We start from the raw sequence: 51,684 nt of genomic DNA, 5'->3' as shown, positions 1-51,684 counted from the left end.
GATTGCTCGGTGCAGCGCCGCCACCAGAAGGTGCTGGAAGAAGCCCCGGCGCCAGGCATGACACTGGAGCGCCGCCGCGCGATGGGCGAAGCCGCCGTGGCTGCCGCGCGCGCCGTGGGCTACGTGGGCGCCGGCACGGTCGAATTCATCGTCGACGAAGACGGCACGTTCTACTTCATGGAGATGAACACGCGCCTGCAGGTCGAGCACCCGGTCACCGAAATGATCACGGGCGAAGACCTCGTCGAATGGCAATTGCGCGTGGCCGCCGGCGAGCCGCTGCCGCGCAGGCAGGACGAACTGCACATCCACGGCCACGCGCTGGAAGCACGCATTTACGCTGAAAACCCTGACCGCGATTTCCTGCCCTCCATCGGCACGCTGAAGGTGTTGCGCACGCCGGCAGCGGTGGAGTTCACCGTCGGCGCGCAAGCCAATGGCGAACCCGCCGCTGTGCGCATCGACGCTGGCGTGCGCGAGGGCGACGCCATCAGCCCGTACTACGACCCGATGATCGCCAAGCTGATCGTCTGGGGCCGTGACCGTGACGAAGCGCTCGCGCGCATGCTGCAGGCGCTGGGCGGCTTCCACCTGGTGGGGCTGTCGTCCAACGTGGCATTCCTGCGCCGGCTTGTTGCATCGAAGCCGTTTGCGACCGCCGATCTGGATACCGGCCTGATCGCGCGCAATCACGACACGCTGTTCCCCGCCGCACCGGACGTGCCGCAAGACGCCATCGCCCTGGCCGTGGCAGCGTTGCTCGCCCGCGAGGCGCGCAGCCTGCGCACCGACACGCGCGACCCGCATTCGCCGTGGGCACGCGGCAGCGGCTGGCGGCTGAACGGTGCTGCTGAGCGCACGCTGCGTTTCACGCATGGCGATCAGTCCATCGACGCGACCCTCATCTACGGCCGCGACGGCTCGCGGCTGAAAGCTGGCGGCAGCGAAGCGCCCTTCACCTCGCAGCGCCATGCCGAGACCTTCACCGTCACCCTCGGCACGCACAAGGCGACCGGCCAGGTGCATGCCGATGGCGATGCGTTCCACGTCTTCACCGGTGGCGCGCACTGGACGCTCGAGCGTCACGATCCGCTCGCCCATGCGGGCGAAGCGGACGACGAAGGCGGCAAGCTGACGGCGCCGATGCCAGGCAAGGTCATCGCCGTGCTGGCCGCGCCCGGGCAGACCGTCACCAAGGGCGCGCCGCTGGTCGTCATGGAAGCCATGAAGATGGAGCACACGCTCACCGCACCGGCCGACGGCGTCGTCGAATCCGTGCTGTATGGCGTGGGCGATCAGGTGACGGAAGGTGTGCAGCTGCTGGCGTTCAAGCCGGCGGAATGACGCCCGAATGACCGTCGAATAACGCTAGAGGGGGCCGCCACACGCCTTGGCGGCCCCTGCTACACTGCTTGACGTATACGTCAATCACCCGCACTGAAGTCGCCCCACATGCACATCCAGATCTACACGCCCGACGGCAAGCCCCAACCCTGGCTCGATGGTTTTGCGCAGGCACTGCCCGAGGCGCGGCTGTCGGTGTGGGAGCAAGGTGCGGCGCAGGATGCTGACTACGCCGTGGTGTGGCAACCGCCCGCCGACATGCTGCGCGATCGCCGCGACCTGCGCGCGGTATTCAACCTCGGTGCGGGCGTCGATGCGATCCTGGGCCTGCGTGCGCAATCGCCCGATGCGATTCCCGAGGGCCTGCCGATCGTGCGGCTGGACGACGCCGGCATGGCCGCGCAGATGGGCGAGTACGTCACGCACGCCGTGCTGCGCTTTTTCCGTCGGCTCGACGAATACGAGCGTCAGCAGCAAGCGAAGATGTGGCGCTTCCTCAAGCCGTTCAACCGCGACGAATTCGTCGTCGGCGTGCTCGGCCTGGGCGTGCTGGGCACGCACATCGCCAAGACGCTGGCAGGCTTCGGCTTTCCGGTGCGCGGCTGGAGCCGCTCCGCCAAGCACGTCGATGGCGTCGATTGCCGCGCGGGCAGCGATGCCCTGCCGGGCTTTCTCGCCGGCACGCGGGTGCTGGTGAACGTGCTGCCGCTGACGGCCGACACCGAAAACGTGATCGACGCGAAACTGCTGGCTCAACTCGCGCCGGGCGCGTTCGTCGTCAACGTGGCGCGCGGCAAGCATGTGGTGGAAGACGACCTGCTGGCCGCGGTGCGCAGCGGGCATGTTGCCGGCGCCGCGCTCGACGTGTTCCGCACCGAGCCGCTGCCTGCCGACCACCCTTTCTGGACCGAACCGCGCATCCACATCACGCCGCACATTTCGGCGCTGACACTGCGCGAGGTCAGCATTGCCCAGATCGCGCGCAAGATCCGCGCGCTGGAAGCGGGCGAGCCGATTGCCGGCATCGTCGATCTGCAACGAGGGTACTGAGATGAGCATGCCGAATTTTGTGAAGGTGGTCGAGGTCGGCCCGCGCGATGGTCTGCAGAACGAGAAGTCGCCGGTCTCGACGGATACCAAGGTCGAGCTGGTGAACCGGCTGTCCGACGCCGGCTTCGTCAATGTGGAAGCCGCCTCGTTCGTGTCGCCCAAATGGGTGCCGGCGATGGCCGATGGCGCCGACGTGATGGCGCGCATCCAGCGCCGGCCGGGCACGCTGTACTCCGTGCTCACGCCCAACATGAAGGGCTTCGAAGGCGCGGCCGCAGCGGGCGCGGATGAGATCGTGATCTTCAGCGCCGCCAGCGAGGCCTTTGCGCAGAAGAACATCAACTGCTCGATTGCGGAATCGATCGAGCGCTTTGTGCCGGTGGCCAAGGCCGCCAAGGATGCAGGCATTCGCGTGCGCGGGTCGATCTCCTGCTCGCTGGGCTGCCCATATCAGGGCGAGGTGCCGGTGTCGTCGGTGGTGGATGTCATCAAGCGCATGGCCGATCTGGGCTGCGACGAGATCGACATTGCCGACACCATCGGCGTGGGCACGGCCGGGCAGGTGAAAACCGTGATGGAAGCCGCCGCGGCGACGTTCCCGATCGACCGCCTCTCGGGCCATTTCCACGACACGTACGGCCAGGCGCTGGCCAACATCCTTGCCAGCCTGGAAGTCGGCATCGCGATCTTCCACGCGTCGGTGGCGGGGCTGGGCGGCTGCCCGTATGCAAAGGGCGCGACCGGCAACGTCGCCACCGAAGATGTGCTGTACCTGCTGCACGGCCTGGGCATCCGCACCGGCATCGACCTCGACAAGGTCGTGCTTGCGGGTGACTTCATCTCGCAGGCCATCGGCCGCCCGACTGCCTCGCGTGCGGGCCGCGCGCTGCTGCTCAAGCTGCAGGACCAGATCGCCCAGGCCTGCATCTGAAACCATCCAGAAACACGACGATGACAGCTATCGATACGAACGCCCCCCTGCCGGAATCCGCCCAACGCGTGGCCGACCACCTCCGCACGCTCGGCTACGAAAAAGCCATCGTGATGCTGCCGGCCACCGGCAAGACCTCCGCCGAGGCGGCTGCCGGTCTGGGCTGCTCCGTGGCCGAGATCGCCAAGTCGATCATCTTCCGTCGCGCAGAAGACGACGTGCCGGTGCTGGTGATCGCCAGCGGCACCAATCGTGTCGACGAGGCAAAGGTTTCCGCACACGTGGGCGCGCTCGCCAAGGCCGATGCGAAGTTCGTGCGCGAGAAGACCGGTTACGCCATCGGCGGCGTGTGCCCGGTCGGCCATGCGGTCAAGCCCGTGATGCTGCTCGACCAAGACCTGTTCCAATACGACAGCGTGTGGGCCGCGGCCGGCCACCCGCATGCCGTGTTCAACCTTACATCCGCCGAGCTGGAAGCGATGACCGGCGCGCCCGTGGCCGACATCGCCCAGCGCGACTGATCGCACGAGCATGGACGCCTGCACCCGCGCGCAACTGAAGCTCTCGCTCGGCAAGTTGCGCAACAGCCACCAGCAGGCGGAGCATGCGCAGCCGGTGTCGTCGCCGTGCATCAGCGTCTGCAAGATGGACGACGCGCGCGGCCTGTGCATCGGCTGCATGCGCACGATCGACGAGATTGCCGCGTGGTCGACCATGAACGACGCGGCTCGTCTGGCCGTGTGGAAAACCTTGCCCGAGCGCGCCTGCGCCTGGCTCAACGACGCGCCCTGCGCCTGACTGCCCATCACCATGGCCGAACACGACATCGTCACCCTTCCGGATTCGATGCGCGTGTTCGAGCGCGGCTGGCTGTCGTCCAACAACATCCTGTTCTTCGATGACGAAGCGCACGGTGGTTGCGCGCTGGTCGACACCGGCTATCTCACGCACGCCACGCAAACGGTGGCGCTGGTGCAGCACGCGCTGCAAGGCAAGCCGCTGCGCCGTCTGCTGAACACGCATCTGCATTCCGACCACTGCGGCGGCAACGCAGCGCTGCAGGCCATCTACGGCAGCCACACGCGCGTGCCCGCCGCGCAGATCGACGACGTGCGCCGCTGGGATACCGACGCCCTCAGCTACGGCCCCACGGGCCAGGAATGTGCACGCTTCACGCTGCCCGAAAACGATGCCGACGCAGCCCTGGCCGACGGCATGACCGCGCGACTGGGCGGCTTCGACTGGCCGGTCATCAGCGCACCCGGGCATGACCCGCACGCGGTCATTCTGTTCAGTCCCGACACGCGCGTGCTGATCTCGGCCGACGCCCTGTGGGAACGCGGCTTCGGCGTGATCTTTCCCGAGCTGGAAGGCGAAAGCGGTTTTGCCGAGCAGCAGGCCATTCTTGAGCGCATCGCGCAACTCGACGCGCGCGTGGTGATCCCCGGACACGGCCGGCCGTTCACCAACGTCAATGCCGCGATTGACGCTTCGCTCGGGCGGCTGGGCTATCTGCGCGCCGACCCCGAGCGCAACGCGCTGCACGCCATTCGTGTGCTGGTGAAGTTCAAGCTGCTTGAACAGCAGGCGCTGTCGCGCGACGCGCTGTTCGCGTGGTTCACACAGACCACGCTGATGCCGCGCTTGCAAGCGCGCTTCTTCGCGAGCCAATCGATGGAGACGCTGCTGGATGCCGCGATTGCGGCGCTGGTCAAGGCAGGCGCCGCCACCGTCGAACACGGCCGCATCCTGAACCGCGATTGACGTGCCGCGCGGTGGTGATGCCCCGCTACAATGCATCGACGCCTCTTCTCCTGCCCAGGGCATGCCGAAACCCGCCACACCCAACCCGCCCGAATCTGCCGCCGACACCGCCTCTGAAGCCGAAGCACCGCGCCGCAAGCGCGGCCGCCCCGCACAGGATGCCAACGAGGGCTTGCGCCGCGCGCTGATCGAGCAATCGGCCAGGCTGTTCCGCGAGAAGGGCTACGGCAACACCACGGTGCGCGACATTGCCGCCGCCACGGGCGTGCATGCAGGCAGCTGGTTCTATTACTTCAAGACCAAGCAGGACATCCTGCAGGCGGTGATCGAACACGGCCTGACCGTCGCGCTGGCCGACATCGAAGCCATCGATATCGACCACCTGCCGCCGCGCGAGGCCATGCGCCAACTTGTGCGCGCACACCTCTACACGCTGCTCGCGCCGAACCAGGATTTCATTCCGGTGATGCTGTACGAATGGCGCTCGCTCGATGCGCAGGCACAGGAACGCATCATCGCGCTCAAGGATCGGTACGAAGACATCTGGACGCGCGTGATCGATCGACTGCGGGCCTCGGGCGAATGGGCCCAGCCGACGCCCGTCGATCGGCTGCTGATGTTCGGTGCGCTGAACTGGACGGCGCAGTGGTATCAGGCCGGCGCGGGCATCAGCATCGATGCGCTGGCCGATCAGGCGGTGCTGTTCATCCTGCGTACGCCGCCCCAGCCGGCGGCTTAGCGCTCCTTAACGCGCATCGCCCTCGAACAGCGTCTGGTTGGCAGTGCGCAGCACGTGCTTCTGGATCTTGCCGGTCGCAGTCATGGGCAGCTTTTCGACCACGGCAATGTGTTTTGGTACCTCAAAGCCACCGAGATGCGCCCGACAATGCGCCTGCAGCGCGGCGGCATCGGCCTGTGCATCGGGCTTGAGGCAGACAAACGCCGCCACCGCTTCCACCCAGTGCGCGTGCGGCAAGCCGACCACTGCGGCATTCGCCACGGCCGGGTGCCGTAGCAACACTTCTTCCACCTTGACCGAAGGGACGTTCTCGCCGCCGGTCTTGATCATGTCCTTGATGCGGTCCTTGAACTGAAGCTGGCCGTCGGCATCCCACATGCCGAGGTCGCCCGTGTGGTGCCAGCCGAAGCGGCGCGCATTGGCCGTCGCCTGCGGGTCCTTGTAATAACCGAGCATGACGTTGGGGCCGCGGTGCACGATCTCGCCCAGTTGGTTCGGACCGAGCAGATTGCCTTGATCGTCCATCACCGCTGCTTCGTTCACCATGCACGGCTGGCCCCAATAGTTGCCGGTGCGCTGCAGTTGCTGGTCGGGCGCGAAGTACATCGTCATCGGGAAAATCTCGGTCTGCCCGGAGCCGAGGGCAAAGTTGGGGCACACCTCGGCAATCAGGCGTTCGAGCAGCGGCTTGGCCATCGGCGCCATCGCATAGAGGCACAGGCGCAGGCTGGAAAGGTCCCGCTGTACACGCAGCGGATGGTGCAGCAACGCGTCGTACATGAGCGGCAGGCCGAACAGTTGCGTGATGCGCTCGTTCGCAATCGCATCGAGCAGCGCAGTCGGATCAAAGCCGCGCTGGACGACAAGCGTGGCGCCCACCATCATCGCGGACGCGGCCGTCGCAAACTGCGCGCAGTGGAACATCGGCAGCAGGCACGAGAACACGTCGGTCTCGTTCAGATTCAGGCTGGCGACGTTGGACATCAGCGCGGCATGCACCGAGCGGTGTGAGTGCATGGCACCCTTTGGCCGCCCGGTCGTGCCGCTGGTGTACACGATGAGCGCGAGATCGCGGTCGTCGATCACCACGGCGGGCAGCGTATCGGCGTGGCCTTGCCACGCTTGCTCCACCGTTTGCGGCCCGTCGGCAACCACCGGTTCACCGAAGCATTGGTGCGCTGGGAGCCCGAGCGCCGCCAGCGTGTCGCGCAGCGCCGGGTACAGCGCCGCGTCGATCACCACGTGCCGCGCCTCGGCATGTTCGAGGATGTAGCGCACATCCTCCGGCCCGAGCATCGCGTTGATCGGCACCCACACCAGCCCCGCCTTGAGAATGCCGTACGCGGCCACCAGGAACTGCGCCGAGTTGCCACACACCATCGCGACCTTGTCGCCGGGCTTGAGGCCACTTGCAAGCAGCGCATGCGCATAGCGATTGCTGTCTGCATTGAGTTCGCCATGCGTCATGCGGCGCGGGCCGTCCACCAGCGCGACCTTCGCGCCGAACTTGCGTGCACTGCGATGCAACGTGTCGCCCAGCGCCACCCGGCTCAGCAGGTTGGCTTCAAGCGTGGTGTCTGGCGTGGCTTCGGACATGGGACGTCTCCTGTGGACTGTATGGACCGCATTGACCGCACGAACTGCACGAATTGCATGACGAAACGATGGAGCCGTCAGGCCGCAGCAATCTCCATCAGCAACCCACCGGGCGCAACCTGTGCCCCGACCTGGGTGAACAGGCCCCTCACCTCGCCTGCGAGCGGCGCGGCAATGCTGTGCTCCATCTTCATCGCCTCCACCACCAGCAGCACCTGACCCGCGCTGACGGCCTCGCCTTCGGCCACGTGCACCGCAACCACGCGGCCGTTCATCGGTGCGCTGATGCGGCCGCTGCCGGTTTGCGCGCCGCTACGCTCCGCCTTGGCGTAGGTGGTGTCGACGGCGGTGTGTTCGATGCCATCCAGCACGAAGTGGCAAGCGCCACCCGTGACGGCGTAATCCACCGCGTGGAACGTGTCGCCCAGCGCGAGCGTGATGCGACCGTCGGCCTCTGACACAAGCGCCACCTGCGTGGCACCGCCGTCCCAGGCCAGTTCCCATTGCTGCGCACCGAGCGCACGTACGCGCATGTCGATGGCCTCACCGTCGAGCGTGAAGCGGCACAGCGTGGGATAGGTGCGGCTGCTGGCCCACCCATGCAGTTCTGCGGGATAGCGGCGTGCGGTGTCTTCACGCAAGTGGGTGAGCAGCACGGCAGCCGCCTGGCAGGCCGCTGCATCGGGTACGGCCGCCTGCCGCGTCGCCTCGGGGAAATGGCGGTCGATGAACGCCGTCGACACGTCGCCGGCAAGAAACGCCGGATGCGCCACGCAGTCGCGCAGAAACGCCCGGTTGGTCGGCAAGCCAAGCAGCAGGCAATCGTCCAAGGCGCGCGCAAGACGCCGGCAGGCATCGGCGCGGTCGGTGCCGTGCGCGACGATCTTGGCGAGCATCGAGTCGTAGTAAGGCGAGACGACGAGCCCGTCGGCCAACGCATGGTCCGTGCGCACCTCTTCGGGCGCACGCCAGCGGGCGACGGTGCCGCTCTGCGGCAGGAAATTCTGCTGCGGGTCTTCTGCGCACAGCCGTACTTCGATGGCGTGCCCACCTTGCCCACGGCGTGCATCGATGGCGTCTTGCGCAAGCGGCAACGGCTCGCCCAGCGCTACGCGCAACTGCCACTCGACCAGATCGACGCCGACGATCGCTTCGGTCACCGCATGCTCGACTTGCAGGCGCGTGTTCATCTCCATGAAGTAGAACGCGCCGTCCGGGGCGAGCAGGAATTCCAGCGTGCCCGCGCCCACATAGCTGATGGCGCGTGCCGCCGCCACCGACACTGCACCCATGCGCGCGCGCAACTCGGGCGAAACGGCCGGTGACGGCGATTCTTCAATCACCTTCTGATGCCGGCGCTGCACCGAGCAATCGCGCTCCCCGAGGTGGACCACATTGCCATGCGTATCGGCAAACACCTGAATCTCGATATGGCGCGGCTCGACGATGGCTTTTTCGAGGATCAACTCGCCCGAGGCAAACGCGTTCTCCGCTTCGGAGCGCGCAGACTGCAGCGCCGCCTCAAACTCCTCCGCGTGGTCCACGCGCCGCATGCCGCGCCCACCGCCGCCAGCGGCCGCCTTGATCATCACCGGGTAGCCGATCCGTGCGGCTTCCTGCGCCATGCGCTCGACGGATTGATCTTCGCCTTGATAGCCCGGCACGCAGGGCACGCCGGCGGCTTCCATGAGGCGCTTGGCGCCGGCCTTGTTGCCCATTGCGCGGATCGCATCTGCGGGTGGGCCGATGAAGACGAGGCCGGCATCCGCGCATGCGCCGGCAAAGGCATCGCTCTCCGCCAGGAAGCCATAGCCTGGATAGACCGCCTGCGCGCCCGACTTGCGCGCCGCCTCCAGCAACGCCGCAATGTTCAGGTACGAAGCCTGCGGCTGCGATGCGCCAATCGGCAACGCGAGATCGGCGGCGCGGCAATGCGGCGCATCGCGGTCAGCGTCGGAATACACGGCAACGGTGCGCATGCCAAGGCGACGCGCCGTGCGCATGATGCGCAAGGCGATCTCGCCCCGGTTGGCGATGAGGACCGAGCGGAAGGCGGCATGCGGGGCGGCCATCGCGTTAGCCCTTCTTGCCCGGCAGCGTGTTCATGTATTTGCAGATGATGCCGAGCATCACCTCGTCCGCGCCGCCGCCAATCGAGCCCAGGCGCCCGTCGCGGTAATAGCGCGAGACCGGGTTGTCCCACGTGAAGCCCATGCCGCCCCAGAACTGCAGGCAGGCATCGGGCACGATGCGCGCGAGGCGCCCGGCCTTGAGCTTGGCCATCGATGCCAGCTCCGTGACGTCCTGCCCGTTGATGTACAGGTCGCATGCGCGATACGTGAGCGCGCGCAGCGCTTCCACCTCCGTCTTCAGCTCGGCCAGCTTGAAGTGCACCCACTGGTTGTCGAGCAGGCTGGCGCCGAAGAGCTTGCGCTCGCGTGCGTACTCGGCGGTGGTCTCGATGCACATCGTCATCGTCGCCAGGCTGCTGGCCGCGGCCCACAGGCGCTCTTCCTGGAACTGCAGCATCTGGTACGTGAAGCCCTTGCCTTCCTCGCCGATGCGGTAGCGCTGCGGTACACGCACGTCGTCAAAGTAGATGAGGCCCGTGTCCGACGAATTCATGCCGATCTTGCGGATCTTCTTGCCGACCGACACGCCCTTCGTGTTCATCGGCACGATGATGAGCGACTTGTTTCGGTGGGCCGGGTCATCGGACGTGTTGGCCAGCAGGCACATCCAGTCGGCCTGCAGGCTGTTGGTGATCCACATCTTGCTGCCATTGATGATGTAGTCGTCGCCGTCCTTGCGCGCGGTGGTCTTGATGCTCGCCACGTCGGAGCCGGCGCTCGGCTCCGATACGCCCACGCAGGCCACCGCATCGCCGCTGATGGCGGGGGCCAGAAACTGTGCGCGCAGTTCGTCCGAACCGAAGCGTGCCAGGGCGGGCGTTGCCATGTCGGTCTGCACGCCAATCGCCATCGGCACGCCGCCGCAGTGGATGTGCCCGAGCGTCTCGGCCATCGCCATCGCATACGAATAGTCGAGCCCCAGGCCGCCGAATTCGGTCGGCTTGGCAATGCCGAGAAAGCCCAGCTCGCCCATCTTCTTGAAGAGCTGCTTGGCAGGAAACATCTCGGCCGCTTCCCATTCATCCACGTATGGGTTGATGTCGCTGTCGATGAAGCGTTTCAGGTTGCGCTGCAGTTCCTGGTGTTCGTGGGTGAAGTGCATGGTGTCTCGCTCCGTTGTCCTGGTGTGCTGGGCTGTTTCGTGTATGGATTTCGGGATGGCGCTACGGGCGCGCAACGCCAAACTGGATCGGATGCAGCGTCCGCCTGCGCGCCTCGTCGCAGACGGACAGCACGCAGGCGAGCACCTTGCGCGTATCGCGCGGGTCGATCACGCCGTCGTCCAGCAGCCGGCCCGAAATGGTGAATGCGTCGGACTGCCGCTCGAACGTGTCGATCACCTTGGCACGCATCGCTTCGATGGCGTCGTGGTCGACGGTCTGGGTCTTGCGTTGCATGCTCGCAGCCATCACCGTCGCCATCGTGCCGGCGGCCTGCTCTGCGCCCATCACGGCCGTCTTGGCGTTGGGCCAGCTGAAGCAGAAATCCGGAAAGAAGCCGCGCCCCGACATGCCGTAGTTGCCCGCCCCGAACGACGCACCGCAATGCACGGTGATGCGCGGCACGGTGGCGTTGGCCATGGCCTGGATCATCTTCGAGCCGTGCTTGATCATGCCGGCCTGCTCCGACGCCTTGCCGACGATGAAGCCGGTGGTGTTTTGCAGGTACAGCAGCGGCGTGTCGGACTGGCAGCACGCCTGGATGAAGTGCGCCACCTTGGTGGCGCCCGCCGGGTCCAGCGGCCCGTTGTTCGTGATGACGCCGACGCGCATGCCGCAGATGGCCGCGTGCCCGGTGACGGTGCCCGGGCCGTAGTCGGGCTTGAACTCCAGGAAGTCCGACCCGTCGGCAATGCGTGCAATGACCTCGCGCATGTCGAGCGGTTTGCGATGATCGGTCAGTGCGATGCCAAGCAGTTCTTCCGCATCGAAGTGCGGCGGCGCGTATGGCCTGTCCGGTGCCGGCACATCGCGGTTCCAGTCGAGCGCGGCAACAAGTTCGCGCGCAATGCGCAGCGCATCCGCATCGTCTTCGGCCAGGTATTCGGCCAGGCCCGAAGTCGTGGCGTGCATTTCCGCGCCGCCCAGTTCCTCTTCGGTGGCGATCTCGCCCGTGGCCGCTTTCAGCAACGGCGGCCCGGCGAGGAACGCGCGCGCCCGGTCGCGCACCATCACCACGTAGTCCGACAGGCCCGGCATGTAGGCGCCGCCCGCCGTGCTCGACCCATGCACCACGCTGATCACCGGAATGCCCGCCGCCGACAGCCGCGCGAGCCAGTAGAAACCGCTGCCGCCGTGGATGAAGGTCTCCACGCGATACGTCAGGAGGTTGGCGCCGGCCGATTCGACGAGGTGGATGAACGGCAGCTTCTGCTCCAGCGCAATGGCTTGCGCGCGCTGGAACTTCTCGATGCCCATCGGCTGCACCGCGCCTGCGTCGATGCCCGCGTCGTCAACGATGATCATCGCGCGCACGCCACTCACCCAGCCGATGCCCGCAATGAAGCCGCCGCCAGGAATCGAGCGCGCCGGGTCGGCGTGATCAAGGCAGAAGCCCGCCAGCGTCGACAGCTCCAGAAACGGCGCACCGGCGTCGAGCAGGCGGCCCAGCCGGTCGCGCGGCAACAGTTGCCCGCGTTGTTCGAAGCGCGCGCGCGAGGCTTCGGACTTGTCGCGCGTGCGGTTCTCCAGCGTGCGCAACTGGCCGACGCGCTCCGCGAGCGCAGCATGGTTCTGCCGATACGCGTCGCTCTGCGGCACGATGCGCGATTCAAGCGCCGGCATTGCGGTCCTCCTCGTCTTGCAGCACCTTGGGCGTCGCCGCCAAGTGAAAACCGTTGAACGGCTCGGCGCCATGCCGCGGTGCCGGCATCGGTGAGCCTGGCCGCACGTTCGGCCGGCCGCCGTCCACGCGCAGCGTCGTGCCGGTGATGAATGCCGCCGCCTCCGAGAGCAGATACACGATGGCCGACGACACTTCCGCCTCGGTGGCAAAGCGCCCGAGCGGCACCGTCGACGGCATGCTGCGGATGGTCTCGGCCATCCACGACGGATACGCATCCATGCCCGACGACGCCACGTAGCCGGGCGCCACCGCGTTCACACGCACGCCGTACTGCGCCCACTCGAATGCGGCCGTCTCCGTCAAGTTCACCATGCCTGCCCGCGCGGCGCCGGAGTGACCCATGTTCGGCATGCCGCCCCACATGTCCGCCACGATATTGACGATGGCGCCGCCGCGCTGCTGCATCGCCTGGTTGAGGCATTCGCGCGCCATCAGGAAGCCGCCCGTCAGGTTTGTCTGCACGACGGCTTCCCAGCCCTTGGCCGAAATGTCCTTGAGCGGCGCCGGAAACTGCCCGCCCGCGTTGTTGACCAGCGCGTCGATGCGGCCGTGTTCGCCGTAGATGTGCGCGACGGTCGCTTGCACGGCGGCCTCGTCGCGGATGTTGCAGACGTAGGCGTGCGCGGTGCCGCCGGCTTCGACGATCTCCGTGCGCACCGCCGCGAGCTTCTCTGCATTGCGCCCCACCAACGCGACGGCCGCGCCCAGCGATGCCAGCTCATGCGCCGTGCACCGGCCGATGCCGCTGCCGCCGCCCGTCACCACGGTCACCTGCCCCTGGAACAGCCCCGGTCGAAAGACTGAGCGATACATGGTTCTCTCCCTGAATGCTGAATGCGCGCGCTGGCCCCTTAGGCCCTTAGGCCCAGCCGAGCTGGCGCGCGGCAAGGTCGCTGAGGACTTCCTCCGCGCCGCCGCCGATCATGTAGACCTTCACTTCACGATAGATGCGCTCCGACTTCGTGCCGCGCATGAAGCCCATGCCGCCGAGCAGTTGCACGGCCGTGTCGGCGCAGAACTGCAGGCTCTGCGTGGCGAAGTTCTTCAGCATGCACAGCTGCGCGACCGGTGCATCGCCGGCCTGCATGCGCCGCATCAGGTCTTCAAGCAAGGCGCGCGTGGCTTCGATGCGCGTGGCCATCGCCACCAGCTTCTGACGCGCCACCTGATGCTGCACGAGGCGCTTGCCGAAGGTTTCGCGCTGGGTGGCCCATTCCACGGCTTCGGTCAGGCACGTGCGCGCCAGGCCGTAGGCCTGCATCGCCAGCGCCAGGCGTTCGTGGTTGAAGTTGCGCATGACCAGCTCGAAGCCGCGGTTTTCTGCGCCGAGCAGGTTGCCGACCGGCACGCGGCAATCATCGAAATGCAGTTGCGCGGTGTCGGAGCACCACCAGCCCATCTTCTTGAGCGGCGTGCGCGTCAGGCCCGGCGTATCGCCCTCCACCAGCAGCAGGGAGATGCCCCCCGCGCCCGCCCCGCCGGTACGCACGGCCACGGTGATGTAATCGGCGCGCATGCCGGAGGTGATGAAGATCTTGCTGCCGTTGACGATGTAGTGATCGCCGTCACGCACCGCGCGCGTGGTGAGGTTGGCGACGTCCGAGCCGCCCGAGGGTTCGGTGATGGCGAGCGCGCTGATCTTCTCGCCCGACAGAATCGCCGGCAACACGCGCGCCTTCAGCTCGGCCGATCCACCTGCAACGATGGGCGGCGCGCCGATCGTATGGCTGAACAGCGAAGCGAGCAGGCCACCGCTGGCCGCGCGCGTCAGCTCTTCGATCATCGCCAGTTCAAGGAACAGGTCGCCCGGCGTGCCGCCGTATTCCTCGGGGAAACCGATGCCGAGCAAGCCAAGATCCGCCGCTTCTCGATACAGCGCACGCGGAAACGTTTCGGCCTCTTCCCACGCATCGATGTGCGGCAGCACGGCCTTGTCGACAAAGCGGCGCACGGTTTCGCGAAACGTATCGTGATCGGCGTCGTGATCGACGCTGAAGCGCGCAGACGGCCGCAGGCCTGGGAACATGATCGCCTCGTCGTTCAAATGGGGCCGGCCGGCACGCGCACAGGCATCGTCAGCAGCACCTGCGCCATGCCCTTGCCGAGCGGGTCGTTGCGCAGCGACGCCATGCCGCCACCGCCCAGCGCTTGCTCGCACACAAAATTGAGGGCGTGGATGCCGGGCAGGTCGTAGCGCGTCACACGCCCCTTCACGACGTGCGCGAGGTACGCCGCGACGGCCTCAGCGGTCAGCTGCGCGCGCAGCAATGGCAGGTCTTCAGGCCGACGCGCGATGACGCCGATATTGGAGGTGTCGCCCTTGTCGCCGCTGCGCGCGTAGGCGAGTTCGATGAGCGGCACGTCCCGCGTCGGGCCGGGCGGCAATGCAGCCGATGCCGGCGCAACAGCGGATGCTTCCAGCGCAGCGCCGCCCGTCGGCACGGCAATGTCGAAGCCTTCCTCACCCAGCAACGTCACGCGCGGCTGCACGCGCGCCTTGTCGATCAGGAAGGCGTATTGCTTGATGGCCGGCACCACGCTCGGCCGCCCGCCGGCGCCGGTCGTGCCGAGCGCCCACGACGTGCCGGCCGGGGCGATCTCGCGCGCGAACAGTTCCAACGCCTGCTTGTTCGGATGCGTCACCGCCAGCCACATCACCGATTCAAAACGGTGCGCGGTCGGCTGATGCGGCCCGAACAGATATGCCGAACCCAGCGTCTCGATATGCGTTGCGCTGTAGTCCGGCAGGCCGAGCTGGCGGAACAGGCCGCGCGTGCGCTCCAGAATCGCCTCGGCTGTGCGGCGTGCCTTGCGATCGGCATCGATGCCGACAACGGTGAGCTGACCCGTCGCGCGATAGCCGTCGGCATACGTTGCGCTCACCTTGTAATCGGGCGTCGGCGGAAGGCCGCGTGCGCCGCGCACTTCGACGCGATGCTCGCCGGCCTGCACCATCGTCACCTGCGTGAAATCGCAGACGACGTCAGGCAGGACATAGCGCGCGGGGTCGCCGATTTCGTAGAGCAGCTGTTCGCCCACGGTCGCAGGCGTCACCAGCCCGCCCGTGCCGTCGGGCTTGGTGACGATGAAGCTGCCGTCGGCCCGGCATTCGGCGATCGGGTAGCCGCTGTGCGCCCAATCGGGCACGGCTTCCCAATCGGTGTGCAGGCCGCCCGCGCCTTGGCAGCCGCATTCAAGGATGTGCCCGGCGAGGCTGCCGGCAGCGAGTCGATCGTAGTCGTCGATCGCCCAGCCGAAGTGGTGCATCAACGCGCCGAGCGTGACGGCGCTGTCGACGCATCGCCCCGTGATGACAACCTGCGCGCCGGCATCCAGCGCTGCCTTGATCGGCAATGCGCCGAGATACGCGTTGGCACTGACCACCTTGTCGGGCAAGGGGCGGCCGCTTTGCAGCTCGCGCACGCCCTCGTCGCGCAGCGCGGGCAGCAGCGGCGTGACGTCGTCGCCTTCCACAACGGCAATGCGCACGCTGACGCCCAGCTCAGCGGCCAACGCTTGCAGCGCCGCCGCGCATCCGCGCGGATTCACGCCGCCCGCGTTGGCGATGATGCGGATGTTCTGCGCCAGCGCATCCTTGAGCACCGCGCGCATCGCCACGCTCACAAAGTCGGTGGCGTAACCCAACTCGGGGTTTTTCATGCGGGCGCTGGCCAGCAACGACATGGTCAGCTCGGCCAGGTAATCGAAGACGAGGAAGTCGATGCGGCCAGAGGCCACCAGCTGCAGTGGCCCGGTCACGCTGTCGCCCCAGAAACCGCTGGCCCCGCCGATGGAAATGGTGTCCTTGCGCATGTCAGCGGCCCGTCCAGTTGGGCGCGCGCTTTTCGCGAAAGGCGGCCTGGCCTTCCTGCGCGTCTTCAGTCAGTGCAAACAGGCCGATCTGGCTTTCGGTAAAGGCCATGGCCTGCTCGAAGCTGAGATGCTCGACGTGCTTGAGCGTGTACAGGCCGCGCCGGATGGCCGACGGCGATTTGTCGACCAGCCGCGCGAGCAATGCGTCGACTGCCGCATCCAGCGCTTCAGGCTCGGCGACTTCGTTGACGAGGCCGGCGGCGAGCGCGCGGTCTGCGTTCATCGGTTCGCCCGTCAGGCAGAGTTCATTGAGCACGCGACGTGGCAACTGGTGCTGCAGCACGGCCAGCACCTGCGCTGGAAACAGGCCGACCTTCACCTCCGGCAACCCGAACGTGGCGCGGCGGCTGGCCACCGCCAGATCGCACATCGCCAGCAAGCCCATGCCGCCCGCCATGCACGCGCCGTTCACGCGGGCGACGAGCGGCACGGTGCAGCGACGCGCCGCGCGAAACAGATCGGCCAGCGCCTGGTGCGGCTGGGAATAGTCGAAGCGGAAGGACTGGCCGCTTTGCAGATCGGCCCCCGCACAAAAGGCGCGCGTGCCGGCGCCGGTCAGCACCACGGCGCGCACGGCGGCGTCACGGCCGGCGTCGGCCAGCGCGGCAGTCAGCGCTTCGAGCACGGCGGCGTTGATCGCGTTGCGGCGGTCTTCGCGCTGAATGGTCAGCCACAGCGCTTGGCCGCGCCGCTCGATGAGGAGTTCCGGGTCCGTGCTCACGCGATGCTCGCCTTGAAAGGGAAATCGGTTGGACAACCTGCCCGGCAATACTAAATCATTTGATTGAAAAAATGGAAGCGTTCGCGTGTCGTAGCGCTCAACAATTTTCTACAGCAGCGGAGGAGCGTCGTAACCCCATGATTTATATGACGATCCCACCGCAGCCATCAGGCAATTCGCCTTTCGGCGCGTTGACTCGTTCACATTCAAACAATAACAATTCTCATTTACAAAACCTGTGTAACGAGAACTTTGGGGAGAGGCAACACGCCATGTACGCAGCACAGACGGAACGCAAGCGCACGGAACATTCCGTCGTCGGTTATCTGACCGGCGCGATGAGCTTTGCGGTGGCTTCAGCGCCCGCGATGGCCGACACGAAGAAAGACGCCGTATCCGCCACCCTGCCCGAGCAGACCGTGACCGGCACCAACGGCTTCAAGACCGACGCGGCCTCGGGCGGCAAATTCACCGCGCCGCTGCTCGATACGCCCAAGTCCGTCACGGTGATCCCGGCAGAGGTGTTGCAAGGCACCGGTTCCGTCACGCTGACCGAGGCGCTGCGCACGGTGCCGGGCATCGCGTTTGGCGCCGGCGAAGGCGGCAACCCCGTCGGCGATCGCCCGTTCATCCGCGGCTACGACGCGCAGGCCAGCACCTTCCTCGACGGGCTGCGCGACATCGGCGCGCAATCGCGCGAGATGTTCAACGTGGAATCGGTGGAAGTCATCAAGGGGCCGTCGGGCGCGTATGAAGGCCGAGGCGCGGCAGGCGGGGCGGTCAACATCGTCTCGAAGACGCCCAAGCTGGAGCACTTCACCGAGGGCACGCTGTCGGTCGGCAACGCGGCGTACAAACGTGCCACGGCCGACGGCAACTACCAGATCGGCGAGCACGCGGCGTTCCGCCTGAACGCGATGGCGCACGACGCCGCCGTTGCCGGCCGCGACGTGACGAGCTTCAGCCGCTGGGGCATCGCGCCGTCCATCGCCTTTGGGCTGGGCACGCCCACGCGGGCCACGCTGTCGTACTACCACCTGCAATCGAACGACACGCCGGACACCGGCATTCCGTACAACAACCCCGACAACCCGAAGAAGCCGCCGCCGGGCCCGCGCCTGTCCGGCCCCGGTGACGGCTCGCCAGTGGGCGTAAACCGGAACGTCTACTACGGTCTATCGCGCGATTTCCGGCGCGACCAGATGGACATGGGTTCGCTCGCGCTGGAACACGACATTTCCGGCTCGGCAAAGCTGCGCAACATCACACGTGTATCCAAATCACGCCAGGACTATCTCTGGACACGCCCGGACGGCCAGTTCGACGGCAACATTTATTACGGCATGGTCTGGCGGCGCACCAACTCGCGTTTTTCGGATGTGAACACCGCCGCCAATCAGACCGAGCTGACCGGCAAATTCACAAGCGGCGGCATCAAGCACAGCTATGCCGTCGGGCTGGAGTTCTCGCGCGAGAAAAGCCGCAACGACACCTATAAGGTCGATACCGGCCCAAAGTGCGCGCAAGGCACGGGCGTCGCCAGCGGCTACAACTGCACGGACCTGTTCCATCCGAACCCCGACGACCCGTGGGCGGGCAGCATCGCACGCGCCAACAATCCGGCAGAAACGACCGTCCGCACGCAGTCGGCCTACGTGTTCGACACGATCGAGCTGTCGCCGCGGTGGCAAGTCAACGGCGGGCTGCGCTTTGATCGCTATTCGGCATCGGCCACCACGTCGGCGAATGCGCAGGGCGTGCGTTCCAGCTTCTCGCGCGATGACAACCTGCTGAACTACCAGCTCGGCCTGGTGTTCAAGCCTGCGCAGAACGGCAGCATTTATCTCGCGTACGGCACATCGTCGACACCGTCGGGCTCGGTGGCGGGCCAGGGCGCCGATACCAGCGCGCTCACGCCGGACCGCTCGGGCAATCGCGGGGACGTGCTCGCTCCGGAAAAGAACCGCGCCTACGAACTCGGCACCAAGTGGAACGTGCTCGACAGCAAGCTGGCGCTGACGGCCGCAATCTTCCGCATCGAAACGACGAATGCGCGCATCGTGCAGCAGGACGGCACCGCCGCCATGGCCGGCAACAAGCGCGTCGATGGCTTCGAGCTGGGCTGGTCGGGCGCGCTGACCAACCGCTGGCAGGTGTTCGGCGGTTACACGTATCTGAAGAGCGAACTGCGCAACAACGGCGGCGCGGGCGCAGCCTTTGGCGGCACCAACGGTACGGCCTTCCCCAACACGCCGAAGAACAGCTTCAGCCTCTGGACGACGTATCAACCGACGCCGAAATTCGCGCTGGGCGGCGGCGCGTATTACGTCTCGAAGGTGTGGGGCAGTGCCAACCCCGCCAACCCGAAGTGGGTGCCGGCTTACTGGCGCTTTGACGCCATGGCCGCGTACCGCATCGACAAGCACGCCACCCTGCAGTTGAACGTGCAGAACCTGTTCGACAAGGTGTACTTCAACCAGGCGTATGCGTCGCACTACGCATCGCTGGCGCCGGGCCGCACGGCCATCCTGACGCTAGGCATCCGCTACTGATGCCGGCTGACGCTGCAACCGCCGCAGCCGCTGTCGGCCCCACAGCCGATCCGGCGGTGATCGTTGCCGTCCACGCCGTGCTGACCGGCCCCGCCGATCGCGCCGCGCGCTGGCTGGCGTCAGCCGCCCAGCGCGGGCACACGGAAGCGCAGGCCATCTTCGGCCAATGGCTGCTCGATGGCCGGGGTGTCGAACGCAACCCCGGCGAAGCGCTGTTCTGGTTCAAGACAGCCGCGCTGTCGAGCCACGCGATGGCCGCCAACATGCTGGGCCGCTGCTATGAGCACGGCTGGGGCGCGCCGGCCTGCGACAAGACCGCCACGCACTGGTACGCCCGCGCTGCCGATGCCGGCCTCGATTGGGGTCAGTACAACTACGCGACGCAACTGCAACTCGGGCGCGGCATCGCGGCGGACCGCGCTCGCGCGTTCGCACTCTTCCAGGCAGCGGCCGCACAAGGACACGCCAAGTCGGTCAATGTGCTGGGTGGCTTCTATGAAGACGGCTGGGAAGTCGAGGCCGACGCGGCGATGGCCCTGCGCTGCTATGTGCGTGCCGCAGAGGGCGGAGACTTCCGCGGTCAGTTCAACGCAGCGCGCCTGCTCGCACTCGCCAACCGCGCAGACGATGCCCTCGCCTGGATGCAAGCCGTGCCGCGCACCGCCACGCCCGCTTTCCTCGCGAAGGCGCACGACTTTCTCGCCGGCCATCCCGATGCGCGTCTACGTGCGCTGGCCTGCGTGCTGAACACCCCATCGCCATGTTGCTGAAGATTCCCGCCGTCCTCACGAAGAAACAGGTCGCGCAGTGCCGCGCCACGATCGACGCTGCCGAGTGGGTAGACGGCAAGGTCACGGCCGGCGCGCAGTCGGGCCACGTGAAGCACAACATGCAACTGCCCGAAGGCTCTCCGGCCGCGCGCGAGGTTGGCACCTTGATTCAGGATGCGCTGTCCGCCAACACGCTGTTCTTTTCTGCCGCGTTGCCGCTCAAGGTGTTTCCGCCGCTGTTCAACCGCTATGCGGGCGGCCAGACCTTCGGCAACCACGTCGACAACGCCGTGCGCCATCTGCGCGGCACGGATTTCCGCATCCGCAGCGACCTCTCCTGCACGCTGTTCCTGACCGAGCCCGAAGACTACGACGGCGGCGAACTCGTTATCGACGACACCTTCGGCGAGCACCGCGTCAGGCTCGGCGCGGGCGACATGGTGCTCTACCCCAGCAGCAGCCTGCACCGCGTGACACCGGTGACGCGCGGTGCGCGCGTGTGCTCGTTCTTCTGGCTGCAGAGCATGGTACGCAGCGATGCCCATCGCACGCTGCTGTTCCAGATGGACACGGAACTGCAGCGGCTGATGGGGTTGTTGGGACAGGACGATCCGTCCGTCATTGCCCTGACCGCGACGTATCACAACCTGCTGCGCGAATGGGCCGACGCCTAGGCTGCTGCCTCAGGCAAAGTACGCCCGCATCTCCTTGAGCAACGCCTCCGGCGCCTCCTCCGGCACGTAATGCCCGCATGGCACCGTGCCGCCGCTCACGTCGTCTGCCACGGCTTTCCACAACTCCAACGGCTTGAAGCAGCGCTGGATCACGCCGTGCTCGCCCCACAACACACGCAGCGGCACGCTCACGCGCTTGCCTGCGTCGCGGTCGGCGCGATCATGTTCGAGGTCGATGGTGGCGGCGGCACGGTAGTCCTCGCACATGGCGTGCACGCACGCAGGTTCGCGCATGGCAGCGGCGTAGGTGGCCATCGCTTCGGGGGCGAACGGTTCCAGCCCCGCGTGGCGCAGGCCCATCAGTTTGCTGATGTAGAAATCGGGCGTGGCGTTGATCAGCGTCTCTGGAAACGGCGACGGCTGGATCAGGAAGAACCAATGCCAGTAGGCAGACGCAAACGCCATGTCGGTGTGTTCGTACATCGCCAGCGTGGGGGCGATGTCGAGCAGCATGGCGCGCTCGACGTGGAGGGGATGATCGACACACAGGCGATGCGCCACCCGCGCCCCGCGGTCATGCGCGCACAGCCGGAAGCGGCCGAAGCCGAGCGCGCGCATCAACTCCATCTGGTCCTGCGCCATGGTGCGCTTGCTGTATTCCGCATGCCGCGCGCTGCCGGCCGGCTTGGACGAGGCGCCATAGCCGCGCAGATCGGTCGCGACGACCGTGTAATCGTGCGCCAGCTCGCGCGCCACCTTATGCCAGATCACATGGCTTTGCGGATGGCCATGCAGCAACAGCAGCGGCGGCCCGCTCCCGCCGATCACCCCGGCGATTTCCACCCCGTTGGCCATCTGGCGGAACGGACGAAAGCCGGGAAACAGCGCGGCATCTGCGGCAGCGGTGGCGGCATCGATGGAAAGCGGCGTGGTCATGCGGGTCTCCGGTGATCGGTCGTGGTTGAAGTGATGCGTGGCGAATGCTCCGCATGCTAGCGCAGAGCGGGCACGCGCGTTGCGAAATGGTCCACTGCCGTTTTCTTCTTTTGATTTCCCCTGACAAGGAGTTCGCCATGACCCCATTGCATGACATGCGCATCGCCATCCTCGTCGACGATCTGTTCGAGCAGGCCGAACTGGCCAGCCCCAAGCAGGCGTTGGAAGGCGCCGGTGCCACCGTCAGCATCATTGCGCCGAAAGGCCCCAGCGTGACCGGCCTGCACCACGCCGACAAGGGCGATACGTTCAAGGTGGACGTGACGCTGGACCAGGCCAAGGCAGACGACTTCGACGGCCTGGTGCTGCCGGGCGGGGTGTTCAACGCCGATGCACTGCGCGTCGTGCCGGCCGCGCAGGCCTTCGTGAAAGCGTTCGAGCGCGCGCAAAAGCCGATCGCCGTGATCTGCCACGGGCCGTGGCTGATGGTATCTGCCGGACTGGTGCGAGGCCGCACGCTGACGAGCTGGCCGACGCTGCAGGACGACATCCGCAATGCCGGCGGCATGTGGGTCGACCGTGAGGTGGTGACCGACCGCAACTGGGTCAGCAGCCGCAAACCCGATGACCTGCCCGCCTTCAACCGCGCCTTCATCGAACTGCTAGCGCAGCACGCGCACGTCTGAGCCCCGGGGGGTGACCGCGCACGGCGGGGTGCCGGATCGTTCCTATAATCGAACGACATGCTCTGCCCTGTTGTGCCGGTTTGCCAAACCAGGAGACGCCATGCCCGCCGCCAAGCACCTGCCGCCCGTGCTGCAGCACCTGACGCTGCCCGTCATCGGTTCACCGATGTTCATCGTCAGCTATCCGGAACTGGTGCTGGCGCAATGCAAGGCCGGCATCGTCGGGGCGTTTCCGGCGCTCAATGCGCGCCCGGCGGAGGTGCTGGACGATTGGCTCACGCAGATGAACGAGGAACTGGCGGCGTACCGCGCCGCGCATCCGCAGGACGTGGTGGGGCCGATTGCCGTCAACCAGATCGTGCACCACTCAAACGCGCGGCTGGAGCAGGACGTGGCCACGTGCGTCAAGCACAAGGTGCCGATCTTCATCACCTCGCTGCGCGCGCCCGTCAAGGAAATCCTGGATGCCGTGCACAGCTACGGCGGCATCGTGCTGCACGACGTGATCAACCTGCGCCATGCGGAAAAGGCCTTGGAAGCTGGCGTCGACGGCCTGATTCTGGTCGCTGCCGGCGCGGGCGGGCATGCCGGAACGCTCTCGCCGTTTGCGCTGGTGGGCGAGGTGCGGCGCATCTTCGACGGGCCCATCGCGCTGTCGGGTGCGATCGCCACAGGCGATGCCATCCTGGCCGCGCAGGCCATGGGCGCGGACCTTGCCTACATCGGCACGCGCTTCATCGCCAGCCAGGAAGCCCACGCCGCCGAGAGCTACAAGCAGGCCATCCTCCGCGCAGCCGCATCGGACATCATCTACACCAACCTCTTTACCGGCGTGCACGGCAACTACATCCGCGAAAGCATCGAACTGGCCGGCCTGGACCCGGCGGCCCTGCCCGAGGCGGACAAATCAAAGATGAACTTTGGCGACGGCAGCTCGCGCGCCAAAGCCTGGAAAGACATCTGGGGCGCGGGCCAGGGTGTCGGACAGATCGCCGATCTGCCGCCCGCCGCCGAAATCGTGGCGCGCATGAAAGCCGAATACGACGCGGCAAAGTTGCGCCTCGCGCTGCACCTGCGCCTCTAGAAGCCGCCCGCGCCAAGCCATGCGTGCATGCCCGGCTGCACTTGAATTGACTTGCGCGGGCGGCGCTTCTACATTCCAAAGATTCAACACACGACATGCATGGAGCCACGGGATCGGCCACCACGCAACCGTATGCGCAAGCATCCTTGGGGGGATGTCCGACAGGCGTCTGCTTTCCTGTTGCGCGCACCGACGACAAAGGAGAACAAGATGACGCACTGCCCTGCGCCCGCGCGCCCGCTTACCAAGCTGGCGGCTGTGGCGCTGAGCGTGGCGGCCTCGGCGCTTACCCTGGGCCTGACTGGCTGCTCCACCCAGAACGCCGCGACCACGGCCCCGATCGAACAACGTCTGCCAAAGCCGAACGAGGCGCTCGTGCGCTCCGCCTATGTCTACGCGTTTCCGTTGATGATGACCGACGCGTTGGTGCAGACGACATCCGCGCTGGCACCGGCCGGCACGTTCATGCACCAGCGCACCCTGGAAGACGAAGCCCTGCCCACCGGCGTGCGGGCGCGCGTGGACGTGCTCGCCAGCAGCGCCTTCGTCGATCTGCGTAACGGCCCGGTCGTCCTGAGCCTGCCCGACACGGGGCGCCGCCACATCTGGGTCGCACTGCACGACGGGTGGAACGATGTGTTCGAGTCACTCGGCAACCGCACGACGGGCGCCCGTGCCGCGCATTACGCCATCACGCCGCCGGGCTGGGAGGGTACGCTGCCGGCCGGCGTCAAGCAGATCGCCGCGCCGACCAGTCTCGTCTGGGTGGTTGCCCGCACGCAGGTGGCCGGCCCACGTGACATGACGGCCGCGCGCCGCGTGCAGGATCGCTTCCGCATCACCCCGCTGGACGCCTTCGGCAAGGCCGCCCTGCGCGAGGCTGAAGCCGAAGCCAAGGTCAGCACCGACAAGGCCACCGACTTCGACGTCAGCCTGGATGCCGCGCGCCGCCGCGTCACCGCGCTGGACGCGAACAGCTACTTCACGCGCTTTGCCGAGCTGCTCAAGGACAATCCGCCGCACGCGGCCGATTCGACGATGCTGCAATCGCTGCGTGAGTTGGGCATCGTGCCGGGTGCACCGTTTGACGCCAAGGCCGTCAGCGCCGCCAATCTGAAGGTGATGGACGGCGGAGTAGCGGCCGCGCGCGAGACACTGGCGCTGGCCGTCAAGCAGCCGTCCGTCACGCAGAACGGCTGGTTCATCCCGCGCATGATCGGCGCCTATGGGCTGGACTACGCGCAGCGCGCCATCGTCGCGTGGAACGGCGGCGGTACCGACCTGCCGCAGGACATGCTCATCGCCACCGCCACGACCGACACCAACGGCATGGCGCTGGACAGCACGCACCGCTACGTCCTGCATTTCGAGCGCAACCAGCTCCCGCCCGAGAATGCCGGTTGGGCCATCGCCGCCCTGTCCCCGCCCGGCCAGCCGCGACGCGCGCCCGAACGCACGGGCCTGCGCAACATGCTGAGCGAAGCCGACCACCCGCGCCTGAACCGCGACGGCTCGCTCGACATCCTGATCCAGCGTGCGCCGCCCAAGGGCATGCGCAACAACTGGCTGCCGCCGCCCACCGGCCCGTTCGTGCTGCGCATGCAGCTTACGTGGCCGAAGGAGGCCGCGCTCGACGGCTCGTGGCTGCCGCCGACGCTACAGCGCCGCGACGCCGCAGCCCAATAACCAACGGACAACGCCCCGGCGATCAGGCCTCGCCCACGCGCACCACGAGCTTGCCGAAGTTGCGTCCTTCGAGCAGGCCGAGGAACGCGGCCGGGGCATTTTCCAGACCGTCGACCCGGTCTTCGCGCACCTTGACCTTGCCGGCCGCCACCCACGCAGTCATGTCGCGCTGGAACGCGTCGTAGCGGCTGGCGTAGTGGTCGAGGATGATGAAGCCCTGCATGCGCACGCGTTTCTGCAGCACGGTCGCGGTGACCTTGGGCAGGCGGTCGGGCCCGGCGGCGGCCTCGTCGTTGTAGTGCGAAATGAAACCGCACACCGGCACGCGTGCGCCGATGTTCAGCAGCGGCAACACCGCGTCGAACACCTCGCCGCCCACGTTTTCGAAGTACACGTCGATGCCGTCTGGGCAGGCCTCGGCCAGGCGCTTCGCGAGGTCGGGCTGGCGGCGGTCCAGGCAAGCGTCAAAGCCGAGCGTGTCGACGGCGTAGCGGCATTTATCCGCGCCGCCGGCAATGCCGACCACGCGCGCGCCCTTGAGCTTGGCAATCTGTCCGACCACCGCACCGACCGCGCCCGTGGCCGCGGCCACCACCACGGTTTCGCCGGGCTTGGGCTCGCCAATGTCGAGCAGCCCAACGTACGCGGCAAACGCCGGCATGCCGAGCCCGCCCAGCGCCAGCGACGGCTCGGGCATATCGCCCAGCGCGGTCAACTCGTCGCCGGCGGCAACGGCATAGTCCTGCCAGCCAGCCGCGCCGAGCACCACATCGCCCTCGCGAAACCGCGCGTGCCGCGATGCCACCACGCGGCTGACCGTACCGCCCACCATGGGCGCGCCCACCTCCACGGGCGGCGCGTAGCCGGGGCCGACCTCGTCCATCAGATTGCGCATGTAAGGGTCGAGCGACAGGTACAGCGTACGCAGCAGCACCTGGCCGTCCTGCGGCGTGGGCACGGCGGTTTCTTCGATGCGGAAGTTGTCGAGCGAAGGCGTGCCGCTGGGGCGGCTGGCGAGAACGATGCGGCGATTGACGGCTTCTCGTTGCGGCATGGCAATCTCCTGTAGACCAATCGTCTAGAAAACAGCGAAAAAAATTTGCGTGGCTGGGCAATCTAGCAGCAATCGCAAGATTCAGCCGACGGTTGCGCAAGGCACTACCCTCAGCAAGGCCAATCATTCGTCGCCTCATATTCCAGTTTACTAGATGCAAATTTCTATTAAACTGGAATGCATGGACATCCATCAACGTATCGCCCACCGCCTGCGCGAATTGCGCGACGCCCAGGGGCTCTCGCTCGACGCGCTGGCCGAACGCAGCCAGGTCAGCCGATCGGCCATCTCCCTGATCGAGCGCGGCCAGAGCAGCCCGACCGCTGCGGTGCTCGATCGGCTCAGCTCCGCGCTGGGCGTGACGCTGGCCTCGCTGTTCGAAGACGGCGCGGCGCCGGCCGCGGAGCCCTCGCCCGTATCGCGCGCGTCGGAGCAGCCGGAGTGGACCGACCCCGCCTCCGGCTACGTGCGACGCAATCTGTCGCCGGCAGCGCGTTCGCCGCTGCAGCTCGTGGAGGTGCACTTTCCGCCCGGCGAGCGCGTCGCCTATGACACCGGCGCGCGCGATGCCGAAATCCACCAGCAGGTGTGGATCATCGAAGGCACGATGGACATGACCGTGGGCGACGCGCACTGGCGCCTCAATGCAGGCGATTGCCTGACCATGCGGCTCGACTGTCCGATCGTCTATCACAACCCCACGCGGCGGCCAGCCCGCTACCTCGTCGCACTCACAACCGTATCCGCTGCCCACTGGAGACCCTGATGACCGACACCCTGACCATCCGCCGCGTGGGCGCCAACGAGGCAAGCGCGTGCGTCGATGCCTTGGCCGATGTGCTCATCGATTGCGTGGAGGGTGGCGCGTCGGTCAGCTTCATGGCGCCGCTGTCGCAAGACAAGGCGCGGGCATTCTGGCGCGGTGTGGCCGACGGCGTGGCCAGGGGCGAGCGCGCCCTGCTGATTGCCGAAGACGCGGCAGGCGCCATCCACGGCACCGTGCAACTGGTGCTCGCGCAGCCGGAAAACCAGCCGCACCGCGCCGACGTCGCCAAGATGCTCGTGCACCGCCGCGCGCGCCGGCAAGGCTTGGCGCAGCGGTTGATGGCGGCCATCGAAGACGAGGCGCGCGCCGAGGGCAAAACGGTGCTGGTGCTCGACACCGTGACGGGCGGCGACGCCGAGCGGCTGTACGCACGCGCCGGCTGGCAGCGCGTGGGCGTGGTGCCTAACTACGCGCTGATGCCCGACGGCGCGTTCTGCGGGACGACGTTCTTCTGCAAACAGCTGGGCGCCGCCGATTAAATCGTCAACGTGCCGCGGCCGATTTCGATCACGCGGCCACCGACGTGGATCGTGCCGTCGGCATCCACCCGCAGCGTGAGGTGGCAGGGTCGTCCCACTGCGGCGCCCTGCTCGATGCGGTAGCTGGCGGGCAACGCATGGCCCGTCGCGCGCAGCCAGCCGCCGAGGTTGGCACACGCCGAGCCGGTGCCCGGGTCTTCCCACAGGCCCGTGCCGTATTCGAAGAAGAAGCGCGAGACCACCGGATCGTGGCTGCCGGGCGCCGGCATGGTGAAGACGTAGGCGTTGCGCCCGTCGTTGCGGCTGCGCGGCCACGCATCGAAGGCCGACGGGTCGGGCCGGGCGCGCTCCACGTCGGCGCGTGTCTTGACCGGCACCATCAGTTGCTCAATGCCTGCGTCGACCCACAGCGGCGGGCCTGCCAGCGCATCGGCATCCAAGCCCAGTATGCCGGCGATGGCCGGGTCCGCCTCGCGCGTGCTGAGGGCACCGGAGCGCGGCGGCACCAGCGACCACCCGTCGTCCTGCGCCGTCAGCGACACGATGCCCGACGGGCAACGCAGCGTCAGTTCATTGCCGGGGCCGTACAGCTCGCGCACCACCTGCGCGGTCCCGAGCGACGGGTGGCCGGCAAAGGGCATCTCGTAATCGGGCGTGAAGATGCGGAAACGCGCCGTGGCGCCCTCGGCCCCGTCGGGAAAGATGAAGGTGATCTCGGACAGGTTGAACTGGCGTCCGATGGCCTGCATGGTGGCGTCATCCAGGCCCCGTCCGTCTTCAAATACGGCGAGCTGGTTGCCGCCAAAGGTGGTTTCGGCAAAGACGTTGAGCAGGCGGAAGGCGTAGCGCGACATGGTGGCGTCCGAAGTGTTGGGGAAGAAAAAAACGGTGTGGCGATGCGTCATCATCAACGCACCGCCACACCGTCTCCATGCACACTTGCAGACAGTTTGCGCGAATCCGGCCTGACAGTTGGGGGACAGCGCGAACGTCAGGGGCTTACTTCCGATAGTCGTACACGCCGCGGCCGGTCTTGCGGCCCAGGTAGCCGGCGGCCACCATTTCGCGCATCAGCATGGCGGGGCGGTATTTCGGATCACCGAATTCGGTGTACAGCACTTCCATCACGGCCAGCATGGTGTCCAGGCCGATCATGTCGGCCAGCGCCAGCGGCCCGATCGGGTGGTTGCAACCGAGCTTCATGCCTTCGTCGATCTCCTCCGGCGAAGCCAGACCCTCACCCAGCACGCAGAACGCCTCGTTGATCATCGGACACAGGATCCGGTTGACGACAAAGCCCGGGCTGTTCTTGACCGTGATCGGCGTCTTGCCGAGCTGCTTGGCCAGCGCTTCCACAGCCGCGTGCGTGGCATCGCTCGTCTGCAGGCCGCGGATGACTTCCACCAGCGCCATCAGCGGCACCGGGTTGAAAAAATGCATGCCGATGAAGCGGCTGGCGTCTTGCAGCACGGCGGCCAGCTTGGTGATCGAGATGGACGACGTGTTCGACGCCACGATTGCGTGCGGCGCGGCGGCAGCTTCCAGCTGCTTGAGGATCTTCACCTTCAGGTCGAAGTTTTCGGTGGCGGCCTCGATGACGAGGTCGGCGCGCTTGAGGTCGTCGTACGAAGTCGAGCCCTGAATGCGTGCAAGCGCTGCGGTCTTGTCGGCTTCGGTCAGCTTTTCCTTCTTGATGAGGCGGTCAAGGCTGCCGGCCACGGTAGCAATGCCTTTCTGCACGGCGGCATCGCTGATGTCCACCATCACCACATCCAGCCCGACCACGGCGCACGCTTGCGCAATGCCGTTGCCCATTGTTCCGGCACCGACGATGCCGACGACTTGAATTGCCATGAACTGCTCCTCGTTTGGTATTGGAATGGAAGATGGATGAAAACAGATTGCAGAGGATAAACGACGCGGCGACGCACCGAAAAGCCTTGCTGACGGCAACGTCACATTCCGCCGGTTCGCCGTATGATGGCCGGCGTCGCGCCACCCTTTGACTTCAGGCGCCGGGACGCAGCAAATGGACCGTTTTCTCAGTATCGAAGCCTTCGTGCGCGTGGCAGAAACGCGCAGCTTTGCCGAAGCCGCCCGCCAGCTGGGCGTGACGAACTCGGTGGTCACCAACCGCGTGCAGCAGCTGGAGCGCTTTATCGAAGCGCCGCTGTTTCACCGCAGCACGCGGCACGTGCGCTTGTCCGAGGTGGGCGAAACCTACTACAAGCAATGCGCTGAAGCCGTCTGCATGCTGACGGATCTCACCGACCAGATGCGCGGCCTGCGCGCCACGCCCGCCGGCAAGCTGCGCATCCGCATGCTGCCCGGCTACGCGCTCAGCCACTTTGCCGAGCCGCTGGCCCGTTTCAGTGCGCAGTACCCCGATATCCAGCTCGACGTGGTGGTGGACGACAGCGTGGTCGACCCGATTGCCGAAGGCTTCGACGTGGCGTTCCAGATTTTCCCGCCCATCAATGATTCGTTGATCGAGCGGCGCCTGTTCATGCTGCGGCGCATGTTCTGCGCCACGCCTGCGTACATTGAGGAGTACGGCCTGCCGCAGCAGCCGGCGGACCTGCTGCAGCATTCGCTGGCGCTGTACTCCGGCTACCCGACGCGCAAGCGCTGGGAGTTCTCGCGCAACGGCGAAACGCTCCCCGCGATGGATCTGCCCGAGCAGGTGCGCTCCAACTCCGTGCATCTGTTGCGCGACTACGCCCTGACCAGCGCCGGCATCGCCTGTCTGCCCACGCTTGTCATCAGCGACGATCTGGTCGCGGGCCGCCTCGTGCCCGTGCTGGCCGATTACGACCTGACACCGCTGCATTTCTCGGCCGTATACCCAGCGACGCAGCGCCAGGCGGTCAAGGTGTGTGCGCTCATCGATTGCCTTGCCAGCCACCACGCCGGCGAGCTGGCTTGGGACAAGCCCTTGCTCGAGCGCGGCTGGATCCGCTGACGTCCGCTTCGGCCATGCGCGTCGAATCCCACCACCGGCGCGCGGGTCCAGGGTACCGACCGAATGTTTCCGAACGTCGCGACGATTGTTCGGCAATCGCAAAAACTGCACTCGCCGATTGGGGCGTTGCGCCCGGAACGCAACTTCCTATCATGGATGGGCCGTTGATCGCGCCGCGCCGATGCGGCGACCGGTCTGCAGCATCCCCCCTCGCATCTCCCATCGGAACCCGATACGGCCATGAATCCCAAGCTGGAAGTCCTTACGCCCCAAAACTGTCAACTGATCTTCATCGACCATCAGCCGCAAATGGCCTTCGGCGTGCAGTCGATCGATCGCCAGGTCCTGAAGAACAACACCGTTGGCCTTGCCAAGGCCGCGAAGATCTTCAACATCCCCACCACCATTACCACTGTCGAATCGCAGAGCTTCTCGGGCTATACCTACCCCGAACTGCTCGATGTGTTTCCGGATCAGCCACTGCTCGAACGCACCTCGATGAACTCCTGGGACGACCAGAAGGTGCGCGACGCCCTGGCAAAGAACAACCGCAAGAAGGTGGTCGTCTCGGGGCTCTGGACGGAAGTGTGCAACTGCACCTTCGCGCTCTCGGCCATGCACGATGCCGACTACGAGATCTACATGGTGGCAGACGCTTCGGGCGGCACGTCGAAAGATGCGCACGACTACGCCATGCAGCGCATGATCCAGGCCGGCGTGGTGCCCGTGACCTGGCAACAGGTGCTGCTGGAGTGGCAGCGTGACTGGGCCCACCGCGACACATATGACGCCGTCATGAAGCTGGTGAAGGAACACTCCGGCGCCTACGGCATGGGCGTGGACTACGCCTACACGATGGTGCACAAGGCCCCGCAACGCACCGCCACGCCGCACGAGGCGCTGGCTGCCGTGGCCGCCAACTGATCGCGCTGCCGACCATAAAACAAGACGCTGCTTCGGCCGGGCGACCCATGTGCAACCGCATGCGTCGCCCCGTCGTCCATTCAACCAGCCACCCTCCTCTCTCTCATTCCCATGCAAACGATTACCACCCAAGACGGTACGCGCATCTTTTACAAGGACTGGGGCAGCGGCAAGCCCGTCGTCTTCTCGCACGGCTGGCCGCTCAATGCCGACGCGTGGGACGCGCAGATGCTGTTCCTCGTGCAGAAGGGTTTTCGCGTCATCGCGCATGACCGGCGCGGTCATGGTCGTTCCGACCAGCCGTCGCAGGGCAACGACATGGACACCTATGCCGACGACCTGGCAGCGCTGCTCGATGCGCTCGACATCCAGGGCGCCACGCTGGTCGGCCATTCCACCGGCGGCGGCGAAGTCGCGCACTACATCGGTCGCCACGGCACCAAGCGCGTGGCCCGCGCCGTGCTGATCGGCGCAGTGCCGCCCATCATGCTGAAGACGGCGGCCAACCCGAACGGCCTGCCGATGGACGTGTTCGACGGCATCCGCAAGGGCGTGACCGACAACCGCTCGCAGTTTTACCGCGATCTCGCCACGCCGTTCTTCGGTTTCAACCGGCCGGGCGCGAAGGTTTCGCAAGGCACCATCGACGCCTTCTGGGCGCAGGGCATGACCGGCGGCATTCACGGCCAGTACCTGTGCATCAAGGAATTCTCGGAGGTCGACTACACCGAAGACCTGAAGAAGATCGACGTGCCGGTGCTGTTCCTGCATGGCGACGACGACCAGATCGTGCCGATCGACAATTCGGCGAGGCTGGGCGTGGAGCTGGTGAAGAACGGGACGCTCAAGGTCTATCCGGGCGGCTCGCACGGCATGTGCGTGACCGAGGCAGACAAGGTCAACGCGGACCTGCTGGCCTTCCTCAGCACCTGATCGGCACGGGCGGCGCCGTTTGCGCGCGCCGCCCCTTGGCATCCTGGAGCCCTCCTCGTGAAGCCCTATCTCATCTCCATTGCCGTCGGCATGCTGGTTGGCGTCATCTATGCATTGCTGCACGTCCGCTCACCGGCGCCACCGGCGATCGCGCTGGTAGGGCTGCTCGGCATGCTGATCGGCGAACAGATCGTGCCGGCCGCGCAGCGCCTGCTGGCCGGCGAGCCGATCACCATGGCGTGGTTCCGGCACGAATGCGTACCCAAGATTACGGGCGCGCCGCCTCAAGTGCCGAGCCAAGCGCCGCCCCAGGCGTCACCCACGGACCTGGCCGCCACCGGCGAATCCGGCAGCGCCACGCCGCGCAATCCGAGCTGATGCCATGACACGCCTGTCGCTCGAACCCTCGCACGCTGCCGCGCCCACCGGCACCGCGGCGAATGTTGCCCTGCATGCCGGCCTGCTGTTCCTGCGCGTGACCGGCAGCGCCCTGCTGATCGCCGTGCATGGGTTGCCCAAGGTGCTGCACTACAGCCAGGAACTCACGCGCATTGAAGACCCGTTCCACATGGGCGCCGCACCCACGCTGCTGCTCGCCATCCTGTCGGAAACGCTGTGCCCGCTATTGATTGCGCTCGGCGTGCTGACGCGCCTGGCGTGTCTGCCCATCATCGCCACGTTGCTGGTGGCCATGCTGGTGGTGCATCCTGGCTGGTCGCTTGCCGATGGACAGTTCGGCTGGATGCTGCTGATCATCTTCACCACCGTCCTGATTGCCGGACCCGGACGCTTTTCGATCTATCCCAAATACTGACGCAATGACCGCCGACCTCATCCTGCACAACGGCCGCATCCACACGGTCGACCGCGAACGCCCCTCCGCCAGCGCCGTGGCCGTGCGTGACGGGCGCTTTGTCGCCGTGGGCGACGACGCTACCGTGATGGCCCAGCGCGGCGCCACCACCCAGGTCATCGACCTGCGCGGGCGCACCGTCATTCCCGGCCTGAACGATTCACACCTGCACCTGATCCGGGGCGGGCTGAACTACAACCTCGAGCTGCGCTGGGAAGGCGTGCCCTCCCTGGCCGACGCGATGCGCATGCTCAAGGAGCAGGCCGCGCGCACGCCGTCGCCGCAATGGGTGCGCGTGGTGGGCGGCTGGACGGAATTCCAGTTTGCCGAGCGCCGCATGCCCACGCTGGAAGAGCTGAACCAGGCCGCGCCCGATACGCCCGTGTTCGTGCTGCATTTGTACGACCGCGCGCTGCTCAACCGCGCGGCCCTGCGCCAGGTCGGCTACACCAAGGACACGCCGAACCCGCCCGGCGGCGAGATCCAGCGCGACGCCAGCGGCGAGCCCACCGGCATGCTGATCGCCAAGCCCAACGCGATGATCCTGTACGCGACGCTCGCCAAGGGGCCGAAGCTGCCGCCCGAATACCAGGTCAACTCCACGCGGCAATTCATGCGCGAGCTGAACCGCCTGGGCGTGACGAGCGCCATCGACGCGGGCGGCGGCTTTCAGAACTACCCGGAAGACTACGAGGTCATCCGCGAGCTGTCGGCGCAGAACCAGCTCACCATCCGCATCGCCTACAACCTCTTCACGCAGAAACCGAAAGAAGAGCTGGCGGATTTCAAGAACTGGACCGGCAGCGTGCAATACCGCCAGGGCGATGACTTCTTCCGCCACAACGGCGCGGGCGAGATGCTGGTCTTTTCCGCCGCTGATTTCGAAGACTTCCTGCAACCGCGCCCCGACCTGCCCGAGACGATGGAGCAGGAGCTGGAAACCGTGGTGCGCCATCTCGTCGCGCAGCGCTGGCCGTTCCGGCTGCACGCCACCTACGACGAATCGATTTCGCGCATGCTCGATGTGTTCGAGCGCGTGAACCGCGACATTCCCTTCAACGGCCTGCCGTGGTTCTTCGACCATGCCGAGACGATTTCGCCGAAGAACATCGAACGCGTGCGTGCACTCGGCGGCGGCATCGCCATCCAGGACCGCATGGCCTTCCAGGGCGAATACTTTGTCGACCGCTACGGCCCAGCCGCTGCCGAACAGACGCCGCCCATCAAGCGCATGCTGGCCGAAGGCGTGCCCGTGGGCGCCGGCACCGACGCCACACGCGTGTCGAGCTACAACCCGTGGACGTCGCTGTACTGGCTGGCGAGCGGGCGCACCGTGGGCGGCATGGCGCTGTATCCGGAAGGGCTGCCGCGCGAGGTGGCGCTCGAGCTGTACACGCACGGCAGCGCGTGGTTCTCGGCAGACCAGGGCAACAAGGGGCAGATCAAGGTCGGGCAGCTCGCTGATCTGGCGGCGTTGTCGGCGGACTTCTTCAGCGTGCCCGAGGCCGATATCAAGACCATCGAATCGGTGCTGACGGTGGTGGGCGGCCGCATCGTCTACGGCGCCGCCGAGTTTGCCGAGTTCGGCCCGCCGCCGATTCCGGTGCTGCCGGAGTGGTCGCCCGTGGCGCGCGTGCCGGGGCACTGGCGGCCGGCTGCGCCCATGCAGCAGCAGGTGCATCAGTGCGTCGGTTCGTGTTCGGTGCACGGCCACGCCCACCAGAAAGCGCGCACGGCCAATGTGCCGACCACCGACTTCCGCGGCTTCTGGGGCGCCTTCGGGTGTTCGTGCTTTGCCTTCTGAAGCGGCGACGGCGGCAACGGCCACATCGGCGTCAGCGCGTTTCCTGATCGCACAGGGAACGCTGCTGGCGTTCGTCGCGGGCTATGTGGATGTGGTCGGCTTTGCGGCGTTGTTCGGACTGTTCACCGCGCATGTCACCGGCAACTTCGTGATGATCGGCCTGGAGCTGGCGGGCTCCGGCCAAGGCGTGCTCGCCAAGCTGCTGGCGCTGCCGATGTTCGTGGTGGCCGTGGCGGCGACCAAACTCGCCGTGACGGCGCTCGCGCGGCGCGGTGTGGCGCCGCTGCGGCCGCTGCTGCTTGTGCAGGCCGTTCTGCTGCTGGCCTTCATGGCGGCGGGCCTGCTGGCGCTGCCGATTCAGTCGCCCGATGCACCGGCCACCATCGTTGTCGGGCTGATCGGCGTCGCGGCGATGGGCGTGCAGAACGCCAAGGCGCGCATCGTGCTGTCGGAACACGCCCCCACGACGATCATGACGGGCAACACCACGCAGATCGTGATCGATGTGGTGGAGCTGCTGTCGCCGGGCGCTACGCAGAAGGACGTTGCGCGCACGCGGTTGCGCAAGATGGTGCCGCCGCTTGCCGGCTTTGCCATCGGGGCGGTGCTGGGGGCGCTGGCGTTTGCGACGCTGTCGTTCTGGTGCGTGTTGCCGCCCGTGGGGATTCTCGTGGCCCTGGCGATCCTGCAACGCTAGGCCACCGCCCGGTCAGAGCTTGACGCGGCGGAAGAGCGTCGAGAAATCGATCGCCGCCACCTGCCGGGGCTCCAGCTCCAGCGCAGCGATGTATTCACCCAGGTGTTCGCCCATCAGCCGCGCGGCGCGCTCGCCGTCGCGGCGCTCCACCGCATCGAGAATGGCCAGGTGTTCGTCATGGCCGCAGCTCGGCCGTGCGGGAGACTCATAAAGCCCGATCAGCAGCGAGGTGCGCGCCACCAGCGTGCGCAGCATTGCCGTGATGATGGGGTTGCCGTTGGCCTCGGCAAGCTGGATGTGGAAATCGCCCGACAGGCGGATCCACTCGCGCCAGTTGCCGGATTCCCGGCTGGCATGTTCTGCCGCGGCCAGCGCGCGCAATTCGGCGAGTTGCGCCGCGGTGGCGTGCTGGGCCAGCTCCCGCACCGAGCCGGTTTCCAGAATCAGCCGCGCCCCAAAGACCTGTCGCGCTTCCGCCGCGTCGTGCACGGCGATGGTCGCGCCGCGATTGGGCTGCAGCTCCACCACGCCCTCATGCGCCAGCTTCACCAGCACCCGGCGCAATGTCCCGCGCGTAATCCCAAAGGCCTTGCATAGCTGCGCCTCGACCAGGCGCGTGCCCGGCGGCAGCTTCTGCTCAAGGATCGCCTCGTACACCGCATCGGAAATGCGGGCGTCGATTTCGGCGTTGTTGCGGCGGGGCTGGGAGATCGGAGGAGTCGTAGGCGCTGGCATCTCGCCATTCTAATCGAGCAAACCGCGCTTGGATTGTGCACAACCCTGATGCCAATCCGGACGACCTTGGTGCGACATCCTCAAGAAATCTCCCCGCCTCACACGCGGTTTTGCACCAGAAGCAGGCGAAAACCCGCGATTTTGCATGGCACGGTTACTGCATGGATGACCTCCGTGATTGTGCACAATCCAAACGAAGCTTGTACTCAACATAGAACGCAATGCCGGGGGCGGCCACGCGGTCGCGCCAATTCATTTAGGGGGATCACCTGTCATGAGCACCACCACCAAGCTGGGCGCTGCCGCCCTGGCATTCGGGCTGTCTGGCGTCGCTGCTGCGCAGTCGAGCGTGACGCTGTCGGGCGTCATCGATACCGGCGTGAGCTGGACCAACCATGCCGGCAACGGCTCGCAAAGCCTGACCGGCGTGTCGGACAGCATTCTGGGTGTGTCCAACTTCGGCCTGAGCGGCAAGGAAGACCTCGGTGGCGGCCTGAAGGCGCTGTTCAACCTGCAGGCGGGTTTCAACCCGAGCAACGGGCGCATGTCGTCCAACGGCACGCTGTTCTCGCGCAATTCGTATGTCGGGCTGAGTTCGTCGTCGGGCACGCTCACGGCCGGCAAGCAATGGAACTTCAACGACGACTGGCTGGTGGGCAGCGTCTTCAAGGGCGGCTACAACTCGGGCTCGATCTTCAAGTTCAGCGAGTTCGACGCCGTCAGCGAGATCTACAACAACACGGTCAAGTACGTGTCGCCCGACCTGGGCGGCGCGCAGTTCGGCGCGATGTACGGCTTTGGCGAAGCTGCGGGCTCGATCTCGCAGGGCTCGCTGTTCAACCTCGCTGGGCGCTATAGCGCCGGCCCGCTGTACCTGGCCGCCAGCTACGACCAGGAGCGCGATGGCAGCGGCACCGGCTCGCTCTACAAGCTGATCACCGTGGGCGGCAGCTACACGTTTGGCGCGACCAAGCTGCGGCTGGGCGCGGCGCGCGCCGATGTGGGCGGCACGGGCGCGTTCCAGTCGATTCCCAGCATGTCGGCGCGCAAGGCCTACGCCGTGGAAGGCGGCGTCGACTACGCCTTCACCACCGCCTTTACCGGCTCGGCCGATGTGCTGTACCGCCGTAACACGACGCTGTCGAACAGCTCGATGGTCTACCGGCTGCTGGGTCTGTACAGCCTGTCGAAGCGCACCACGCTGGTGGCCAACGTGGCGTATCTGAAGAACTCGTCGAGCGCGACCGAAGCGCTGGTCAACACCACGTCGGGCGCCATCGGCGGCGGTGTGCCGGGCACAAGCCAGACCTCGGTGGCGCTGGGCGTGCGTCACACCTTCTGACCCGCGCGAAGCCCTGCCGCGCCACCTGCCCCGGTATGTGGCGCGGCTGCCCGCAGATGCGGCCACACGCACCAGAACGACGCATGCACGGCGCGCGCGCCGTGAAATTGCCGCCCGCAGACAGGCACACCTATTGCACCAACCCGACATGACCCGCGCCCCCACCGCTCCCGCCGCTGCCGACTCCCTCGAACTCGTTGCGCTGACCAAGCGTTACGCGCAAGACGCCGTGGCGGTCGATGCCATCAACCTGCGCGTGCCCGCCGGCAGCTATTGCTGCCTGCTGGGCCCGTCGGGCTGCGGCAAATCGTCAACGCTGCGCATGATTGCCGGCCACGAGCATGTGAGCGAAGGCGACATCCTCCTGGGCCCGCGCAACATCACCAACCTGCCGGCGGCGTCGCGCGGCACGGCCATGATGTTCCAGAGCTACGCGCTGTTTCCCCATTTGAGCGCGCTCGACAACGTGGCCTTCAGCCTGAAGATGCGTGGCATCAACACACGCGAACGCCGCCAGCGCGCGCAGGCGTTGCTCGAACGCGTGGCGATGGGCCACCTGGCGCAGCGCCGGCCGGGCGAGTTGTCGGGCGGCCAGCAGCAACGCGTGGCGCTGGCACGTGCGCTGATCATGGAGCCGCGCGTGCTGCTGCTGGACGAACCGCTCTCTGCGCTCGACCCGTTCCTGCGCACGCAGATGCGTGCCGAGCTGCGGCGCTGGCAGCAGGAGCTGGGGTTGACGTTCGTGCACGTCACGCATTCGCAGGAAGAAGCGATGGCGCTGGCCGACCAGATGGTGGTGATGAACCACGGCCGCATCGAACAGGCCGGCAGCCCGCGCGAGATCTACAACCAGCCGGCCAGCGCATTTGTTGCGACCTTCATCGGCGGACACAACCTGCTGGAAGACGCGCATGGGCCCGTGGCGGTGCGCATCGATCGCATGGCCCTGCACGCCGATGAGGCCACCGCCGGAGACCGCCCGCGCCTGCACGGCCGCATCTGCGACATCGAATACCAGGGCACGCACGTGCTGGTGAGCGTGGAAGGCGTGGCGCTCTCGCCCTCGCAACGCGTGACGGTGAGCCTGCCCGAGACCGACGCCGCCATCCCACGCCTGGCGCTGCATCAACCCATCTGGGCTTCGTGGGATGCCGCGCAGGCGCACCGTCTGCCGGCCGGCTCCGCAGCCTGACACCCGAGACCCGACATTCCAATCCGCAGCCTGACGGCTTCAGGCGCTGCCTTCACCTTCACATCAGGGGTTGCAACATGTCTGACGATTCCAACGACTTCAAGGCCGGCCGCCGCACCGCACTCAAGGGCATGGCCGCCATCCTGGCCACCGGCGTCGTACCCGCGATCCACGCGCAAGAAAAGCTGACGCTGCGCTACCTCGGCACGGCGGTCAACCAGGACAAGCTGATCGCCGAGAAATTTGAAGCCGACACAGGCATCCGCGTCCAGTACGTGGCCGTCACCACCGATGAGATCACCAAGCGCGCCGTGACCGCGCCGAGCAGCTTCGACCTGATCGACACGGAGTATTTCTCGCTCAAGAAGATCGTGCCGACCGGCAACCTGCTGGGCATCGACGCGCGGCGCATCAAGAACGCCGACAAGATCACGTCCCTGTTCACCAAGGGCGAGGTGGCGGGCAAGAAGGTGGGCGACCAGGGCACCGCGCCGAAGAAGGTGATGTACCTGCCGGGCGCCAATGCGACCACGTTCGCGACCTCGCCCACGCAGTTCATGACGCTGATCCCGACCGTGTACAACGCCGACACGCTGGGCATCCGCCCCGACCTCATCAAGCGCCCCATCAACTCGTGGGCCGAACTGCTGAACCCGGAATTCAAGGGGCGCGCGTCGATCCTGAACATTCCGTCGATCGGCATCATGGACGCGGCGATGGTGGTGGAAGCCAAGGGCCTGCACAAGTACGCCGACAAGGGCAACATGACCCGCGCCGAAATCGACCTGACCATCAAGACGCTGATCGAAGCCAAGAAGGCCGGCCAGTTCCGCGCGCTGTGGAAGGACTTCAACGAAAGCGTGAATTTGATGTCCTCGGGCGAGGTGGTGATCCAGTCGATGTGGAGCCCGGCGGTGACGGCCGTGCGCAGCAAGGGCATCGACTGCACGTTCCAGCCGCTGAAGGAAGGCTATCGCGCGTGGGCCGCCGGCTTTGGCATTCCGAAGACGGTGTCGGGCAAGAAGCTCGACGCAGCGTATGAATTCATCAACTGGTTCCTCGACGGCTGGGCCGGTGCATACCTGAACCGCCAGGGTTACTACAGCGCCGTGCTCGAAACGGCCAAGGCGAAGATGGAGCCGTACGAGTGGGCCTACTGGATGGAAGGCAAGCCCGCGGCCAAGGACATCAAGAGCCCGCACGGCGATGTGCTCGCCAAGGCCGGCAGCGTGCGCGACGGCGGCAGCTACGAACAGCGCATGGGCGGCATCGCCTGCTGGAACGCGGTCATGGACGAGAACGAGTACATGGTCCGCAAGTGGAACGAGTTCGTCGCCGCCTGACCATGACGACCACAGCACCGTCCACATCGTCAGCACCGTCGGCAGCGTCGGCACCGTCCAACGACACAGTCGCCGCCCGCGCCCGGCGCCCGGTCGGTCCGGGCTTGCAGGCGCTGCCGTTTGCGGCGGTGTTCGTGGTGTTCTTCCTCATCCCGCTGGGGCTGGTCGCGATGGTCAGCTTCTGGGATTTCAACGAGTACGCGCTGCTGCCAACCTTCACCTTGCGCAACTACGCCAAGCTGTGGGAAGGCTGCGGCCATCTCAATGAATACGGCGATCTGTGCGTGACCGCGTCGACGTATCTGTCGACGCTGCGCTTTGCGCTGGGCACCTGGGCGCTCACGCTGGTGCTGGGTTTTGCGCTGGCGTACTTCCTCGCGTTTCATGTGCGCTCGGCTGCCGTGCAGACGCTGCTGTTCGTGATCTGCACGGTGCCGTTCTGGACGTCCAACGTGATCCGCATGATTTCGTGGATTCCACTGCTGGGCCGCAACGGCCTCGTCAACCAGACACTGCAGGCCATGCACCTGATCGACCAGCCGCAAGACTGGCTGCTGTATTCGAACTTCTCGGTGCTGCTGGCGTACGTGCACCTCTACACCATGTTCATGATCGTGCCGATCTTCAATTCGATGATGCGCATCGACCGCGCGTTGCTCGAAGCCGCGCGCGATGCGGGCGCCACCGCCTGGCAAACGCTGTGGCATGTGATCGTGCCGCTGTCGCGCAGCGGCATCCTGATCGGCTCCATCTTCATCCTGACCATCGTGATGGGCGATTTCGTCACCGTCGGCGTAATGGGCGGCCAGCAGATTGCCTCCGTCGGCAAGATGATCCAGGTGCAGACGTCGTACCTGCAGTTTCCGCTGGCGGCCGCCAACGCCGTGGTGCTGCTGCTGACGGTGCTGATGATCATCTGGGGCCTGACCCGCGTGGTCGACATCCGCAAGGAGCTTTGACATGCAAGCGCGCTTTCGCGAACCCCGTGCCCCCGGCTTCTGGCCGCTGGCGTGCCTCTTCGCGCTGTTTGTGCTGTTCCTGTACGGGCCGATGCTGACGATCTTCGCGCTCAGCTTCCAGGGCCCGGACGGCGGGCTGACGTTCCCGATGAACGGGCTGTCGCTGCACTGGTATCGCCAGCTGGCCGAGGGGCTGGGCGTGGTGGATATCGGTGCGGCGTTCCGGCGCTCGCTGGCGCTCGGCGCGGTGGTGATGGCGCTGACCATGGGGCTCTCGCTGCTCGCGGCGCTTGCGTTTCGCAAGCGGCTACGCGGCGGCGGTGTGCTGTTCTATGTGACGGTGGCGAGCCTGATCATGCCGTCGATCGTGGTGTCGCTCGGCATCGGCCTGCAGTTCCGGCTCATCGACACGGGCCTCAAGGCGCTGCTCACCGCGATGGGCATGACCGATCAGGCCGACAGCTTTGGATCGTCGCTCGGCCTGTGGACCTCCGCCCTCGGGGCGCACCTCACGTGGACGCTGCCGTTCGGCCTGCTCATCATGTTCGCCGTATTCAACCGCTTCAACCCGGCCTATGAAGAAGCCGCGCGCGACCTGGGCGCCACGCCGTGGCAGACGTTCCGCCACGTCGTGCTGCCGCTGATTGCGCCGTCGCTGATCGGCGTGGGCATGTTCGGTTTCACGCTGAGCTGGGATGAGATCGCGCGCACCTCGCAGGCCATCGGCGACGTCAACACGCTGCCGCTCGAGCTGCAAGGCTTGACCACCACCGTCACGACGCCATCCATCTACGCGCTGGGCACGCTCACCACCGTGGTGTCGTTCGTGGTGATGGGGCTGACGATGCTGGCCATTGTTCGACTGCGCCACCGCCAGAGCGCCGGGCGTGCCGACTGAACGCGCGCCAATGACCATCGCTACCGAATCCCCCCGCCCGCGCCGGCTGCTGTTGATCAACCCGAACACCACGAGCGCGCTCACACAGACCATCACACGCTTCGTGCAGGCCGCATTGCCCAGCGATGTTGTTGTGGAATCCGTCACCGCCCGATTTGGCGCACCGTACATCGCCACCGAAGTCGGCTACGCGGTGGCCGCGCACGCCGCGCTCGACGCATGGACGCGCGCGCAGCAGCCAGCCATCGACGCCGCCATCATCGGCTGCTTTGGCGACCCGGGGCTCTTCGCGCTGCGCGAGGTGGCGCCGTGCCCCGTCACCGGCCTGGCGGAAGCCGCGTTGATGGAAGCGGCAACGTACGGCAGTTGCGCGGTCATCACGGGCGGCCACGCGTGGGGCCCGATCCTGGAGCGCTTGCTGCCCACGCTGGAGGGCGGCCACACCGTGCGCGACATCCATACCGTCGAACTCGACGGGGCCGCGCTATACGCCGCGCCGGATGCGGCAGAACAGATCTTGATCGGCGCCTGCACGACCGTCCTGCGCCGCCAGCCGGTGGACGCGATCGTGCTGGGCGGTGCGGGACTGGCAGGCCTCGCGCAGAAGCTGCAACCCCACGTTCCCGCACCGCTCATCGACAGCGTAACGGCGGCCGCCCGCCAGGTGTGGCATGCGCCGCGCGGTGGGCATGGCGTACTGCCGGAATGGATCGAGCCCGCCACGCACGCCTGAGCCGGGCGCTGCCCTACATGTTGCGCCGGTACTGCCCGCCCACTTCGAACAGCGCGTGCGTGATCTGCCCGAGCGAGCAGACGCGCACCGCATCCATCAGCACCGCAAACACGTTCTGATCGTCAATCACCGCGCGCTGCAGGCGCTGCAGCATGACAGGCGCTTCCCCGGCATGCCGCGCATGAAACGCTTCCAGGCGCGCGAGCTGGCTCTGCTTCTCCTCCTCGCTGGACCGTGCCAGTTCGATGTGCGGCGGCACCACGCTCTCGGCGTCGGGATTGCGGAACGTGTTCACACCGATGATCGGCAGCGAGCCATCATGCTTGCGCTGCTCATACAGCATCGACTCTTCCTGGATCTTGCCGCGCTGGTAGCCGGTTTCCATCGCCCCCAGCACACCGCCGCGCTCTGCAATGCGCTCGAACTCCTGCAGCACGGCCTCTTCCACGAGGTCCGTCAGCTCGTCGATGATGAAGCTGCCCTGGTTCGGGTTCTCGCACTTGGCCAGGCCCCACTCGCGGTTGATGATGAGTTGGATGGCCAGCGCGCGCCGCACCGATTCGGCCGTCGGCGTGGTGATCGCCTCGTCGTAGGCATTCGTGTGCAGGCTGTTGCAGTTGTCGTAGATGGCGATCAGCGCCTGCAGCGTCGTGCGGATGTCGTTGAAGGCGATTTCCTGCGCGTGCAATGACCGGCCGGACGTCTGCACGTGGTACTTCAGCTTCTGGCTGCGCTCGTTCGCGCCGTACTTGTCTCGCAGCGTCACCGCCCAGATGCGGCGCGCGACGCGGCCGAGCACGCTGTACTCCGGGTCCATGCCGTTGGAGAAGAAGAACGACAGGTTCGGCGCAAAGTCATCGATATGCATGCCGCGCGCGAGATACGCCTCCACATACGTGAAACCGTTGGCGAGCGTGAACGCCAGCTGCGAGATCGGGTTCGCGCCCGCCTCGGCAATGTGGTACCCCGAGATCGACACCGAGTAGAAATTGCGCACCTGGTGGCGCACGAAATATTCCTGGATATCGCCCATCACCTTGAGCGAAAACTCCGTCGAGAAGATGCAGGTGTTCTGCCCCTGGTCTTCCTTGAGGATGTCGGCCTGCACCGTGCCGCGCACGTTTTGCAGCACCCACGCGCGGATTTTCGCCTCTTCGTCTTGCGTCGGCTCTCGCCCGTTGTCGGCGCGGAACCGGGCGAGGTTCTGGTCGATGGCGGTGTTCATGAACATCGCCAGGACCGTCGGCGCGGGGCCGTTGATCGTCATGGACACCGACGTGTTCGGGCTCGTGAGGTCAAAGCCGTCGTACAGCACCTTCATATCGTCGAGCGTGGCGATCGACACCCCCGAGTTGCCAACCTTGCCGTAGATGTCCGGGCGCAGCGCCGGGTCTTCGCCGTAGAGCGTGACGGAGTCGAACGCGGTGGAGAGCCGCTTGGCCTCCATGCCTTCCGAGACCAGCTTGAAGCGCCGGTTGGTGCGGAAGGCATCGCCCTCGCCCGCGAACATGCGCGTCGGGTCTTCGTTCTCGCGCTTGAAGGCGAACACGCCGGCGGTGTACGGAAAGCTGCCCGGCACGTTTTCGCGCATCAGCCAGCGCAGCACTTCGCCGTCGTCTTCGTACGGCGGCAGCACGACCTTGCGGATGGTGGTGCCCGAGAGCGTGGTGTGCGTGAGCTGCGTGCGGATTTCCTTGTCGCGAATCTTGACGACGTATTCGTCGCCGGAATACGCGCGGCGCAGGTCCGGCCACATGGCGAGCAGCTTGCGCTCGGCGGCGCCGAGCTGTGCGTCGCGCTCGGCCGCCTGCTTGTCGAGCGCGGACAGCGTCTGCACGGTGGCGCCGGCCTGCTCCAGCATGCGGTGGCTGGCACGCAGTTGCTGGCGCTCGCGCGCGAGGCGGCTTTGCGCGTCGACGCGGCGGTGGTAGCCGCGCACGGTATCGGCCAGCTCCGCCAAATAGCGCACGCGCGCGGGCGGCACGATGGCATCGTGGCTGGTGGAGCATTTGCCGGCCGGGCGCGGCAGCGTGCGTTCAGCCAGCGCCATGCCCCGCTCGTTCAGTCGATCGGCCAGCGCGTGATACAGCGCCGTCACGCCGTCGTCGTTGAAGTGCGAGGCCTGCGTGCCGAACACCGGCATGTCTTCGGGGCGGGCGTGCCATTGCTCGCGGTTGCGCTGCACCTGCTTGGCGACGTCGCGCCACGCATCCTGCGCGCCCTTGCGGTCGAACTTGTTGATCGCCACCAGATCGGCAAAGTCGAGCATGTCGATCTTCTCCAGCTGGCTGGCGGCGCCAAACTCGGGCGTCATCACATACAGCGACAGATCGACATGCGGCACGATCGCCGCGTCGCCCTGCCCGATGCCGGAGGTCTCGACGATGACGAGATCGAACCCGCCCGCGCGGCAGGCGGCAATCACGTCGGGCAGCGCGTCGGAAATCTCGCGGCTCGCCTCGCGCGTGGCCAGCGAGCGCACAAAGATGTTCGGATGATTGATCGCGTTCATGCGAATGCGGTCGCCCAGCAGGGCGCCGCCCGACTTGCGCCGTGACGGATCGATCGAGATGACGGCGATGCGCAGCGCGTCCTTCTGGTCGAGCCGGAAGCGGCGGATCAGCTCATCGGTGAGCGACGACTTGCCTGCGCCGCCCGTGCCCGTGATGCCGACCACCGGCGTATGCGTGGCGGCCGCAGCCGCGCGGACGGCGTCGCGCAATGCCGGATCGATGCGGCCCGATTCCAGTGCCGTGATCAGCTGCGCCAGGGCGCGGCGGTCGCCGGTGGCGACGGGCTCCAGCGTGGCGGGCGCATAGACGGAAAGATCGATGTCGCAACGCTGCACCATGTCGGCAATCATGCCGGCCAGCCCCATGCGCTGGCCGTCTTCGGGGCTGTAGATGCGCGCGACGCCGTAGTCCTGCAGTCCGCGGATCTCCGCCGGCACGATCACGCCGCCGCCACCGCCGAACACCTGGATGTGCTCGCCGCCGCGCGCGCGCAGCGCGTCGATCATGTACTTGAAGTATTCGACGTGGCCGCCCTGGTAGCTGGACACCGCAATGCCCTGCACGTCTTCCTGCAACGCTGCGTTGACCACCTCGTCCACCGAGCGGTTGTGCCCGAGGTGGATCACCTCGCAGCCCATCGACTGCAGGATGCGCCGCATGATGTTGATCGACGCGTCATGCCCGTCGAACAACGATGCGGCCGTCACGAAGCGCACCTTGTTGCGCACCGGCGCGGCTGCGCTGGCAGGCGTGGGATCGGCCGCGCGGGCAGCGGAAAGATCGGTCATGTCTCCACCTTCGAAAAGTGGGGTGCCGGCGTTGGATGTGTTGTACGACGCACAAGGCGACGCGTGCCGGTCGGCGGGTCGAACAGACAGTATTTTCGGGGTTGGCGCGGTCGTCAACGGGCCGCACGGGCGATGGCCTGTTGAGCCCTCCGCTCAAATAGGCACGTCGCCACCCGGGCCGGTTTGCGCAAATCGCGGACGACCGGAACGGTCCGATCTCGGTGCAACACCCAGCTTGCACACAATCGATACAAATCGTTAGAGTCGGATTTTGGTCGGAAACGGGTCCGGCCACAGGGGGGAACTTCCAATGCCAAGCCGCGCAACGATGCGCTGGTGTCTGACCGCCTTGCTGGCGTGGTCCGGCCACGCCGTAGCGTGGGACTACACGCCCGGCGCCATCCCGGGGCTGATCAGCGTGCTTGGCTTCCTGACCGTGCAATCGCAGGCGATCGACCGCGCCATCCAGCGCTTTCCCGGGCAGCGTGAAGAGTTGATCCGCGCCCGCACCCAGTTCGACAACACGTTCCCGCAGGCGCTGACTCGCACGCGTCGCCTGATCGCCGGTATTCCGCTGTCCGACGACGAGCGCCAACTGCTGATCGGGCGCGCGCTCGACATTCATCAACCCAGTGTTGGCGTTGCCACCCAGACAGCCGAGACGGCCCATGCCCTGGCCGAACGCGTGGTGGCACGCGCACAGGGTAACCAGGACCGCGCCACGCTGCAGACGCTGCTGGCGGTGGTCTACGACGACCGCCCCGCCGATGAGCTGGGCAGCCGCTTCACCCAGGCCGTGACGTTGTCTGACTGGCCGAACGCGCGCGGCGCGAGCCTCAACCTGCGGCTGCCGTTCTCGTGGGAACGCGTGCCGCCCACGGCCCCGCGCAAACCCGATCCGGCGCGCGTGGCGATCGGCGCGTGGGCCAACCAGGGCGGCTCGGGGCTGTCACGCATTGAACTGATCGTGCGCCCGACCGAAGGCGACCTCGAACCCGTTCCGGACAGCCGCGAGCCCCGCTGGATGCGCGATGCCGTCAAGCAAGCCGTGGCCGGCCCCTGCAAGCTGCTCGGCTGGGGCACGCAATCGTTCGGCGGCCGCCCCGGCGTGTGGGCCAGCTACATCGGCGAATCGCCCGGGCCGCATATCCCGCGCGCCACCGGCAACACGCTGGTGGGCCGCGTTTTGATGGTGCCGACCGACGGCGCCCTGCTGATGCTGCACATGCAGTCTCCCGCCACCTCGCCGGAGCAGGCCAGTGCCGTGCGCCTGCGGTACGAGCCGCTGTGGAACGCCGTGGCGGCATCGTTCAGCGTCGCGGGCGCCAAGCCTTAATCTTCCGGCGGGCCGGCCGCACCACTACGGCGCATCCGACGCCTCGCCCGCACCATTTCAAAGCAGATACGCACCGATTTCGGGCTGAACTCAGAACCTCGTCCGGCCACGACCTGCCGCGCACGGCCGTGGTGCGCCATGTCACCTTTTTGCACACCGTTGGAACAACTTTTGCATCTGTCGGCGCTTTTTGCGTCATTTGTGGGCAAGTACTGCACCCGGATGGCGCTGACCCTCAACCCGCACGACAACCGCAATGAACTCCATCAAAACCGGGGGCGACGCGCTCTTCATCCTGCTGGGCGCGATCATGGTGCTGGCCATGCATGCCGGCTTCGCGTTCCTTGAGCTGGGCACCGTCCGCAAGAAGAACCAGGTCAATGCGCTGGTCAAAATCCTGGTCGACTTTGCCGTGTCGACCATCGCGTACTTCTTCATCGGCTATTCGATCGCGTACGGGGTCAATTTCTTTACCGGCGCCGACGTGCTCGCCCAGCAGAACGGCTACGAGCTGGTGAAGTTCTTCTTCCTGCTGACCTTCGCGGCCGCCATCCCGGCCATCATCTCGGGCGGCATTGCCGAGCGTTCGCGCTTCGAGCCACAACTGGCGGCGACCTTCGTGCTGGTGGGCTTCGTCTACCCCTTCTTCGAGGGCATCGCCTGGAACGAGCGCTTCGGCATCCAGCACTGGCTGCAGAGCGTGACGGGCGCGGAGTTCCACGACTTTGCCGGCTCGGTGGTCGTGCACGCGGTGGGCGGCTGGATCGCGCTGCCGGCCGTGCTGCTGCTGGGCGCACGCCACGGCCGCTACAAGGACGACGGCCGCATCGCCGCGCATCCGCCGTCGAACATCCCGTTCCTGGCGGCCGGCGCCTGGGTGCTGGCGGTGGGCTGGTTCGGCTTCAACGTGATGAGCGCGCAGACGCTCGACAAGATGAGCGGCCTGGTCGCCATCAACTCGCTGATGGCGATGGTGGGCGGCACGCTCACCGCGTGGTGGATGGGCAAGAACGATCCGGGCTTTTCGTACAACGGGCCGCTGGCCGGCCTGGTGGCCGTGTGCGCCGGCTCCGACGTGATGCATCCGCTGGGCGCGCTGGCTGTCGGCGGCATTGCGGGCGTGCTGTTTGTCTGGATGTTCACGCGCGTGCAGAACGTCTGGCGCATCGACGACGTGCTTGGCGTGTGGCCGCTGCACGGTCTGTGCGGCGCCTGGGGCGGCATCGCGGCCGGCATCTTCGGTTTGAAGGCGCTCGGCGGCCTGGGCGGCGTGTCGTTCTGGGCGCAGGTGGCGGGCACGGCCGGCGGCATCGCCATTGCGCTGATCGGCGGCACGGTGGTGTACGGCACGCTGCGCAAGCTTGTGGGGCTGCGGCTGGACCGCGAGGCCGAATTCATGGGCGCCGACCTGGCGATCCACCGCGTCTCGTCCACGCCGGAATCGGAAACGCACTGGTAAGCAGGAACCGGCAGTCAGGGGAAGGCGCGCGCGGCGCTTGCTACAGTGAAAGCGTCTCCCCTCGCCCAACTGCAGGAGTGCCGCATGCCCGATATCGATCCGAATCACCCGATCACCGTCGAGTCGAACCCGCGCCGCGTAACCGTGACGCTCAACGGCTTCACCATCGCCAGCACGCATCTGGCGCGCACGCTGCGCGAGGCGTCGTATCCGCCCGTGCAGTACATCCCGCGCGACGATGTGCAGATGAACCTGCTGGAGCGCACGCAGCATCACACCCATTGCCCGTACAAGGGCGATGCGTCGTACTACACGATCGTGGCCGGCGATGTGCGCGCCGACAACGCCGTCTGGACGTACGAACAGCCCAAGCCCGTCGCACGTGAGGTGGCCGGCTATCTGGCGTTCTATCCGAACAAGGTGACGATCCAGGAGGAATGAGGGCGCAGGCGCGGCTGACACGCCGGTGTCACGCAAACAGCGCACGATATGCGTGTTCCTCTTCTCACGGAGCCTCTTTCCGTGAAAGTTCCGAGACCCGGCGCAGACGATCTGTGGCCAGGTATTTTTTTGGGCGAATGCCGGTGCTATTCTCGGCGGCACCATGCTGGACTTCCGCACTTACGGCCTCGCCGCGCCCCCGCACTCGCACGACTTCATGCAGGTCGTGATGCCCGCACGCGGCATCCTCGAGATGGACGTCGACGGCCGCGGCGGCCGTGTCGACACGCACCACGCGGCGCTCATTCCGGCGGGCGCCACGCATGCGTTTGAAGCCACCGGCGCCAACCGCTTCATCGTCTTCGACATCCCCGGCCAAACCGTGGACGCGCCCAGCCTGGGCGGCTTGGCCGACCGCGTGTTCTTTCCGCTCACGCCCGGCCTGCGCGCACTGACGACCTGGCTGCAGGACGCGCCCATCGTCGATGCCGTGCTGGCCACTGCGTGGTCGTCGCTCGCGCTAGCGACGCTGGCCGCGCATCCGGCCAACCAATCCACGCAGATCCGCGCACGCCCCGACGCGCGTGCCGAGCGCGCATGGCACGCCATCGAGCACCGCTACGCGGAGCCGCTCACCGTCGATGCGCTGGCCGCAGAAGCGGGCGTGAGCGCGCGTCGCCTTGCCACGCTGTTTCGCGCCGCTTACGGCACCACGCTGCATGCGCATCTCGCCCAGGTGCGGCTGCGGCATGCATTGACGCTGCTGGAAACCACCGCCCTGCCCATCGCCGAGGTTGCCGCACGCACCGGCTACTACGACCAAAGCGCCCTCACGCGTCACCTCAAGGCCGCGCACGGCATCACGCCCGCAGCGGTGCGGCGCTAGCGCCACCATTTCCGTTTTTGCCAAAGCGCAGCCGTCTTCACCAAGACGCGCGGCACGCACGCGCGCAGAGTGCCGGTTCGATTGGTCTTTTCGGACAGGCGCTCCATGGCTGTTGGCGACACCTCCACTGCAACGCAGCTGCATCACGGTCAGCACGACGCGCGGCGCGACCACCTCACGGGCATCGGCTACGGCGTCGCGGCCGGCGCGCTGTGGGGCGTCATCTTCGTCGCGCCGAAAATGCTGCCGCAGTTTTCACCGCTGGCGCTGTCGGCCGCGCGGTATGTGCTGTACGGCGTGCTCTCGCTCGTGCTGGCGCTGCCGGTGTGGCGCACGCTGTGGCGCAAGACGACCCGGCGCGACTGGGCGGCGCTGCTGCTGTTATCGCTGCCGGGCAACATCCTTTACTACCTGTGCGTGGCGGGCGGCGTACAGCGCGCGGGCGTGGCGCCGGTGTCGCTCATCGTCGGGCTGTTGCCCGTGACCGTCACACTGGCCGGCGCGGCCGAACGCGGCAGCCTGCCGTTGCGGCAACTGGCCCTGCCCCTGCTGATGGCCGTGGCCGGCGTGGTGTGCATTTACCTCGATGCGCCCGACGTGCATTCGAGTGCCGGCGGCAGAACCTATTTCATCGGGCTCTTGATGGCAGCGGGCGCGCTGGCGTGCTGGACGGTGTACGCGGTGTGCAATGCGCGGTACCTGCGCGCGCGGCCGCAGTTCACGAGTCGGGAGTGGTCGCTGTTGACGGGCGTCGCGACCGGGGCGTTGTCACTGGCACTGGCCGTGCCGGCATTTTTGCTGCCCGGCATGGCAACGGCTTCTGCGCAGCCCGCATCGGCGTGGGGGATGTTCTGGCTGGTGAATATGGGCGTGGCGCTGGGGGCGTCTGTGCTCGGGAACAGCCTGTGGAATGCAGCCAGCCGCAAGTTGCCGTTGACGCTGTCGGGGCAGTTGATTGTGTTTGAGACGGTGTTTGCGTTGGTGTATGGGTTTGTTTATGAGGCTCGGTTGCCGCATGGGTTGGAGGTGGCGGCGGGGGTTTTGTTGGTGAGTGGGGTGGGGTTGGCGGCGAGGCGACATGGGTAGGTTTTTTTGTTTTTTGCCTTGGTGGGTCCACCTCCTTTCGTTCCTGCCGGGACCGACTC

At 66.6% G+C, this 51,684-nt stretch carries 47 protein-coding genes; 33 read left to right on the top strand and 14 right to left on the bottom strand.

The features are described 5' to 3' along the window. The 7 genes from FUT88_RS19005 to FUT88_RS18975 form a co-directional block, all read left to right on the top strand. Positions 1–1,344 (top strand): biotin/lipoyl-containing protein (locus FUT88_RS19005; protein WP_147217437.1); only part of this gene is annotated, 1,344 nt, incomplete at its 5' end. 108 nt (positions 1,345–1,452) lie between these two features. Then, on the top strand, positions 1,453–2,394 hold the full coding sequence (locus tag FUT88_RS19000; RefSeq protein ID WP_147217435.1) for a 2-hydroxyacid dehydrogenase: 942 nt from the start codon (positions 1,453–1,455) through the stop codon (positions 2,392–2,394). 1 nt (position 2,395) lies between these two features. Continuing rightward, positions 2,396–3,325, top strand: a complete 930-nt coding sequence (locus FUT88_RS18995; RefSeq protein ID WP_147217433.1) for a hydroxymethylglutaryl-CoA lyase — start codon at positions 2,396–2,398, stop codon at positions 3,323–3,325. A gap of 20 nt (positions 3,326–3,345) precedes the next feature. After that, a complete protein-coding gene (locus FUT88_RS18990; protein ID WP_147217431.1) occupies positions 3,346–3,846 on the top strand; it encodes a YbaK/EbsC family protein in 501 nt (166 codons plus the stop codon). 10 nt (positions 3,847–3,856) lie between these two features. Next, positions 3,857–4,123, top strand: coding sequence for a DUF1289 domain-containing protein (locus FUT88_RS18985; RefSeq protein ID WP_147217429.1), 267 nt, complete (start codon positions 3,857–3,859; stop codon positions 4,121–4,123). Positions 4,124–4,135: 12 nt separating this feature from the next. Continuing rightward, positions 4,136–5,089, top strand: coding sequence for an MBL fold metallo-hydrolase (locus FUT88_RS18980; protein WP_147217427.1), 954 nt, complete (start codon positions 4,136–4,138; stop codon positions 5,087–5,089). Between the two features lie 61 nt (positions 5,090–5,150). Beyond that, positions 5,151–5,828 (top strand): TetR/AcrR family transcriptional regulator, encoded by a 678-nt coding sequence (locus FUT88_RS18975; protein ID WP_147217425.1) that lies wholly within the window; start codon positions 5,151–5,153, stop codon positions 5,826–5,828. A 6-nt stretch (positions 5,829–5,834) separates the two neighbouring features. On the opposite strand, the gene FUT88_RS18970 is transcribed toward FUT88_RS18975, so the two are convergent. From FUT88_RS18970 to FUT88_RS18935, 8 genes are all read right to left on the bottom strand, one after another. Next, a complete protein-coding gene (locus FUT88_RS18970) occupies positions 5,835–7,424 on the bottom strand; it encodes an AMP-binding protein (protein WP_147217423.1) in 1,590 nt (529 codons plus the stop codon). Positions 7,425–7,501: 77 nt separating this feature from the next. Then, the gene (locus FUT88_RS18965; protein WP_147217421.1) at positions 7,502–9,496 is read right to left on the bottom strand and encodes an acetyl/propionyl/methylcrotonyl-CoA carboxylase subunit alpha; all 1,995 of its coding nucleotides are present in this window, start codon (positions 9,494–9,496) and stop codon (positions 7,502–7,504) included. Positions 9,497–9,500: 4 nt separating this feature from the next. Next, on the bottom strand, positions 9,501–10,658 hold the full coding sequence (locus tag FUT88_RS18960; RefSeq protein ID WP_065860218.1) for an acyl-CoA dehydrogenase family protein: 1,158 nt from the start codon (positions 10,656–10,658) through the stop codon (positions 9,501–9,503). 61 nt (positions 10,659–10,719) lie between these two features. Next, on the bottom strand, positions 10,720–12,339 hold the full coding sequence (locus FUT88_RS18955; RefSeq protein ID WP_147217419.1) for an acyl-CoA carboxylase subunit beta: 1,620 nt from the start codon (positions 12,337–12,339) through the stop codon (positions 10,720–10,722). Then, positions 12,326–13,213 carry an SDR family oxidoreductase gene (locus FUT88_RS18950; protein ID WP_147217417.1) on the bottom strand — a complete coding sequence of 296 codons (888 nt, stop codon included), beginning with the start codon at positions 13,211–13,213 and terminating at the stop codon, positions 12,326–12,328. The genes FUT88_RS18955 and FUT88_RS18950 overlap by 14 nt, the downstream gene beginning before the upstream one ends. A gap of 46 nt (positions 13,214–13,259) precedes the next feature. Next, positions 13,260–14,426: an acyl-CoA dehydrogenase family protein gene (locus FUT88_RS18945; RefSeq protein WP_147217415.1), complete on the bottom strand. Its 1,167-nt coding sequence runs from the start codon at positions 14,424–14,426 to the stop codon at positions 13,260–13,262. A gap of 14 nt (positions 14,427–14,440) precedes the next feature. Then, a complete protein-coding gene (locus FUT88_RS18940; RefSeq protein WP_147217413.1) occupies positions 14,441–16,213 on the bottom strand; it encodes an acyclic terpene utilization AtuA family protein in 1,773 nt (590 codons plus the stop codon). Between the two features lies 1 nt (position 16,214). Continuing rightward, on the bottom strand, positions 16,215–16,994 hold the full coding sequence (locus FUT88_RS18935) for an enoyl-CoA hydratase/isomerase family protein (protein WP_147217411.1): 780 nt from the start codon (positions 16,992–16,994) through the stop codon (positions 16,215–16,217). Positions 16,995–17,266: 272 nt separating this feature from the next. Between FUT88_RS18935 and FUT88_RS18930 the strand changes: the two genes are divergently transcribed. Genes FUT88_RS18930 through FUT88_RS18920 form a run of 3 tightly spaced genes read left to right on the top strand, consistent with a single transcriptional unit; the run spans position 17,267 to position 20,990 of the window. After that, positions 17,267–19,546, top strand: coding sequence for a TonB-dependent receptor (locus FUT88_RS18930; protein WP_147217408.1), 2,280 nt, complete (start codon positions 17,267–17,269; stop codon positions 19,544–19,546). Continuing rightward, positions 19,546–20,316, top strand: a complete 771-nt coding sequence (locus FUT88_RS18925) for a tetratricopeptide repeat protein (RefSeq protein ID WP_147217406.1) — start codon at positions 19,546–19,548, stop codon at positions 20,314–20,316. Before FUT88_RS18930 ends, FUT88_RS18925 begins: the two co-directional genes overlap by 1 nt. After that, positions 20,307–20,990 (top strand): Fe2+-dependent dioxygenase, encoded by a 684-nt coding sequence (locus FUT88_RS18920; protein WP_147217404.1) that lies wholly within the window; start codon positions 20,307–20,309, stop codon positions 20,988–20,990. The genes FUT88_RS18925 and FUT88_RS18920 overlap by 10 nt, the downstream gene beginning before the upstream one ends. Positions 20,991–20,999: 9 nt before the next feature. Here FUT88_RS18920 and FUT88_RS18915 read toward each other — a convergent pair whose 3' ends face one another. Then, positions 21,000–21,926, bottom strand: coding sequence for an alpha/beta fold hydrolase (locus tag FUT88_RS18915; RefSeq protein ID WP_147217402.1), 927 nt, complete (start codon positions 21,924–21,926; stop codon positions 21,000–21,002). A 137-nt stretch (positions 21,927–22,063) separates the two neighbouring features. Here FUT88_RS18915 and FUT88_RS18910 point away from each other — a divergent pair, with 137 nt between their 5' ends. The 3 genes from FUT88_RS18910 (at position 22,064) to FUT88_RS18900 (ending at position 25,382) form a co-directional block, all read left to right on the top strand. Then, positions 22,064–22,612: a type 1 glutamine amidotransferase domain-containing protein gene (locus FUT88_RS18910; protein ID WP_147217400.1), complete on the top strand. Its 549-nt coding sequence runs from the start codon at positions 22,064–22,066 to the stop codon at positions 22,610–22,612. Positions 22,613–22,712: 100 nt separating this feature from the next. Continuing rightward, on the top strand, positions 22,713–23,696 hold the full coding sequence (locus tag FUT88_RS18905; RefSeq protein ID WP_147217398.1) for an NAD(P)H-dependent flavin oxidoreductase: 984 nt from the start codon (positions 22,713–22,715) through the stop codon (positions 23,694–23,696). 210 nt (positions 23,697–23,906) lie between these two features. Next, positions 23,907–25,382, top strand: coding sequence for a DUF1254 domain-containing protein (locus FUT88_RS18900; RefSeq protein ID WP_147217397.1), 1,476 nt, complete (start codon positions 23,907–23,909; stop codon positions 25,380–25,382). Between the two features lie 22 nt (positions 25,383–25,404). On the opposite strand, the gene FUT88_RS18895 is transcribed toward FUT88_RS18900, so the two are convergent. After that, complete coding sequence (locus FUT88_RS18895) at positions 25,405–26,436, bottom strand: NADP-dependent oxidoreductase (protein WP_147217395.1); 1,032 nt, start codon at positions 26,434–26,436, stop codon at positions 25,405–25,407. A 181-nt stretch (positions 26,437–26,617) separates the two neighbouring features. Here FUT88_RS18895 and FUT88_RS18890 point away from each other — a divergent pair, with 181 nt between their 5' ends. Both FUT88_RS18890 and FUT88_RS18885 read left to right on the top strand, forming a co-directional pair. Further along, positions 26,618–27,202, top strand: coding sequence for a helix-turn-helix domain-containing protein (locus FUT88_RS18890; protein WP_147217393.1), 585 nt, complete (start codon positions 26,618–26,620; stop codon positions 27,200–27,202). Next, positions 27,202–27,741, top strand: a complete 540-nt coding sequence (locus FUT88_RS18885; protein WP_045785588.1) for a GNAT family N-acetyltransferase — start codon at positions 27,202–27,204, stop codon at positions 27,739–27,741. Before FUT88_RS18890 ends, FUT88_RS18885 begins: the two co-directional genes overlap by 1 nt. Here FUT88_RS18885 and FUT88_RS18880 read toward each other — a convergent pair. Continuing rightward, positions 27,738–28,595: a PhzF family phenazine biosynthesis protein gene (locus FUT88_RS18880; protein ID WP_147217391.1), complete on the bottom strand. Its 858-nt coding sequence runs from the start codon at positions 28,593–28,595 to the stop codon at positions 27,738–27,740. The genes FUT88_RS18885 and FUT88_RS18880 overlap by 4 nt on opposite strands. A gap of 145 nt (positions 28,596–28,740) precedes the next feature. Beyond that, a complete protein-coding gene (locus tag FUT88_RS18875) occupies positions 28,741–29,595 on the bottom strand; it encodes a 3-hydroxybutyryl-CoA dehydrogenase (protein WP_147217389.1) in 855 nt (284 codons plus the stop codon). Between the two features lie 175 nt (positions 29,596–29,770). Here FUT88_RS18875 and FUT88_RS18870 point away from each other — a divergent pair, with 175 nt between their 5' ends. From FUT88_RS18870 to FUT88_RS18840, 7 genes are all read left to right on the top strand, one after another. Continuing rightward, positions 29,771–30,703, top strand: coding sequence for a LysR family transcriptional regulator (locus tag FUT88_RS18870; protein ID WP_147217387.1), 933 nt, complete (start codon positions 29,771–29,773; stop codon positions 30,701–30,703). A 240-nt stretch (positions 30,704–30,943) separates the two neighbouring features. Then, a complete protein-coding gene (locus FUT88_RS18865) occupies positions 30,944–31,627 on the top strand; it encodes a hydrolase (protein WP_147217385.1) in 684 nt (227 codons plus the stop codon). A gap of 111 nt (positions 31,628–31,738) precedes the next feature. Further along, complete coding sequence (locus tag FUT88_RS18860; RefSeq protein ID WP_147217383.1) at positions 31,739–32,560, top strand: alpha/beta fold hydrolase; 822 nt, start codon at positions 31,739–31,741, stop codon at positions 32,558–32,560. A gap of 57 nt (positions 32,561–32,617) precedes the next feature. Beyond that, complete coding sequence (locus FUT88_RS18855) at positions 32,618–32,938, top strand: XapX domain-containing protein (protein WP_045785585.1); 321 nt, start codon at positions 32,618–32,620, stop codon at positions 32,936–32,938. Between the two features lie 4 nt (positions 32,939–32,942). Beyond that, positions 32,943–33,374, top strand: coding sequence for a DoxX family protein (locus FUT88_RS18850; RefSeq protein WP_147217381.1), 432 nt, complete (start codon positions 32,943–32,945; stop codon positions 33,372–33,374). 4 nt (positions 33,375–33,378) lie between these two features. After that, a complete protein-coding gene (locus FUT88_RS18845) occupies positions 33,379–35,217 on the top strand; it encodes an amidohydrolase (protein WP_147217379.1) in 1,839 nt (612 codons plus the stop codon). Next, positions 35,207–35,914 carry a YoaK family protein gene (locus tag FUT88_RS18840; RefSeq protein ID WP_147217377.1) on the top strand — a complete coding sequence of 236 codons (708 nt, stop codon included), beginning with the start codon at positions 35,207–35,209 and terminating at the stop codon, positions 35,912–35,914. Before FUT88_RS18845 ends, FUT88_RS18840 begins: the two co-directional genes overlap by 11 nt. Positions 35,915–35,926: 12 nt before the next feature. Here FUT88_RS18840 and FUT88_RS18835 read toward each other — a convergent pair whose 3' ends face one another. Then, positions 35,927–36,649, bottom strand: coding sequence for a GntR family transcriptional regulator (locus FUT88_RS18835; protein WP_147217375.1), 723 nt, complete (start codon positions 36,647–36,649; stop codon positions 35,927–35,929). 274 nt (positions 36,650–36,923) lie between these two features. Here FUT88_RS18835 and FUT88_RS18830 point away from each other — a divergent pair, with 274 nt between their 5' ends. From FUT88_RS18830 to FUT88_RS18805, 6 genes are all read left to right on the top strand, one after another. Continuing rightward, positions 36,924–37,991, top strand: a complete 1,068-nt coding sequence (locus FUT88_RS18830; RefSeq protein ID WP_147217373.1) for a porin — start codon at positions 36,924–36,926, stop codon at positions 37,989–37,991. 148 nt (positions 37,992–38,139) lie between these two features. Then, positions 38,140–39,183 (top strand): ABC transporter ATP-binding protein, encoded by a 1,044-nt coding sequence (locus FUT88_RS18825; RefSeq protein ID WP_147217371.1) that lies wholly within the window; start codon positions 38,140–38,142, stop codon positions 39,181–39,183. A gap of 77 nt (positions 39,184–39,260) precedes the next feature. After that, positions 39,261–40,526, top strand: a complete 1,266-nt coding sequence (locus tag FUT88_RS18820) for a PotD/PotF family extracellular solute-binding protein (RefSeq protein ID WP_102064322.1) — start codon at positions 39,261–39,263, stop codon at positions 40,524–40,526. A gap of 2 nt (positions 40,527–40,528) precedes the next feature. After that, on the top strand, positions 40,529–41,485 hold the full coding sequence (locus FUT88_RS18815) for an ABC transporter permease (RefSeq protein WP_147217369.1): 957 nt from the start codon (positions 40,529–40,531) through the stop codon (positions 41,483–41,485). A 1-nt stretch (position 41,486) separates the two neighbouring features. Further along, positions 41,487–42,383: an ABC transporter permease gene (locus FUT88_RS18810; protein ID WP_147217367.1), complete on the top strand. Its 897-nt coding sequence runs from the start codon at positions 41,487–41,489 to the stop codon at positions 42,381–42,383. A gap of 10 nt (positions 42,384–42,393) precedes the next feature. Continuing rightward, complete coding sequence (locus FUT88_RS18805; protein ID WP_147217365.1) at positions 42,394–43,116, top strand: aspartate/glutamate racemase family protein; 723 nt, start codon at positions 42,394–42,396, stop codon at positions 43,114–43,116. Positions 43,117–43,129: 13 nt separating this feature from the next. On the opposite strand, the gene icmF is transcribed toward FUT88_RS18805, so the two are convergent. Then, positions 43,130–46,417 carry a fused isobutyryl-CoA mutase/GTPase IcmF gene (gene icmF, locus FUT88_RS18800; RefSeq protein ID WP_147217363.1) on the bottom strand — a complete coding sequence of 1,096 codons (3,288 nt, stop codon included), beginning with the start codon at positions 46,415–46,417 and terminating at the stop codon, positions 43,130–43,132. A gap of 310 nt (positions 46,418–46,727) precedes the next feature. Between icmF and FUT88_RS18795 the strand changes: the two genes are divergently transcribed. From FUT88_RS18795 to FUT88_RS18775, 5 genes are all read left to right on the top strand, one after another. Then, positions 46,728–47,753, top strand: a complete 1,026-nt coding sequence (locus FUT88_RS18795) for a hypothetical protein (RefSeq protein ID WP_147217361.1) — start codon at positions 46,728–46,730, stop codon at positions 47,751–47,753. 256 nt (positions 47,754–48,009) lie between these two features. Continuing rightward, positions 48,010–49,212: an ammonium transporter gene (locus FUT88_RS18790; protein ID WP_147217359.1), complete on the top strand. Its 1,203-nt coding sequence runs from the start codon at positions 48,010–48,012 to the stop codon at positions 49,210–49,212. Positions 49,213–49,296: 84 nt separating this feature from the next. Next, the gene (locus FUT88_RS18785; RefSeq protein ID WP_012760922.1) at positions 49,297–49,653 is read left to right on the top strand and encodes a DUF427 domain-containing protein; all 357 of its coding nucleotides are present in this window, start codon (positions 49,297–49,299) and stop codon (positions 49,651–49,653) included. A gap of 163 nt (positions 49,654–49,816) precedes the next feature. Continuing rightward, positions 49,817–50,539 carry an AraC family transcriptional regulator gene (locus tag FUT88_RS18780; protein WP_147217357.1) on the top strand — a complete coding sequence of 241 codons (723 nt, stop codon included), beginning with the start codon at positions 49,817–49,819 and terminating at the stop codon, positions 50,537–50,539. Positions 50,540–50,644: 105 nt separating this feature from the next. After that, on the top strand, positions 50,645–51,625 hold the full coding sequence (locus FUT88_RS18775) for a DMT family transporter (RefSeq protein WP_147217355.1): 981 nt from the start codon (positions 50,645–50,647) through the stop codon (positions 51,623–51,625). Positions 51,626–51,684 lie beyond the last annotated feature (59 nt).

The organism is Ralstonia sp. TCR112 (assembly GCF_007997035.1).
GTDB lineage: Bacteria > Pseudomonadota > Gammaproteobacteria > Burkholderiales > Burkholderiaceae > Ralstonia > Ralstonia edaphi.
Note: the sequence above shows the minus strand (reverse complement) of the source record. Positions and strands in the feature narration are given on the sequence as shown.

Bases quoted from the DNA above. Each gene is read 5' to 3' on its own strand.
- FUT88_RS18920 (WP_147217404.1), top strand. From the start codon at position 20,307: ATGTTGCTGAAGATTCCCGCCGTCCTCACGAAGAAACAGGTCGCGCAG.
- FUT88_RS18860 (WP_147217383.1), top strand. From the start codon at position 31,739: ATGCAAACGATTACCACCCAAGACGGTACGCGCATCTTTTACAAGGAC.
- FUT88_RS18900 (WP_147217397.1), top strand. From the start codon at position 23,907: ATGACGCACTGCCCTGCGCCCGCGCGCCCGCTTACCAAGCTGGCGGCT.
- FUT88_RS18810 (WP_147217367.1), top strand. From the start codon at position 41,487: ATGCAAGCGCGCTTTCGCGAACCCCGTGCCCCCGGCTTCTGGCCGCTG.
- FUT88_RS18850 (WP_147217381.1), top strand. From the start codon at position 32,943: ATGACACGCCTGTCGCTCGAACCCTCGCACGCTGCCGCGCCCACCGGC.
- FUT88_RS18875 (WP_147217389.1), bottom strand. From the start codon at position 29,595: ATGGCAATTCAAGTCGTCGGCATCGTCGGTGCCGGAACAATGGGCAAC.
- FUT88_RS18785 (WP_012760922.1), top strand. From the start codon at position 49,297: ATGCCCGATATCGATCCGAATCACCCGATCACCGTCGAGTCGAACCCG.
- FUT88_RS18975 (WP_147217425.1), top strand. From the start codon at position 5,151: ATGCCGAAACCCGCCACACCCAACCCGCCCGAATCTGCCGCCGACACC.
- FUT88_RS18825 (WP_147217371.1), top strand. From the start codon at position 38,140: ATGACCCGCGCCCCCACCGCTCCCGCCGCTGCCGACTCCCTCGAACTC.
- FUT88_RS18865 (WP_147217385.1), top strand. From the start codon at position 30,944: ATGAATCCCAAGCTGGAAGTCCTTACGCCCCAAAACTGTCAACTGATC.
- FUT88_RS18915 (WP_147217402.1), bottom strand. From the start codon at position 21,926: ATGACCACGCCGCTTTCCATCGATGCCGCCACCGCTGCCGCAGATGCC.
- FUT88_RS18885 (WP_045785588.1), top strand. From the start codon at position 27,202: ATGACCGACACCCTGACCATCCGCCGCGTGGGCGCCAACGAGGCAAGC.
- FUT88_RS18805 (WP_147217365.1), top strand. From the start codon at position 42,394: ATGACCATCGCTACCGAATCCCCCCGCCCGCGCCGGCTGCTGTTGATC.
- FUT88_RS18980 (WP_147217427.1), top strand. From the start codon at position 4,136: ATGGCCGAACACGACATCGTCACCCTTCCGGATTCGATGCGCGTGTTC.
- FUT88_RS18950 (WP_147217417.1), bottom strand. From the start codon at position 13,213: ATGTATCGCTCAGTCTTTCGACCGGGGCTGTTCCAGGGGCAGGTGACC.
- FUT88_RS18880 (WP_147217391.1), bottom strand. From the start codon at position 28,595: ATGTCGCGCTACGCCTTCCGCCTGCTCAACGTCTTTGCCGAAACCACC.
- FUT88_RS18830 (WP_147217373.1), top strand. From the start codon at position 36,924: ATGAGCACCACCACCAAGCTGGGCGCTGCCGCCCTGGCATTCGGGCTG.
- FUT88_RS18985 (WP_147217429.1), top strand. From the start codon at position 3,857: ATGGACGCCTGCACCCGCGCGCAACTGAAGCTCTCGCTCGGCAAGTTG.
- FUT88_RS18835 (WP_147217375.1), bottom strand. From the start codon at position 36,649: ATGCCAGCGCCTACGACTCCTCCGATCTCCCAGCCCCGCCGCAACAAC.
- FUT88_RS18795 (WP_147217361.1), top strand. From the start codon at position 46,728: ATGCCAAGCCGCGCAACGATGCGCTGGTGTCTGACCGCCTTGCTGGCG.
- FUT88_RS18925 (WP_147217406.1), top strand. From the start codon at position 19,546: ATGCCGGCTGACGCTGCAACCGCCGCAGCCGCTGTCGGCCCCACAGCC.
- FUT88_RS18905 (WP_147217398.1), top strand. From the start codon at position 22,713: ATGCCCGCCGCCAAGCACCTGCCGCCCGTGCTGCAGCACCTGACGCTG.
- FUT88_RS18995 (WP_147217433.1), top strand. From the start codon at position 2,396: ATGAGCATGCCGAATTTTGTGAAGGTGGTCGAGGTCGGCCCGCGCGAT.
- FUT88_RS18870 (WP_147217387.1), top strand. From the start codon at position 29,771: ATGGACCGTTTTCTCAGTATCGAAGCCTTCGTGCGCGTGGCAGAAACG.
- FUT88_RS18820 (WP_102064322.1), top strand. From the start codon at position 39,261: ATGTCTGACGATTCCAACGACTTCAAGGCCGGCCGCCGCACCGCACTC.
- FUT88_RS18775 (WP_147217355.1), top strand. From the start codon at position 50,645: ATGGCTGTTGGCGACACCTCCACTGCAACGCAGCTGCATCACGGTCAG.
- FUT88_RS18945 (WP_147217415.1), bottom strand. From the start codon at position 14,426: ATGTTCCCAGGCCTGCGGCCGTCTGCGCGCTTCAGCGTCGATCACGAC.
- FUT88_RS18895 (WP_147217395.1), bottom strand. From the start codon at position 26,436: ATGCCGCAACGAGAAGCCGTCAATCGCCGCATCGTTCTCGCCAGCCGC.
- FUT88_RS18845 (WP_147217379.1), top strand. From the start codon at position 33,379: ATGACCGCCGACCTCATCCTGCACAACGGCCGCATCCACACGGTCGAC.
- FUT88_RS18930 (WP_147217408.1), top strand. From the start codon at position 17,267: ATGTACGCAGCACAGACGGAACGCAAGCGCACGGAACATTCCGTCGTC.
- FUT88_RS18990 (WP_147217431.1), top strand. From the start codon at position 3,346: ATGACAGCTATCGATACGAACGCCCCCCTGCCGGAATCCGCCCAACGC.
- FUT88_RS18790 (WP_147217359.1), top strand. From the start codon at position 48,010: ATGAACTCCATCAAAACCGGGGGCGACGCGCTCTTCATCCTGCTGGGC.
- FUT88_RS18940 (WP_147217413.1), bottom strand. From the start codon at position 16,213: ATGCGCAAGGACACCATTTCCATCGGCGGGGCCAGCGGTTTCTGGGGC.
- icmF (WP_147217363.1), bottom strand. From the start codon at position 46,417: ATGACCGATCTTTCCGCTGCCCGCGCGGCCGATCCCACGCCTGCCAGC.
- FUT88_RS18890 (WP_147217393.1), top strand. From the start codon at position 26,618: ATGGACATCCATCAACGTATCGCCCACCGCCTGCGCGAATTGCGCGAC.
- FUT88_RS18955 (WP_147217419.1), bottom strand. From the start codon at position 12,339: ATGCCGGCGCTTGAATCGCGCATCGTGCCGCAGAGCGACGCGTATCGG.
- FUT88_RS19000 (WP_147217435.1), top strand. From the start codon at position 1,453: ATGCACATCCAGATCTACACGCCCGACGGCAAGCCCCAACCCTGGCTC.
- FUT88_RS18960 (WP_065860218.1), bottom strand. From the start codon at position 10,658: ATGCACTTCACCCACGAACACCAGGAACTGCAGCGCAACCTGAAACGC.
- FUT88_RS18970 (WP_147217423.1), bottom strand. From the start codon at position 7,424: ATGTCCGAAGCCACGCCAGACACCACGCTTGAAGCCAACCTGCTGAGC.
- FUT88_RS18780 (WP_147217357.1), top strand. From the start codon at position 49,817: ATGCTGGACTTCCGCACTTACGGCCTCGCCGCGCCCCCGCACTCGCAC.
- FUT88_RS18965 (WP_147217421.1), bottom strand. From the start codon at position 9,496: ATGGCCGCCCCGCATGCCGCCTTCCGCTCGGTCCTCATCGCCAACCGG.
- FUT88_RS18815 (WP_147217369.1), top strand. From the start codon at position 40,529: ATGACGACCACAGCACCGTCCACATCGTCAGCACCGTCGGCAGCGTCG.
- FUT88_RS18910 (WP_147217400.1), top strand. From the start codon at position 22,064: ATGACCCCATTGCATGACATGCGCATCGCCATCCTCGTCGACGATCTG.